Genomic DNA, 57,671 nt, shown 5'->3' with positions numbered 1-57,671 from the left:
TAGCTTGTGAATGGGCAGGTGTTCCATTATCGGAAGATGAAGTGAAAGAGAAAACCAAATGGCTTGGCTCTATGATCGAAGCCTCTACATCCATTGGGATCAATTATGCAAAAGGGAAAAACTCACGCTTCAAAGCTGAAAACTGGATCCAAGAGCTAATAAATGATGTTCGGGGAGGTAAGATCAAGCCAGAAGAACATACAACCTTGTATACATTTGCTTGGCATCGTGACCTTCAAGGTGAATTGCTAGATCCGAAAATAGCGGCTGTTGAAATTCTGAACATTCTTCGTCCCATTGTAGCTGTTGCCATTTATGTTTGCTTTACTGCATTAGCTGTTATCCAGCAACCCGAAGAACGAGAGAAATTAGTCTCTTCAGATGAGAAGATGCTTAAGAATTTTGTTCAGGAAGTACGTCGTTTCTATCCTTTCTTCCCTTTTGCTCCAGCTCGTCCAATTAAAGATTTTGTTTGGAATGGCTACTCCTTTGAAAAAGGGGTGCTTACAATACTTGATTTATATGGAACGAATCATCATCCGGATTTATGGGATAAACCAGAGCTTTTCAAACCAGAGAGATTCGATACTTGGAATGAAAGTCCCTTTAATTTCATCCCTCAAGGAGGTGGTGATCACAATACTGGGCACCGATGTGCTGGTGAATGGATTACCCTAGAGATCATGAAGGAAAGTCTCGATTTCTTAGCTAATAAGATGAGTTATGAAGTTCCCGTTCAGGATGTAAGTTTCAGTTTTCATAAGATGCCATCCCTTCCTCATAGTCGAATTATTATCCGAAAAGTTAAGATATTGAATGAAAATTAAAAGTTGTTGATCATAACCCCACCAGCATGTCACAATAAACATAAGACAAGCAGGTGGGGTTGTTGCTTGTGTAACTAATTATAATGACATGGAGGTCCTTTTGATGAAAACAATGAAACTGGGTAGCAGTTCACTCGAAGTACCTGTTGTAGCCGTTGGCTGCATGCGCATAAATTCTCTTGAAAAAGCAGATGCTGAGCGATTCGTTCAAACAGCGATTGAAGAAGGAGCGAATTTCTTTGATCATGCGGATATTTATGGCAGCGGAAGCTGTGAGGAAATATTTGCAGAAGCAATACATATGAACTCGGAAATACGAGAGAATATCATCCTCCAGTCCAAATGTGGCATTCGCCAGGGTATGTTTGATTTCTCTAAAGAGCATATCTTGAATTCAGTGGATGGTATATTGAAAAGACTAAAGACGGATTACCTGGATGTTCTGCTTCTTCACCGTCCGGATGCACTTGTTGAACCCGAAGAGGTAGCGGAAGCATTTGAACAACTAGAGAACTCTGGAAAAGTACGGCATTTCGGTGTCTCAAATCAGAATCCCATGCAAATTCAGCTTTTGAAAAAATTCGTAAAGCAGCCGCTTGTGGCTAATCAGTTGCAACTCAGTATCACAAATACAACCATGATTCAAAGCGGTATTAATGTCAATATGGAGAATGACGCCGCAATCAATCGCGATGGCAGCATTCTGGATTTCTGCAGACTCCATGACATTACGATCCAACCATGGTCCCCCTTCCAATATGGATTCTTTGAAGGTGTGTTCCTTGGAAGCGACAAGTTCCCTGAACTCAATCAAAAGATCGATGAGATTGCACAGAAATACGCTGTTAGTAACACGACAATTGCTATTGCTTGGCTTCTGCGTCATCCAGCGAACATGCAGCCCGTTGTCGGCACCATGAACATCGAACGGCTGAAAGACTGTATTAAAGCAAGCGATGTACAACTGACACGGGAAGAATGGTACGCTATCTATCGTGCTGCTGGCAATATTCTTCCGTAATCAAAACTGTTTTTCATTCAACAATTTAAAAAACAGCCTCCAGCTACTAAGAGTTGAAGGCTGTTTTCTCTTCTTGCTAATAATACATACCTCATTCGATAATACCCGTACGAATAACATCGATATCGATCTGAGCATTTATCGAGGATTCAGGGAACATCTCCGCCCACTTTTCTTCAAGGTATTCGGAGTTTCCAACACGACTGCGATAGAGCTCTCCAAACCCTACGCAATCCGAATTTATTTTACGCAGCTTATCCAGAAGCTGTTGTAATTCACCTGTTATCTCAACAGTGATTTGGTGCTCCAAGGCGTCAATGGCACCGGGTTCAATAAATTTATAACGCTTAGATACTTCCTGAACGTCAACATCAATGTTGACTATGACTTTGAACTTGAGATTCTTTGGATCAACAAGCTTGATCTTTGCTTTACTCTTCGTGACATTAAATACTACTTTCACGTTATCCGTATCTTCCAATAGATAACGATCCATACCACTTTGATGCATATCTTCTTTTTTAATATTTAATTGGTATAGATAAGGGGTGTCTGCTCCTTTAAGCGTCTTAATAAAAAAACCTTCTCTTGGGGTAGCTTCACCTACAATTTGATCTTTATGCAGTAACGCGAGCCCCTTTAAAGCAACTTCATCCTCTTCCTTTTTCAATACAGGAATCGCCAGATCCGATCGTTGAAGTCCCCTTGATCGCGTAAAGTCATGCAGTGTCATGGACGGAGTCCAATTTGTCTTAAGATTATGTTCCAATAGTTCGTTAAGAGTAACCGCTATATTGGAATGATTCTCATATTTATATGCAAGCAACTCTTCGGGAGAGCCATCTACAATCGCGATCTTTATCATATCACTAAAGAACGGGTCCCGGCTTAAGACTTCAATTTCTTGAATCATGTTTAAACGAAATATGTCCTTATCCAATAAAATGACTCGTATTTGCCCAGTCGCAAGCTTATTAGGAAGCATCTGATTCATCTTTCTTCGAGCCCCCTTACTTGTCTCTGCCTCTACAGATACCGTACGACTTGTATCTTTAGCATTAGGCTGTGCATTAATAAATGTACCCGTTACTTGAAATTTATTGTTCTCCTTCACTTCATACGCAAGAGCGATCACAATGGACTGATCCTCTAGTACAGTCGATCGCTGACAGGCACAAAGAGTAACGAGAAGACACAATGCGGCACATAATCGGAACTGTTTCACGAAGTATCCCCCCCCTTGCTTGTTCGCTTTCGTTCACGAACCTTGAATACAATCATTACAATCAGGCTTAATAGAAGAGGATATAGAAGTGACAATACTGCGCTACTCCCCCCAATCAAATGACTGAGTCGCTCAATGTTTTTACGGCCTTCCATCATGACTGTTACCCCAAATGCCAAAAAGATCACAACAAGCAGCATCACCTTCTGATTACTGTTCCACATCCGTTTAAAACCTCTTGTTATAGCCCAAGTGTTGATTAATATACCGGTTAAAACCATCAACATCCACATTGAAATCACGATGAACTCCAACCGTTCCGTAAATGGGAATTTTAAGATTTTTAACATATTAAAGGTTGGCCAAATCGAACGAATCAACTGAGATGAAGAAAAATACACAAGGGAGAGAATCATGATCGAAAGATAAACCACGTTACCAAATAAAAGGGAGAGCTGGGAATGAAGCATGGTCCGCTCTTTATTTCTAACATAAGGATAAATTAGCATAATAAATTCAAACCCTGCCAGGGTAAAACTCATCCTAAAGGAACCTTTGAGTATATCCATAACGCTGCTTTCCATGACAGGAAGCAATTGCGTCCATATGGCATACTTCAAGGTAGCAAGACAAAAAAATACTGTTATCAGTATGACAACAAAACCTAATAGACACATTCCGACAATGACCCTAATTCCACCGAAACCTGCATAGATAGTAAGAGATACAAGAAGTAAACCTATTAACCAGCTACTCATATCCGGAAACATCCATACTTGAACAACAACAACATAGCTTCTCATGATAAGAATCGTAACGAAGAGATAATACAGCATATAGATGCAGTTAAACAGCGTCCCGATATACTTACCAAACATGTCAAAGTGAATGCCATATAAATCGGTAGATTCGTACTTACTGAGCATACGAACGATTAACCACAGAAGAACGTGTGCATACAGACAAGCAATAATTACCGAAATCCATGCATCGTGTTTAGCGATTTGAAAAACATAGCGTTGAAAGCTAAAAATCCCGATTCCAATTTGCACATTACAAATAAAAAAGAACAGGAGGTAAGCATGGATCTGGCTATTTTTTGGGGGATACGAAAGAACCTTCATTACTTAACCTCCCGTTCATTCATCGTTGCTTGATTTAAACCATTGTGAAATACGTGATTTCATATTTTTGATATTACTTCTGGTAAGATCGGTTTTATATTCTAGTTGAGAATTCTCAGTTACAAGCATGGTATTGACGAGTCCTTTACTATCAGGCGGATACCAGGGATACATGTACGGCTTGCCATAACTCGTCATTCGAAGCAAATGAATGACCAGAAATCCTGAGAAGAAGGCAATACCCGGAAGTCCTAAAAGGCCTGCTGCCAAAAGCATGGGAAATCGTATGAAGCGAATGGTCGAGCTCATCATATAGTTAGGCGTCGTAAATGAACCCAGCGCTGCAAGTGCAACAAGCATAATCAATATGTTACTGGTAAATCCAGCTTGTACAGCTGCCTGTCCAATAACAATACCTCCTACGATACCCATCGTTTGTCCAACCTTAGTCGGTAGTCTCGCTCCAGCTTCCCGAAGCAATTCAATGGAGACCTCCATAATTAGTGCCTCCATTAGCGGCGGAAATGGAACACGAAAACGAGATGTAATTAGCGGCTCAAGTAAGGTCATCGGGATCATTTCATAATGATAGGTTAACGCAGCCACATACAAAGGCGTCAAAAATATCGAAATGATAAGCGCAAAAGCCCGTAAGAATCGGTTAAACATCCCAATTCCCCATGTGGAGTATCGATCTTCTACAGATTGGAAGAAATCAACAAACCCATTTGGACCTATAATAACCTGCGAGTTTCCTTCCACCATAACGACTACCTTACCTTCTAATAAAGCCTGCGATGTACGGTCAGGCCGTTCTGATAAACTCATTTCAGGAAACAACGAATATTTATTATCCGTTAAAATCTTTAGCACTAACGGACTCCCTATTAATCCTTTTATTTTATGACTCATTAATCGCTTACGTACGATTTCAATAAATGGATTCTTCTCTTGATCCTCTAAGTAGAGCAAACTGACTAATGTATTCGTTTCAGCCTTCAATTGCACAGTCTCTTGAATGAACTTATCGCTGGTAATATAAGAGCGGAGTAAAGCTATGTTCTTCTCCATTGATTCTGAAAATGCAATCATCGGTCCATATATTGTCGACTCAATATCGGCATTTGCAGGCGCACGTGATGGGATATTCGCTACGTTGACTAATAAGCCACCCTCTTGGCCCTCATATAATACAAGTGCATACCCACTTAACAACTTTTCTATAGCATCCGAAAGCTTATCGAATGCTTTGCAATCTCCAATGTGAATGAATTCAGACAGCTTCTCAAAAGATTCGAAGTTAATCTCCTCTGCTAAAGGAGCTATCAAATTTAAGTTTAACTGAGCATCATCAACCATACCGGTCATATAAGCTACGACGATATGATTACCTAGGGACTTCGTGACTAAGCCTTCACTTCCGTGTAAGAATGATTTGATTTCCTTCTCCATTTGCTCACTATAAGTTGACATGAACATCCCACTTTCATTAATAATCGGATATTACACAAGGATGTACTAATCTTCTCCAATTTTGGCTTACGGATAATATGTCCTCAAAATTGGAATTCAATGCATTTCTTTTCATACTTAACATTTCAAAAGGATATATTTCTCTAAAAACACATTTACATCCAAGTAATTATGGATTTATATTAATTACAAATGAAAGGTGGTTATTCAGCACATGAATGAGAAGCAAGATTCTACATCTCCACTTAAGAAAGAACGTGCTTATCTACAAGCTGAGTGTGAGAGCTGTTTTGGATTATGCTGTGTTGCTCTCCCCTTTGCAGCGTCTGTAGATTTCGCGATAGATAAAGTTGCCGGCAATCCTTGTACCAATCTATTGCACAATTTCCGCTGCAAGGTTCATAACGACCTTAGAGAAATAGGATTCCGGGGATGTACGGTATTTGATTGCTTCGGTGCAGGTCAGAAGGTTTCTCAGGTTACCTATAGAGGACAAAGCTGGCATCTGAAACCATCATCTGCGAAGGAAATGTATGAAGTATTCCCTGTCATGTGGCAGCTTCATGAGCTGCTCTGGTATCTGTCCGAGGCATTAACCCTCGAGGCTGCTAGACCAATCTTTGATGATCTACAGTTAGCACTTCATGAAACTCAGAAACTTACCGAACTCAGTCCACAAGCAATCTTGGAACTGGATGTATCCTCCCACCGAGCGAATGTAAATATACTTCTTCTGAAAACAAGTGAACTCGTCCGTGATGAAGCGAAACGCAAGCATAAAGGTCCTCCCATTCAGCATAAAGTGGAAGGTCGTGGTGCAGACTTGATTGGTGCTAATTTAAAAGGAACCGATCTCCGCTATGCTAATTTGAGAGGAGCTTACTTGATCGCTGCTAACCTTCAGGGAGCGAATCTGAGAGTCGCAGATCTCATTGGGGCCGACTTAAGGGATACGGATCTAAGAGGGGCTGATCTTACGGACAGCATTTTCTTAACCCAAGCTCAATTGAATGCAGCTAAAGGGGACAAGCATACTAAGATCCCACCTTCTCTTGCCCGTCCTAAGCACTGGAGCAGCAGCGGCAAACGCAATAAACATTCAGATTCATGTCGAACCTAATAAAACAGCCGACACTGAAGTAGTGTCGGCTGTTTTATCGTGATCACGCAAGAGAATTGATGAATGGAATAGCTTAATTAGCCCTCTATTTTATATCCTGATATAAATGAATACGGTTCCCAAAAGGATCAGTAACAGAGAGTTCAAGCGTCCCCCAAGGCATCGTTTCTAAACCTGGTCGCATATACTTGTATGCTTTTGTATGTAACTGTGCATGTAATTCCTCGATATTCTGAGTTTGAACCCGAATAGCCGAGCCAGGACAGCAATCTCCATGATGCTCCGAAAGATGAATAATGCACTGGTCCCGTGATATTTGCATGTACAATGGCATATTGTCCTCGAACCGATGCTCCCAATCTAATCGAAAGTCTAGATACTGCAAGTAGAACTCTTTGGCCTTATGTTCGTCGAATATTCTGAGGATGGGTGTAATTGCATTCAGTGATATTTCTGATGTATTTAAGTCCCTCATCTCCTTCCTCTACTTCAGCATGTGAATTACCAATAGCCCTTTATTCCTTTATCCATTCTTACAAGCGCTTCCAAATAATAATAGTCTCCCCAGATCATATAGTTATCAGGTGCTTGCCCTCCGCGAACATGATAAGAGCCGTGCTGAATCAGACCTTCAGCATTCTCGATGTTACGGGTTGAATAATTGTCAACTAATGATTCCATCATACGCAGCAGAGCTGCACGAAGATAATCTCGATCAGAATCATCTTCAGGCATCAACTCTAGGAGCTCTAAAATTCCACATGCTGTTATTGCGGTTGCAGAACTGTCACGCGGTGTCCCTTGTTCTACTACATCATCAAAGTCCCAATATGACACATGATCTTCTGGTAAGTGATCAATGAAAAACCGAGCCATGCGTTTAGCTGTATCTAGATAAATTTCATTCTTAGTATAACGATAGCTGAGTGCAAATCCATAAACACCCCAAGATTGACCTCGGCTCCATGTTGACCCATCTTGGAAACCTTGATGAGTTCCACCTCGCAATGCATTTCCTTGTAAGCGATCAAAATAAAAAGTATGATAACTCGAGCCATCACCGCGAATAAGAAAACGCAAGCTTTTCTGAGCATGCTTCTCGGCGATATCATAATAACTTGAGTTTCCAGTCTCTAGATGAGCCCAATACAGGAGTGGCAGATTCATAAGGCAATCGATAATAATTCTTCCGCCATTCTCGGGATCGTCTTCCATCCCCCATGCTTGAATCGCTCCAAAACCTTCACGAAATCTACTGACAAGCTTGTCCGCTGCTCGCAGAGCTAGCTGTCTTGCTTCCACATTCCCTGTGATTTTCCATTCTGCAACTGCAGATAAAGAATACAGAAATCCAATGTCATGGTGATCGAGTGCAATATGATTCTCTAGACGATGTTCGAAAGCATGAAGCTGCTCGGAAGCTGTCTGTTTAAAGAATTCCTGACCACTATATTCGTATGACAACCACATCATGCCAGTATAGAAGCCATCAATCCAATCATTATTTTGACCCCATTCATATCTCAGCTCATTCGAAATGTGCGGGAAAAGTCCTGGGTGTTGGATCGCATTACGCTTTACTGTCTCCATAGCCGTTTCAATTGCTTCTTTCCACATCTTAAACACCTCTCATTTCAGTCGGTAGTTTTAATCCAATATTTTCTTATTATTCTAACATATTAAACATGGATAAAAACAAAGAAAAAAAGCACCTGGTCAAACCAGGTGCTTAAAATATCCTTTCGGAAAACACTTAAATTTTAAACATTCCGATAAGTGGCATGATTGTTTTTATCATATTCATTCCTACTTGAATATGCGGTATCATTTTCCCAAACATCTCAAACAGACCCGGTCCACCGCCGCCACCCTCTGCTGCAGCTCCTCCGGATGCACCACCAAATCCTCCAAAAAGGGAACTTAAAAAGCCCGATATCTGAGCTCTATCTTGACTGTCTGCAATCGTTTTAGGAAGTCTCACATCAGGCTGAATCCCCGAAAGTGTGACTCCGTCCTTCTCCATACTGTTCATGATCCCAATATAATAGCTGCCATCTTTCAAGACAACCATAACAGGTTGACCGACAAGGTGGTTGTTTTTATTATGCTTTTTTCTTTTTTTTGTAGGCACGTTAATCACCTCACTTTTGATGTTCTCATATATCAATTTATTCAGCTATTGTTCGTTCTCCTGTGCCTTTTGTACACCTAGTGTAAATAGGGCACAAAAAACAGGCGACTTCATAATAACAATAGAATATTTATGTTGACAGGTAGAAACGAACTTATTATGTTAGGGTCTTAATCATCACAAACATCACATGAATTAGGGGAGGTTTTTAAGCGTGAACAAAGCTAACGAGATACAACGTGTTTTTATTCTGGGAATGGACGGCGCCGGTAATTTCATTCAGAATACCCCGACTCCAATCATTGACGCGTTCCTGGAAAAGGGGGCTGTTACCTACAACGCACAAGCACAATCACCCACCATTAGTGCTGAGTGCTGGGGATCTGTACTTCATGGGGTTGTACCGGAAAAACATCAATTGAATAATGAAGTCGCTGCAAATACACTTTATCCTTCTGATTCCGCATATCCATCAGTATTCCAAGTGGTTCGAGAAGCTTGGCCTGAAGCGAAGCTCGCTGCGTTCTCTAGTTGGACTCCAATTAATTATGGGATTATTGAGGATGGTCTGGGAATACATAAGGAGTCGAAGCCAGATGCCGAACTTGTTGGTGCTATTGAAGCCTATCTAGAGCAAAATACCGACGTTAAGCTTCTGTTCATGCAATTGGATGAACCAGATGGAGCTGGCCACACGTACGGATATGGGCCTGACTCACCGGAATATTTGAATGCGATTACAAAAAATGATGAGTTGTTCGGACTTGTATTAGCATCTATTGAGAAAAGGGGTTTGTTAGAGGATAGTCTTGTTATATTGTTAACGGATCATGGTGGCGGCGGTAGCCATGCATACAGCCATGGAAGCGATCATCCGATGGATAAGAACGTGTTCTGGGGATGTGTAGGACCGGGAGTAGCAGCAGGCACTTCTCTTCCTGAATTATTCATTGTAGACACTGCAGCTGTTGTGCTTAATGCACTGGGACTTCAACAGCCAGATTCTTGGGATGCTAAGGTTCCAGAAGGATTATTCAGCGAAATAAGTATTACTTAGCAACAAAAAAAAGACGATCCCCGGGTTACCCGGAGGTCGTCTTTTGAATTTTAATTAAACCAATTGCTTAGCAAGTTGAGCTGCTGCTTCTTTAACTTTTTCCATACCTTCGTTGATGATTTCATCTTTACGGTCTGGGAATGCATTGTGACCTTCGATAACTACTTCGTTGATAACTTCCATTCCGAACACGCCACCAACTACATTACGGATGTAGTTTACAGCCATTTCCATTGGAGCTGCTTCTGGTGTGGAATAAATTCCACCGCGAGCTGAAAGGATAATTGCTTTCTTCTCTGGCATCATACCTACCAATTGACCTTGCTCATTATATCTGAATGTGAACCCAGCTTGGTACACATAATCAATGAAAGTTTGCAATGGTGCAGGAATAGTCAGGTTCCACAATGGGAAAGCAAATACAACAACATCAGCAGCTGTAAGAGCATCCATCGCTTTTTGTTTAGCAGCCAAAATACGTGCTTCCAAGTCAGTCAATTCTGCGCCGCTTTGTACTTTACCGAAAGCGTTGAACAGATCTTGCCCGAAATAAGGCATATCTTCTTCATACACATCAAAAGTTGTTACGTTTAGTCCTTTCACTTCTTCCATGAAAGTTTCATACATTTTACTGGATACCGCTTCAGTCGCTGGACGGTTATTTGCTTTGATAACTAATACATTCATTTAATTTATTCCCCTATCATCTCGTAGTAACTAGGTAAGTATGTTGTACATGCAAACCTGATGTTATTAGTATAGCACCTTTATCTTTTATAGTCACTAGTTAATTAATTGTTAATTTTATTCCAAAATGCAACTTCTTGTAAAGGGAGGCGCACAGATGGGAAAGCTGGCTTAGCTGCCTTACCGATCGCGATAAGCATAATGCTCTCATAGTGATCAGGAATGTTAAACTCTTGTTTGAATTGTTCACGATTAAATCCACCCATTGGTACTGTGTCGTAGCCTCTGGACTTCGCAATTAACATGAGCTGCATGGATACAAGACCGCCATCAATATCCAGAATACTCTTCTTCTTAGCATCATCCAAATTACGATACATCGTATTCGCAGTTGTAATAAATTGCTGTTTGATCTCCTCTGGCATGATTCCCGCTTCATGAGCTTGAGTATAGATCGCCTCTCCCTTTTCATACCATTTCATATCACCAAGTACTGCAATTACAGCAGAAGCTTGCAATACTTGTGCTTGGTTATGAGCGATGGGATGTAACTTCTCTTTTAATTCCTGCTCATCGATGACAAGAAATCTCCACGGCTGAAGGTTACTTGAAGATGGAGCAAGTGTTGCTTCAGTCAAGATTTCCCTCATCTCTTCTCTTGAAATCGTCACCGATGGATCGTAATACCTTACGGAATGACGTTCTTTCACAACCGTTTGAAAATCCGTTATCGATAAATTTGAAATCATAATATCCACTCCTAATTGTTTAATGTGTGTAATAATGCACAGTTAAACCCAAAATTTTACTGTGCTTTTATTTGCACAGTATATTTCAAAATGATTTCCGCTGTCAATAGCTATATCATTTTCTCCGCGATATCCGCAATAGTGTGGGATTTCAACACCTGGAGCGTGCTTTCTTCGATCTCAGACATAATCTCTGAAAATACATTTTTCATCTGTCCGCCAACACAGTTCTCTCTTGCAGCCTCGATCATGCTATCAGCAATTGTGGAGTGTATGCGCAGTGCAAGATAAACTTCAGCAAGTGATATGTCAGATGCATTCTTAAATAAACGGTATCCTCCGTCTCTGCCTTCACGAGCTTCAATAATATGTTCTTGGACTAAAGCCTTAAGAATTCTTCTTAGCATAGTTGCATCCGTGTGCAAGAGAGCTGCCATATCTCCACTTGAACACTTTCCTGATTGTTTCTCCAGAACAACGAGAGCTTGGAGCGCTAAGCTAAATGTTTTAAAGGTGGATGGGCAGGCGATTGCTGATTTCTTAGACGATAGATTATTCATTTTTGTGTCCCCCTCCATTGTCATTGATCATTAAAACAGTGTACCTCACAATTTCACTCTTCATCAAGTTGAACGAACAAATAGACTACTTAAGCATTTTCATCTCGTTTAACCTGTCAAAAATCATCTGCGAGACGACAGACACACGATCTCTATCGTTATAGGTTAGCCATGCGACTTCATCAATCTCAGAGGCCGGACTTATAAATCCATCATACTCCCCAGTATAACAAGACATTCTGACAACAACCCCTGCTTCTTTCCCGTGAGCCTCAGCTTTAAAGTTCCCAAAGTGTAAGATTGTTTCATGTTTTATAAGAATGGATAATTCCTCTTGAATTTCTCGAGTAAGCGTGTCGATATCTGACTCCCCTGTTTCTCTTTTCCCTCCTGGAAAATAGTAAATATCTTTTCCTTTGGAACGAGCACATAATACCTTACCATCAACAATATGAATCCAGGCTATTTTATCAATTATAGTTGTCATGAAGACTCTCCTTTTTTAAATACAATTATACCTCCAACGATGATTATTACCCCTATTAGTTGATTAAAAGTAAACGGCACTTTTTCCAGACCAAGCCAACCAAGCGAGTCCCATAACAAAGCAAATCCAAGTTGTGATGTCATTACAATTGAGATGGCATACGTTGGACCAAGCAGCCTTGTTCCTTGCATCAAACAGATGACAACACCGACTCCAATTAATCCACTAAACCAGTACCATGGTTGCATGTATTGAAAATTGCTAAATGTATCTTTCCCCTCAACAATCAAGCTCATTGTCAATGAAGCTGCGAATCCTAATCCTAATACTAGCGTAGTCGTTGCCCAAGAACCAGATTGTTCATTCACTTTGCTATTAAATATGTTTTGCATACTTACGAGTGAACCTGCAACAAGCGCTAACAACAGTCCTAAAATCATTACTATAAATCTCCCCTAGACGTACATTTTCCTATGCAAAATATTCTTGTTCTTAATAATACAAATGTGCTTATTCGTAAATATTATGTTCTGCTTTCATACTCAATCTTTCTCTGTCTATGATCTGAATGAATCCCTTACGACGCTCAATAAGACCTTCCTCACAGAACTTTTGAATGACTCGGTTTAAATGTCTATAACTAGTTCCAATCAAATTAGCTGCATCCGCTAAACTAACCGTGCTTACCTTATCTTTAATTAATGCGTCTGATTCATCATAAGATACTGACATTAAATAACTCGCTAATCGGACTTCTACAGGATGCAATAAATTAAAACTAAGGAAATCGGATTTAATATAGAACTTTCTTGTTACGATCTCTAATAAAAATCGCAAGAGTGGCGCATGATCTTTGCCATACTTATTCAACCAGCGATACTGCACACTAATCATTTCAACTGACGATACAGCTTCCACCGTATTAATCAAATCTTGTTCTTGTACATATTCAATATCACCGATCACTTCAAGTGGCTTTTTAAAAGATAATATCAATGCTTGACCTTTCGCAGAAGTCGTATAAATCTTAACTTTTCCTTTAACAAGAATATACATTGTATGAGCAGGTTCACCTTGAACACAAATTAGTTCCCCTTGCTCATATTTATTTAATGATAAATGAGGCAATAGTTCATCGTTAAAAATAGTTGTAAGTTTATACGTTTGTAAATATGATTCTAGACGATCAAGATCTGTAATCTTGTTCATGAAATCAGACTCCCCTCCAATCTGAAGCATGTCAGTATCAGCCATGCGTATGGCAATCAAAGTTTGAGTATCACAACCCCCGCAATCATCATTCCGATCCCGATAAACTGTGGTAGCCTCATCTTCTTCTTCACCACACCGAACCATCCATTAATATCAATTAAAAAGGTCAGAAATAACTGTGCTATGAGTAATGTGGCTATCGTAAAAGTAACACCAATTCTCTGAATTGCTGTAACCTCACTGAATATGATAACCGCAGCTAATGCTCCGCCAAACAGATATAATGGCTTAACTCGCTTGAACCCTTTCAAGTTCCGGTCCCTAACAAACATTAGGATGACTAGAGCCATAATGAATCCCGATAGCTGAGTAATCGTTGCAGCCTGCCAAGTTCCGATATCTTGACTTATCCGTGCGTTGGCAACCCCCTGCAGTGTAATAAAAGCCCCTCCTAAAAAAGCAAAAACAATTCCTCTCACGATCTTAACTCCTTATATATTTGATTTGATTATAATTAAAAACATATCCACGAACTTAGGCTAGGACATATGTCCTCATCTGCCGGGGTTATTTCATGATCCGTTTTGTACATTCGTTTCCTTCATTCCAATTTATTAACCCACCACAAAAACACCACAGGGGCTCCCTGTGGTGCATGACTATATTTAAAGTAATTAAAATGCTATAAAATAAATCCTTTTGATGTTCTGACACTAGGGAGCGAATGTCCGGATTTTCTTTCTACGTATATACGATTTTCTCCAGTACTGAAAGAGAGTCCCTCAAATACCACTTCTGCATCCTCAGAAGCAATATTAGATACCTTATACGGAGATTTTTCATCCATTGAATGATATAAAGAAATGACATCTCCTTTGTTTACGTTGGTAATTGTAACTTGCCCAGTTTCGTTCATCTGGATCTCAGATGTAAGTACTTTCCGCGATTGTTCAGGATAACGCTCATCAAATAATTCAAATGCGTAAATCCGGCTATGCCCACTACCGTCAATACTTGTCTGTGCTGGCTCCAAGATTTGTAATCGAATATATCTTGCCGTTACCTCATTCAAGAGTAATCGATTAATCACATCATCTCTGTTGTCAGTAACTTCATCAATAAGTGTGAAATGTTCTCCATCATTACTCGCGAGAATCTGAACATGTCTAGTGTTCCAAACCTTCGTTTCCCGCGCTTCTGGATGTCCGCAGTTCACAATGCGATATTGTTTGACCGTTACAGGCTGTTGTAAGTCAATCGTCAGATGTGGTCTATGTTCTTTCGAGCACCATTTCCCACTGTTGATGACTCCGTCAATTGCTTTATCCGCATTCTCATTATCATTCGTACTACTAGATGCTGTTGCCGTGACTCCAGCAGACTTCAATGCAATATTCTTCATATCATAATTCAGTTCAAGGGCCTTCTGTTCTGTTCCAGCCGCTACTGCAATTAATACGATCATATCCGAAATAAAAGGCTTGATTACATGTGTACCTACATCCACAGTAAAGTCTTGCGGGATACCATCTTTTAAACGATGTACTTTGCATTTTTCCATTGCATTTAATAACTCTAAGGCTGATTCATTATGGCGTTCCATAACTACCAAATCACCCTGCGTAAGTGCTGAGACAGCGTGAATAACATGCTGGGCTGATTGCGCCATCAGTTTGAAAGCATTCAGAAATGGGCGTAATTCTTCAACCAAGTGGGCATTCAGACAGAATTCAAATATTCGATCCGCTGCAGTTTCCATGCGATTAAAATGAGTCAACAGTGTTTTCGCTATTTCCGTTGCATCCCGTCCTTGTTCAAGAGCCGCTTTTAATTCTTGGACACCTTGTTTCAAATACCATGACTCATCAAACAAGAAATCTCCACTAACTCCGCCATCGTCTAAAATGTAGCAACTGTTTGATGCAAAAATCTCTAAATCTTCCGCCACTTCAGGTGCAAGCACTTTAAAAGATGCTGAGAAACTTCGCTCACAATCGTAAGCATCAGTATTCCAGTTATGGTCAGCAATGCAGACTAAAGCTTGTTTAGAAGCTTGCGGTTGATTCATCGGATTTGAAAAGAAACCGTTTACGTTATCTAAGTCAGAACTGAGGTTCTCGATCTTCCCCATCAGAATTTTAGCGTCACAGTAATCGTTAACAGGATAATTCCACCATACCGACAAATTTTTATCTGACCCAATCGTCCGCTTCGGTGAATCAAATTGTTCTTTGGACACATTAGACATCGTGGCAGCACCCGTCCACATTATTTCAACATCTTCATGCAGTGTTTCTACAAAAGGTTTGAAATATTCTGTCATGGATGGTCCCCAAGCTTCACAGTATCTTGTTCCCACCGTAATCAGAGGTCTAATATCATCATGCGCTTTTATAAATTCAGTATCAATTCGATTAATGAATGCTGCTTGCTCTAAGCCATTAGGAATGCCAACTATATCATCAAATAGGACACCAAATTGACGTACACCCAATCCATATAACTGCTCTAGTTTGGCAATAGCAGATTGGAAATCTTCCTCCAGAGAAAGGTCAATCGTGTCACCTGGATGGATCGTCCATACAAAATTCAAATTGTTCGCATGTCCAGCCGCTGCTAGCTCTGCAATTTCTTGAGCTTTTTCAGTCGGATAGAAATCTCTCCAGTTCTTTCTGTGATACGGGTCATCTTTAGGTGCATAAATATATGTATTTAATTTCTGCTGACCACCGAACTTCATGAGATCCATCCGATCTTCATGACTCCATGGATAACCATAAAATCCTTCAATAAAACCGCGATAACGTATTTCAGGATAATCCGTAATCATGCATTTATGTACATCATGGTCCTTTAATTGACTTAAGATCGAATCTAATGTGACAACACCATAATGGATTCCATCACGGTCATTACCGATAATGGCAATATTACACGTCGAATCTCCATTGATGATGAGATGATAACCTTCTCTATGTGACATTTCGGCAACTGATTCGGAATGAAATTTAGCTATCCACTCGTGATTAACCTGCTGTTGATTTGTTAGATATATATTTGTTTTACCCTCAGCAAAATCATCAGACATCGTGAACGTATAACCGTTTTCAACAAGACTTTCATGTAGCTTAGGTAATGTAGCCTCATTCAGGTCGGTTTGAACCACAATATGCACATGGCTCTGTAGGCTAGTCTCTTCTCCATAACTAATCATTTCCTGCGGAACAGGAGTAATCTCATAAACGCAGTCTGTCGTGTGATTCAAACGATTCATTTTCTGTCCTCATCTCCCCATGTGTTAAGCAAAGTTTGATTCGATCAGCTCCACTTTGCACGGTGTAATATGGTACATTATAGCGTTGATTCAGACAAAACGATATAACACTCTCTATAAGAGTGTCAATCCAATTCGTAATTTACATTTCATAACAGCTAATATTGCTAAAAATGTAATTTCAGTCTATGATAATAGAACTATAAAATGGAGGTTATTTTCTGGTGAAAAAGTCTTTAGCACTACTACTGATTATGATATTAGTTCTTTCACCTTCTAAAGCATTTGCAGAAAACTATACTCTTTCTACGGTAAACAAATTGTATTTCGAAGATTATAAGACACGGATAAAAGAGGTTAAGGATGCCCAAAAACTTCTGAAGAATGGATCGTGTAATGACGTAATATTGTTATCTAAGAAATCTCAAGCCTCAACTGAAAACTACAAAAAACTAGTTAAAAGTAAAGCGAGTAAAACCACATTAGCTTCAGCTAAAGCTTTAAGAGATCAAGATAAAAAAGCCCTTAGTGCAGCAAGGAAAGTCTGTTCCAAAAAAATCAATGAGGCAAAAAGAGAGAGCAATGCTCGACTTAAGGAACTAGATAATTATAAGAACGAACTTGCTAAAATGATCTTGAACCATTTGAAAGAGAGAGACCAGCTCTCACAAGACAGTTTTAATAAACAAGTATATGGTGGATTAACATATATAGATGAGACATTCACTTCGATAACACAATCATTAAAGACCATCAATTAATCATTAACAAGGAACATAATGTTATTTAAGTTGATTTATCTTCGTTTCAAAGAAATCTACATAAATTAGAAGAGGGTATCTCATGGCCATTCCATTTGGCCTTTGAGATACCCTCTTCTTCATTTACAATCTTTAAATTCATCAATCCAGCAAAACATTCAAACCTAATAAGAACATTCCTACGCCTATTCCTAAGTGAACTCCTCTTGCCAACCACCATGGAAGAATTTTAAAGAACAGTCCTACAAATAATCCAGAAATAATTCCAACAACGGCTCCAAGCAAGTACCCCAATACGGAATCAGCTGAAATATTCCATAAGTTAGGTCTTACTGCATAATCATCAACACTTCTACTCTGATGAACTTCTTTCGTAATATTGAAACCATAAATAATTGCCATAATAGAAATTAGCCAGAAAACGATTGCTAAGAACCAATCCAAGAAGTTGTACTCCTTTCTAAGCTGCTTTGGTTCCGATGAAACTCATGGGTTAATGTTCATTGTATAACGACCTTCAATAATAGAACAAATCTTATTCCGGCAATGGAGTGAACAGTAAGTTGACTGGGAGATTACTACCCGGTGCTGCCGTCAGCAAAATCTCAACCTTTTGCTCATAGTCTCCGGTGCGATAGAGTACGGCTTGCTCATCCGGTTTCACTTGACCTTGAGTATAGATCGGAGTAATTGTACCATTCACCATCGCATAACCGGAATACTTCCCGCCCCTTGGATTGAAGGACACCAGCGTATTTGGTGCGACGCGATCCAGCGTAATTTTATAGAGCACTCCAAAGTTACCAGCGTTTGATGTTGGGTCTCCACGCATTGGATCCATACCATCTAGGTTAGGGTCATCTGCATTATCGCCGAGAATCAATCGCTGAGCAACGTCCCCTACCGGTTCCATATATCGAATTACACGTGTGGAATTGGGATAGGTTCCCCGGTTATGTACCCCATCTCGATCCAGAATAGGCAATTGATCCAGAACAGCCAATGGATCTGACTTCTCATCAATCATAATCACATCAAATTGGAGCGGGGAATCGCTATACACATCTGAGAAAAGGGATATAACATCGCCTTTCTTCATTCTCGTCTTGCTAAGCTCAAGCATAACAAGCTTCCGTTCTCCTGGCTTTAGCGTGAGCGTCGATTGCTTCAAACCATCTTGCATGGATTGGAAATAATTAAGAACTGACTTTTTGCCTGCTGCTGTAGCGATATAAGATGGGCCTGCAAATCCTAAATAATCCGTTCTTAACGTTGCTTCCGTTTCATTTATATTTGTAGCTACCACATACATTTTCACATTCTTTGTTAAATTGTTAACATGGTGGATCATGAATCTCATATCACCACCCACAGTTTCCCGATATACAATACCTTCACTGTTTACTGTTTCCGGGCTATTACTCCGAATCAAAGTGCTAGCTTCATCTTCAAATGAGTAACTAACCTTGGGTCTAGAAGGAACTGATCCGCTATCAAAAGTGAATTTCTCACCCTCCGGAATAAAGAGCATATTAAAATCATTTTCATTATGAAGAGTTTCATCCGTTATGTTAATCGTCGTTTCATACGAAGCGGTTAACCCTTTATTGTCCGTTACGGTCAACTTGATCGTTTTAGGGCCCGGTGTGAAATAACCATACGCTTTATTCTCCCACTGATGGCTCGCGATTTTATCATCGTCGTAACTTTCATCTGTGATTGTGATCAGCTCACCCATTTTATATTCCGTTTTATCCGTTGTAAATGACGCTACAGGTGGTTGATTCGGCTTGATGACCGTAATGGTCTGAGTATAAGGATCACTCCAAGAACCGCTTGCATCCTGAACAGAATAACTAATTATGTATTCACCTGGTGTATCATATATATCCTGTTTGCCTTCCCAGCGCTCATTAATGATCTGAAGACCTGAAGGTGATTCGGCTTCAGTCTTATATGTAACTGTTGTCTCTCCAGCGAAAATCTCTTTCTGTTCAACCGTAAATTTAGCGACTGGTTTCGTTTCCAGATTAATGATTACCCGCTTACCCACGTTATCTGCTTTGTAAGGAATATCCAACGCTTGAGTGATAGCTGTTAAAGGAACCATAAAGGTGTTTTTAGTCTGATAAGAAGTTCCTTTCATCGCCTTTGTTACGCCATTCACTGTATAATTACTGCTGTTTGTTTTGAATCGAAGTTCATTGCTTCCTTTGGTGATAACTGTTTCTTTCGTTTTCTTATCGTAAGTGACCTTGAAACCGACACGGTCTACAAGTGCACGTATTGGCACATAGGATACACCTTTCTTAACTTCCATAGGTTGCGGAGCGTTGTATGTCTTTCCGCCATGTTCCATTTTTGTGCTATTAAAGTAAAGAATGAGTTCATTTAGATTCGATGCTGGTATTTCAGGTATAGCCTCTTCTTCAATACTAGTACTATCACTTGGTGTTTCAGTAGTCCCAGATGTTGTTCCATCTGTAATTGTTTCTGACGGTTCTTCATTAACGTCACCGTTAGGCATTTCTTTAGTTTCTTGGGTTTCTGTTGCTGTATTTCCTGATTCCTCCTGAGTTACTTCCACTGCCTTACCTTCGGCTGCATTCGTTACTTCTGAATCTGTATTTGGTACCTCTTGTGCGACCACCCTTGGTAATAAATCCGTGTTACTTGATTCTGCTAAGGCAGGAATAGCTGTAGCTACTTGTGACAGGGCTAATACGGTAACAATAGACAATTTCTTCAGTTTCATTCTCAGACTCCTTCTATCTCTAGTTTAATTTTCCAATGCGTCTTATATATAAACGCTACATTCAGGAAATAGTTTCTAAATTCGCTAAATTAATCGCTTATAGTGACGTTTGTTAGGGATCGACATAAGATATTTCTATCTAGGGTCAAACACCCATCTTTATACAGAAAGGCGGTCATACAAATGATTTCCTATATGGATTTTACATCCCCCAATGTTCAATACTTCTATGATTTAAGCAATAATCAATTTTTCCAAAAAGACAGCCAAAATTATATCAACGCCCTCTCCGTTAATCAATTAAACACACTGGGCAATGTTTCGTTGCTTGACATTTACCTTAGTAAATCCAATGTAGTCGAGCCTCATACCCATCAGAACGCTTCTGAGCTCGTTTTTTGTATTTCTGGAGCAGCGATTGTATCTTTAATTAATCCGTTCACCAAGCAACTGATTAATATCCCCATTCAACCAGGCCAAGTAGCGAATGTCCCTCAAGGCTGGTGGCATTATGAGATTGCAACAGTTGACAATACACATCTATTAGCTGTCTTTGATGCACCAATACCAGAGTTTATTGCTGGTTCTGATTTGCTGCGATTAACCCCAGCCAATATATTCGCTCATACTTACTGCTTGGATGAAGCAAAAGTAAAAGAAACACTAGCCCCGATTACAGATACGGTAGTGATCGGACCACCAATTAATTGTAAACAGAATAACCAGGAACATTATAAACAACATGGTCATCAGCGACAGTGTATCGGGAATGGTTGGCAGAATCGATAAATCTCTTCATGAACCGTGAACATGGATCACCTAAACTTGAGAAAACGAATATTAAATAAAAAGAGTGTCTATCAGCAACTCTATTAGGAAAGTGCTGAAAGACACTCTTTTTATGCTTTGTTAATAGACCACCCGAACAAGAAAATCCATTATTTGACTCGAAGGAATCAAAACAATTATGTTATAAACATATATATACTGTATAGGAAGGTGGTGCTAATAGATTTATGAATACTCAACCTGATGTAAAACGATATCTGGAACGTATAGGTTACAACGGGCCCACAGATATCAGCATCGAAGTACTTGCCCAGTTACAAGAACATCATATCTATACCGTTCCTTACGAAAATTTGGATATATTAGGCGGTATCCCGCTTTCACTAGAAATTCCAAATTTATTTGATAAAATAGTGACTCGTAGGCGAGGCGGTTATTGCTTTGAACTAAATGCGCTATTCGGCTGGCTATTACAGGAGCTTGGATTTCACGTAACACATTATTTTGGCCGTTTCTGGCGTGGAGAGACGGACACACCTATGAAACGCCGGCATCATATTTTGCACGTTGAAATAGATAACAGACGATTTATCGCAGATGTTGGTGCAGGATCATCTCCACTTCAACCGTTAGAATTGATTGAGAATATTGAACAAATACAAGGGGATGAAACTTATCTACTTCAACATTCCGCACCGTATGGCTGGATGTTATACGAACGAAAAAATGGATATCTAGATCCTATTTATTCCTTTACCGAAGAAGAAAACTTACCCCAAGATTATCTGACTACCTCGTATTGGTGCCAGTATTCACCCGAATCCGTATTTAATAAAGGTGCTAAAGTGTATATCCGTACCCGAGAAGGTCGAAACACAGTAGATGGGCAAGAGTTTCGAATTTTCTCATCCAAGGGAGTACATACCTTTTCACCGTCCAATCCGTTGGAATACGCCGACGCTTTGTTAACTCATTTTGGAATCAGGCTCCCGTTTGAAATGAAATAATCGAATACATTAATAAAGCATCTACATCGATTTATCGATGCAGATGCTTTTTATTATTTTCATCCCAATCAGAGGAGTCAGTTTACTCGCATTAGACATGTAATGTCTACATCCCGTTTTTTTCCAACGCTGTTTTCACTTCATACAGAACAGAATATCCGTAATCATGATCAGGTTCCAAATAAGCTCCTTCTCCCCATTCATTCCATGCGTTTATAAACATAAATTCGCTACCGTATGCATGTTTTGCTCTAGCCATCTGCTGTGTTAAATACCAACCGAATTTTTGCGGAGTCATGCCAACAGTACTTAGTCCGTTATATCCTTTTCTAGGTGTGTTATCCCAATTCACAAACGCTCCAGGGTATACTGGTTCACCGTCTCTATGAGGTGTCCTCTCAAGAATATTTGTCCATACTTTATCGTAATCAACCGCTAAATGCTTTTTATTCTTAACGGGTATTTCTATCCAAGGATATTTTATATTACCGTGTGCAAATGTGTAATGCGGTTCAAACTCCATGCTGGCATCAAATCCCTCTTGGTTTGCCAATGGAAATCCTCCCAGTGTTCGCACGATATGAATCCCTTTCAAGCCATTCTGCTGCGCAAGTATTCTCCAATGATGGATCATTTCTTCACATCTCGGTATACTTGCGGGTCTATAAATAAGAAAAAGAGGTTTATCTTCAACGCGAATGTAACGCTTATCTCGAAAGGCTTCCAACAGATAATAAAAATGTGTTGTCCAATCTTCTTCGTCGCCGTAATCCTGCGGCATTAACACATCGTGCTCCATTCCGTCCCATCTTCGAGTCCAAGGCTCGTTAGCCCAAGATAAGCAAAAAGGGAAGTTTGGAGTTTGGTTATGAAGTATTTGTTGTAATGGTCCTTCCAATAGCTGTCTGCCTTTAAACCAATAATGATAATAACAAAATCCGTAAATTCCGTATGTCATGGCGGTTTCTGCCTGCCATTGCCTCGCTTTCGGATCCATTAAGTTATAATAGTAGTTACTCAAAGGTAATCTAGGTTGTAAATGTTTAGGATATAATGGAACTGCTTTTTTTACATTTGTCCACTCGGTAAATCCTTCTCCCCACCATTGGTCATTCTCAGGGATTTGATGAAACTGAGGTAACACTATGGCTATGAGTTTCAATGACAATACCTCCTTGTTGAGAGTAAGTAGCTTTTAATCGCCCTCATGATGACTAACTAATTAAAAACGATATCAAGCAATTGGATACCTCTCTGCAGAAAAGAGTGATTGTATTTGTTATCTGCCATAGCTCTTGATGCTACCAAGCGTCTTTGATCAATGTTAGACCAATAATATTCGAATTGACAGGTAAGCTCGTCAAGCGTGGAAAAAGTTATAAAATCATCCCACTCAATTCCGAAACCTTTATCCGTATTTTGTTGAACCATTTGAAACGTTCCACACGCTGACACCTCAAATTTCTGAAGCAAAATATTACCGTAATTAATGACAATTCTAGCCCCGTTATAATATTCGGCTAATTTATCGCTCGAGGGGATTGAGAATACGGTAGAATTCAATTCCTCCCATCCATTTCCATAGACAAACACCTTTTTGCCCGATAACAGATTAGATTGAGCAAATGTATGCGTTGCATGAAACGGATCGGCGTTTCCAAGAATCAGTACATCCGACTTATAACAAGTTGCCACAAATTTGGGATAGAATTTGCTGGTATTAACAGCAAAGGGTAAATAATGACATTCTGCGTTACGAGTAAGCTGGTAAGCTGAAATATTGCTGGGTAGTTGTGTGAATACATAGTCAAATAACGGAGCCATTATTATATGTGAAGTTGTCGCGCCTGTTTGATCTGTTTGCCATACAGCTTTTTTCACATTGGTAGCTCTTAATTCTTTAGCAATTTCGAATGGAAGTGTATCCTCTCTGTTAATAACCAGAATAAGATCAATTTCATTTTGGGATAAATGATTGGCTAATTCATGTGCATACTTAACGAGATAAACATTTTTAACTAAATATCTAAGCTGCTCTTCAAGCAATATTTCATAAGGTCCTGTTATTGTCTCTGAAGGTGGTATTAATAACACAAGGTTTAACGTTTTATATATGATTTTGTTATTAATGATACCTTGTTGCTGATTATCTCTTAACAATGTTATCTCACTCTGTATACTGGACTGATAATCATGCATCGTATTTTTTTCAGGTAATAATTCTTTGTTTATTGAGGTTATCACTTGTTCCCTGATCCATTTATTATGATCCTTTAAATTGAAAGGTCTTTTTATAAAATTTTTTTTCATAAAACCTCTCCTCATATACAGCAATCCCTTTGAAATCACTTATTCTAAGATATGCGTATGTAGCTTCATTTGAGTTAGGGTGTTCGCCCTAAAATGATAGGTTCTATGATCACACTATTTTTCTATGAAATCAGGGCTCCGGATCCCCTATCCTCGCCATACAAAGAGCTTAAATTAGCTTTTCAAACAACAAACGCCGCACTCAGCAAATTTGAGCACGGCGTTTTTATATGATATCCTTGGCTATCTATTATTCATCAATGCAGCACAATGATCTATTAAGAAACAAAAAGTTCGATTATGTCCTATGAAAAAAGAAGACACGTCGTACCTTTTTCTCCCCGGTTCATAAGTCAATAAGGCTCGATTCTTCATTACATTCACAATAATTCCAGCAAATTTTTCTGCGTAAGCTCCATCCATAAAAGTAATATAGGCATATAGTGAGTGATCCAAGGGCTCATCCAAAGGACTTACACCAGCGCAAGAATACTCCGTTTGTATCCCTATTTGCTTCAGCTTACTAAGTGCTGGATAAATCTCCGTGTCTACATCGACGCCATCAAATATTGTGGTCCTTTTTCCCTCCTTACGCACTTTTGTCCTGTTGGTCCAGTTCTCAAGTTCAACCTTACGACGTCTCCAATGTTGGTCAGAGTGTTTGCTCAGAAGCACTTCACCTTCGCCAGAAATATCTACTTTACTTTGCTGCATGTGCGTCTTATCCTCTCGTATACCAAATAATATGGATATTAAATTCCAGCTCTTAGGCTACAAGAAGCGGAGCCTAGCCATGTGTGAGGGTTACCTGCCCAGCACCATCCCAACTTAGGCTTATTTTCACTTATCCATAAAGCGGTAACTCTCTTGTCACCACACCGGGAGCCAAGCAAATAAAACCCATTATTCTTCATCAAAATATCAGGATAATGCGTAATAAGAGCAACCCCCTCCTCTAAGGTGAGCGGTGATCTACTCTCATTACTGATAATCTGGATAGCTTCATTAGGTGTAATATTACGTGTTTCTTTTCCAGTATCGATATCGATAACCAGATATGCCATTCCGCCGGGCAGCTCTATGCCTTCAATAGGTTTAAATCTTTGGACCTCTTCTGCATCCAATACACTAAAACCTTTTTTATTTTGTCGTTCAACAAGCTGCATGGCCCTTTCCCCGTTCATCCAGTCACTCTTTATGACGATAACAAAGGGAATACGGCCTAGCTCTTCATATTTATCTTCAGTAAATTTGGTTTTTTCTCTAAGTGGTTCGATTTGTTTCATAAACTCTTCTGCTTCAAGTCCCATTATCTCGGGATAACCTTTGGAAATTAAATTCTGAACTTGTCGATCAAACTCATTATCAATCATTTGTATATCCCTTCCCTCGCTTGAACTGCTCCAAATACTATTCTACAACATTTGATTCTAAATATAAAAAAGAAGCCGGGTATAAGTTGTCGTTTGCAACTCATTCCCGGATCTCGTTATTCTTAATATCTATGCTTTCTCCACCGATAGTCCATCCAGCGCTTGCTTAGCACGAGCTCGTGCTTCTTCGACTGATTCCGCTGTTGATAAAGCTACAGCCATTCTCCGACCAACCTTACTAACCGGCTTTCCAAATACACGTACCTGCGTATTCTCTACAGCTAAAGCCTTTTCTACACCCGTAATTCGATAGTCTTCCAGTTCGAGCTCTGCTTTCAGAGGTCTGCTGGCACCTGGAGACAACAACAAGATCTCCGGAATAGGGTAGCCTAGGATTGCACGGACATGAAGCGCAAATTCAGATAAATTTTGTGTAACGAGTGTTACTAACCCCGTATCGTGAGGCCGAGGAGAAACTTCGCTAAAATACACTTTATCCTGTGTCAAAAATAATTCAACGCCAAATAGACCATAACCACCAAGCTCATCAGTAATTGTTCTTGCAATATGCTTAGCTTCTTGGACCTGCTTCTCTGTCATGGGATGAGGCTGCCAGGATTCGATATAATCACCGCTCTCTTGAACATGACCAATCGGAGCACAGAAGCTAGTACCACTCACGGAACGGACGGTAAGTAATGTAATTTCAGATTCAAAGCGGATAAACTCTTCAATAATGACCCGTCCGTTCTGAACTCGCCCGCCTTCCATAGCAATATTCCAGCATTGCTCAATATCCTTCTCCTCACGGCACACACTTTGACCTTTACCCGAGGAACTCATAAGCGGCTTGATGACACAAGGGAAACCCATCTCGTGGACTGCTTGAACAAACTCTTCATAGGTATCCGCAAATTTGTACCCTGCTGTTGGTAAACCAAGCTTCTCAGAAGCGAGCCTTCGAATACCTTCGCGATCCATCGTCAGCTTCGCTGCCCGTGCTGTTGGAATCACTCGATGCCCTTCTTCCTCCAACTTCAATAATTCCGATGTCGCTAACGCCTCAATTTCCGGGACAATGAGATCCGGCTTCTCTTGTTCAATAATTTCTCTCAGCAACTTCTCATCCAGCATATCAATAACATAACTGCGGTTTGCTACCTGCATAGCAGGTGCATGTGCGTAACGATCAACAGCAACCGTTTCGACCCCTAAACGCTGCGCTTCAATAATTACTTCCTTCCCCAGTTCTCCTGAACCAAGCAATAGCATCTTTTTAGATTGTAACATCGCCTTATCCCTCACTTTATCTGATTGTTCTAACTTCATTTGCAGATAAATAAAAGAGGCAAGGAGAAATAAACTCCTTACCTCTGCCCAGGCGTACGGCCACTGCTACTAATGTGCTCCCTCATGGTTCCCCATGCTCCGCCAGTCACACATCAGCTTTTCATTTGTCATTTATTTCGTGTTGAAAAGTACTAGTCTTCGTAGTCAACATTATGGAACACTTGCTGTACATCTTCCAAATCTTCAAGAGCATCAATCAATTTTTCAAACTGTGGTACCGCATCTTCTGGAAGCTCCACATAATTTTGTGGAAGCATCGTTAATTCAGCGACCGTAAATTCAGAAATACCATTATTTCTGAAAGCTTCTTGAATCTCGTGGAATTGTTCTGGTTCTGCATATACGATGACAGCATCTTCTTCTTCCATAATGTCACGAACCTCAACATCGGCCTCCATCAATAATTCGAATACTTCATCCAATGTTTTGCCCTTAACACCAATAACGGCAGTCGCATCAAACATATACGCAACTGATCCACTTACACCCATATTTCCGCCGTTCTTGTTAAAGGCAGAACGTACATCTGACGCCGTACGGTTCACGTTATTCGTGAGCGTATCTACAATAACCATAGCCCCGTTAGGACCAAATCCTTCATAACGAAGCTCCGTATAGGTTTCTTCTGAACTTCCTTTTGCTTTATCCAAAGCACGATCGATAATTGCTTTAGGTACGTTATATGTTTTTGCTCTTTCTAGAACAACCTTCAGAGCTCGGTTTGATTCAGGATCCGGCTCACCTTTTTTTGCTGCTACATAAATTTCGACTCCGAATTTTGCATATATACGACTTGTATTTGCATCCTTCGAAGCTTTCTTTTCTTTGATATTATTCCATTTACGACCCATGATGTTCCCGCTTTCTTTATAAATTTTACTTTTCTATTATAACATCTTACTTCGTGATGAAAAAACTATTCATCCGAAGAAGTATTTTCTCCTCAGATTGTTCCATTATATACAACTTTATCTCTCGGAAGCAATGACGGACATCTCAAGTACAGGTATAGTATAGAACTGTTCTCTAGTTCGAGTTTGTTGATATCGCAACTGACGAAAGGTATGATAAATACAAAGTTTAGAACGAGAGGTATGATGAAGTCATGATTAAGAATGAGAAAATAAAAGCTCTAGAAGTAGAGCTGACAGGTATAGACGGTGAGGATTTAGGCATTGTTTCTACAAAAGAAGCCCTTGAGATGGCTAGAAAGTTAAAGGTGGATCTTGTATGCACATCCTTATTCAGCAGTCCTCCTCCCTGTCGTCTGGTTGCAGCCGGGGCCGTTAAAGAGGAGCGTCAGCAAGCCCGTAAGAAAGAACAACCTGCCAAACTGAAAGAGATCCGGTTGACGCCAAATATTGAAGATCATGACTATGAGACGAAAAAAAGCCAGGCTGAAAAGCTATTACGTGCAGGCCATTCTGTCTCACTCGTTGTCCGAGTTCAGGGTAAGGAAGGACCTAAAGCTAAGGCTCTACTTGAAGAGCTGATTCAAGATTTAAAAGAAGTTGGACATAAAAAAACAGGTATACAACTTAGTGGCAAGCAAGCCATGGTGGAGCTTGAAGCCCGATAACTGCTACCGTTCTTACGTCTTCGGATAAAGAGCATAGCTATGAATCTATCTTTAGTTCATTGAAGGAGTACATTGGGTTGCATACACAGCATATAGAGCATGAATACAATCAAGAAATTATCGTATTAGACACAACCGAGCTGTTCGGAGAGAAAGGTCATTTTCGCGTCATGCAGTTCTATAACGAGGCAATCCAAGGAGCAATTGATCTGGATCAACCGGAGCGGGTTTTATTTGAATACCCGAAAGCGATCATTCATCTCATGGAATTGAATGATCCCTCTTTCGAAGATATGTTTGTGATCGGACATGGAGTCGGAACCATACCCCGTTATTTCTCCCACAAACGCTGTAAAGTAGCTGAACTAAATACAGCCATTGTTAATTTAAGTCGTCAATATTTTGGTTATACCCTGGATAATGTCACCATTGGTGATGGCCGGGAAATACTCGAAGCTGAACTTCCAGAAAGTTATGATTATATTGTTTTGGACGCGTTTACTGAAAAGGGCACTCCCCACCATCTGGTGTCATGGGAATTTTTTAAGATCGCATTCGAAAAGCTCGATTCTCAAGGCTTTATCCTAGTCAATCTTATTGGAAGAAGCGAACATGACCCTATGATTAATGCGATTTACACGACCATAAGTCATCAATTTCCATACGTTAAATCTTTCTCACTCCCCTCCGACGCTTCTGCGGAGAACCAGAATATGCTGATAGTTGGCGGGAAGAGACCGATTAAATATCAATCCAAACACCTTTCGGGTTTCAACGAAATTGAATTGGGGTTCGGATATATTATACGAGACCAAGACTTTTGAAACGTAAGCATATCTTTCATAAACCAAAAAACATCGCTCTTATGCGATGTTTTTTTGGTTTAATCTATTATTGTTAACCCACCATACTTGGATCCATATACATAACTTCCCATAAATGACCGTCTATATCTTCAAAACTCCAACTATACATAAAACCGTGATCTATAGGATCGTTCGATTTCCTTGCACCGGCATCCAAAGCCTTATTTACGATTTCATCCACTTGCTCTTTGCTATCAGCTGATAAAGCAAGGATCACTTCTGTTGTTGCTGCGCTATTGGAAATTTCTTTATTCGTAAAGGTTTTGAAAAAATCTTCAACCAATAACATTACAAATATATGATCACTGATCATCATACAAGTTGCGTTCTCATCCGTAAACTGAGGGTTGAATTCAAACCCGATTTTCGTAAAAAATTCCATCGATTTACCCAGATCCTTAACCGGCAAGTTAACAAATATTTTGTCCATTTTCAATGCCATATTCAGCTCTCCTTATCGTTAATAATTTATTCTTATAATCGTATGTATAAATCTCATCATCTATATGAATGTCTGCCAATATATTACTATAAATTACCATTAATATAAATATAAACTTATCGTTTTTCTAATAAATAATATAAAAAAAAGCTCCATCGCCATAAAAGCGATAGAGCCATAACTTCGTTCTATAAAAAATTATGAAAATCGATACGTCCAGAATGTTTCTGTAGCGAATCGTTTATTAATTTCTTCGGGACTTAGTTGTTTGCTGCCTAATAATTCAGCTGCTTGGAACTGTGAGCGATGAGCTTTAATGGAATTCATCTTTTGCGAAATAAAACTTGTCACATCATTTGCCACATCCGCTTTACCAATTGCTTGTTCACAATTTTTTGCGAAAGCAATGCAATGCACGGTTGGCCGATCTTGTTCCGGTAACTTTTGAATCGTCCGAACGACCGCCGCACCAGTGGCATCATGGTCTGGATGAACACTATAACCTGGATAAAAGGTATAGACTAGTGAAGGTTGAATTTCTGTCAACAAAGCTTCGATTACTCCATCCAGTACTTTAGGATCTTCAAATTCAATCGTCTTATCATGAAAGCCGAGTAATCTCAAGTCTTGGATCCCTATAGCACGGCATGACTCTTCCAATTCCAATTTACGAACGGATGGCAGAGTAATCCGGTTTGCAAAAGGCGGTATGCCCATGTTGCGCCCCATCTCACCAAGTGTCAAACATGCATATGTGACATGGTTGCCATTGTGGATATGCTTGGCCAACGTACCAGATAAGCCAAAGGCCTCATCATCCGGATGTGGTAATACAACCAGTATGCGTTGATTCATTGTTCTCATCTCCTGTTCTTTCTTTAAAAGGGCTCACGGCTCAGGTGCAAAGCAACGACCAGTTTGCCTTGATTGTCATGACCAGCCAAAATCAGGCGCTCTGTCTCGCTTTTATCATAATGTGTTAACCCTTCTGCATATACCCAGCCCTGCTCCATCTTTAATCCCACCCGGTATGGTCCGTTTCCAGAAATCGATCCATGGGAATAACGGATTTTAGCATTTGTAATAAAATTCGCAGCAGGATGTTTCGTACTATCGTGATGGGAAGCATAGGCTCCCGTTGTAAGCTCAAGATGTATGTAGAGATCTTGATCTGCCAGCTTATTGATCATGTCTTGGATTTCTGATTGATGAATGAGCTCCATATTACCCTCCGTGATAAACAAAATACGTGCATTTAAGAGAAACTAATCATTATTCTAGCATATTTATTTATAAAGAAAAAATGAAACTACATATTTCATTGATTGTTACTTAAAAAAAGAAAGCTTGAAAATCGAGTTCAAATGAAAAAACGCAGAAAATGAAGATAGCTTCACTCTCTGCGTCCTTATATATTCTATTAATTTAAAGAAGTGTGATAATTAAACCGTTCTTGACCAATGACGATGCTCGGCAATAGCATTTACGAAATTATTACTGAATTTTGTGATATCTTCGTTATCCTGGGAAACCACAATACCAGCGCCTTCTGTTTTAGGCAATAGTTCTGCTCCTGCATCCAAAGCACCAATGGGTTTAAAATGCTGATAAGCTTCTTTCACAAAATCAATTGTCTTGGATTCTTTGAGTAGATTATTTACACTCTCTCTGCCTCCAGCAATGAGTACAGCATCAAATAATACGGAATCTGCGCCAAGCAACGAATGTTTTACCTCAAGTCGCCCTAAACCGTCACTTGTTACAAAACCGAGTTTAGGACTAACGACTTCAGCCTGTACCCCTGACTTCATTAATGTTTCGAGTACAGCTGACAGTTCTGCATCCTGATAGCCATCAGCTACTAGAACAGCTACTTTTCGAGTACTCGGAGATTTAATCGTATTCATCATACTGAGAGCTGGTGAAGATTGTGTCGATGCCGCCCCTTTATTTTCAGGAGCAATTGTGCCAATCCCTTCGGAAACACGAGTAGCAAGATCTCCATCAACATTCGCAAGTGTATCTACAACTTGTTGTCTAATTTCTTTCCTCTGTACTTTCGAAAGCTCAAATTGAAAACCCGATACAATATGCTGCTTCTCTACATCAGACATACTATTCCAAAATAAAGATGCCTGACTGTAATGATCTTTGAAGCTTTCACTACGCTGACGGACTTTTCGTCCTTCTACTTTCTCTGTATAGTGCTCATATCCACCTTGTTCTGCAGGAACTGGCCGTGGATAATTATTCGCAATTCCACTCTTATGATAACTTGCCTGCCCAGGATTAATCGTCATACGGTGCATACCATCACGCTGGTTATTATGCACAGGAACAATAGGTCGATTAATAGGAATCTCATGGAAGTTTGGACCACCGAGTCTAGTCAACTGAGTATCCGTATAAGAGAATAAACGCCCTTGAAGTAATGGGTCATTCGAAAAATCAATGCCTGGAACGACGTGACCAGGATGGAAGGCAACCTGTTCCGTTTCAGCAAAGAAATTATCTGTATTACGATTAAGTGTCATTTTACCAATAATACGTACAGGAATCAGCTCTTCTGGCCATAACTTGGTCGGATCAAGTATATCAAAGTCAAAACTATACTCTTCTTCTTCCTTAATCATTTGAACACCCAGTTCATATTCCGGATAATTGCCATTTTCAATGGAATCCCATAAATCCCGGCGATTGAAATCAGGATCTTTACCCGCCAATTTCTGAGTCTCATCCCAAACAAGTGAATGTACACCGAGCACGGGCTTCCAATGGAACTTCACAAAATGCGCAATACCTTCATCGTTTACAAATCGGAATGTATGTACACCGAATCCTTCCATCATACGGAAGCTTCGTGGAAGTGCACGATCAGACATCGTCCATAACACCATATGTGTACTTTCTGTATTATTGACTAAGAAATCATAGAACGTATCATGTGCTGATTGTGCTTGTGGAATCTCATTATGCGGCTCGGGTTTTACAGCATGAATAAAATCCGGGAACTTTATGGCATCCTGAATGAAAAAGACGGGCATATTGTTACCCACCAGATCATAGTTTCCTTCTTCAGTATAAAATTTCGTTGAGAACCCTCTAACATCCCGCACAGTATCTGCTGATCCACGTGATCCCGCTACCGTTGAAAAGCGAACAAATACAGGTGTTTGAACGGAAGGATCCTGTAAAAATTTTGCTTTAGTGTACTGTCCCATCGATTCATACACCTGAAAATATCCGTGCGCACCAAAACCTCTAGCATGAACAACTCTTTCTGGAATACGTTCATGATCGAAGTGAGTCATTTTCTCTCTAAAATGAAAATCCTCCATTAAAGTAGGTCCTCGTTCTCCTGCTTTTAAAGAATGCTCATCCTCAGAAACTTTCAAACCTTGGTTCGTGGTCATTTCTTTCCCGTCATCATGAACCCGAAATTCCTCCAGTTGCTGATCCTTGATCGTTTTGTTCTCATTGTTTGAATTTTCGCGATTGTTCATTAGTGTTCAACCTCCAGTTTGTAGTAATTGAGGATATGACATGTAACCTTAGAAAACTATCTACTCCAACTCATTAGCTCGGTGAATTATTACCCTTTCAAACAAGGTACGAATCCTTCTTCATCAGTTCTTCATTTAACAACAAAAAACACGTGCATTAAACTGCACGTGTTAAATACTTGAATTTGCTATTAAGCGGCTTCCCATTTGTCCTTGAAAAATCTGGCATAAACACGAGTCACTATAATTTTGATAACCATGTATACCGGAATGATAACGAGAATCCCAACAATACCGAACAAGTCACCACCTGCAAACACCAGGACGATTGTCGTTAACGGATGGATCTCGAGCTGCTTACCAAAAATATAAGGTGCAATAAGATTATCTTGAATCTGCTGTGCAACCAATATGATAACCAGAGACCAAATCGCAACAGAAGGTGACTCAACCAACCCGACAATAACAATAGGCACCGAGGAAAGAATCGCACCCACAAAAGGAATGAAATTCATGATGACTGCGATGACGGTCAGCAACAATGCATAAGGTAAGCCGATGAAGATAAACCCGATGTACATTAACACGCCGAGCGCCAAATTGACCAATACTTTACCAACGATAAAGTTACTAAGCGCCTTATCAATATCGTTCATCGTCTCTAAACCCTCTTCACGGAAACGCTTAGGCATGAAACTGACAATTTTCTTACCGAATTTCCCGCCCTCTTTCAACATGTAATAGAGGAAAATCGGGAACGTGAACAAAATAATAGCAAAGTTAGAGAAGAACGAGAACAAACCTGTAATATAGTTTGAAAGAAGGGCAAATCCCTTATTTAAATACTCCGTGATTTGAGTCAGTGTATTCGTATCCTCTGGAAAGATACTAGCTAGGAGTGGGTAACTCTCCAGTTTCTCAAGCTGATTTGCTAATGAATTAAACAGAGCCGGTGCATTCCTTTCAAGCGCCTCAACTTGCTTACTTAACGAAGGCCACACACCCCAGATAAAGCCCACGATCATAATGGCAAACACGACATAAAGTAGCAATATTGCAATCGTGCGTCTAAGCTTTAACTTCTCCAAATAGTTAACCAACGGTCTGATTAAATAGTAGAAGAAACCTGCTAACAAGACGGGAACAATAATGAGCAGACTAAACAAAGAAAGTATAGGTTTAAAAATAAAATCCACAAGTGAACCTAAATAGATAATTATCAAGACTAAGATGACACCAATACACACTTTATAAAACTTGTTCATTTTGATCTGAGTGGCCCCCACAACTTTAATTTATGTATGTTTATATTTATTAAAGTATTATAACAGAACATAACGTCTATCCAAAATCGAGCCAGCAAGTCGTCAAATCATTATTTCTTTCCCTTTCAGTCTTTCGCTAAAAACAATAAAAGATACGAATAATTCGTATCTTTTACACCTTAATACCTATATAGACGGCATGATGTTCCCACCACATACCGGTATGAAAGCCCCCGTTGTAAAAGAGGCCAAATCTGATGCTAGAAATGCAACCATATTAGCTATTTCTTGATCGGTTCCTCGGCGTTTTAATGGTACGGATGCTGAATACGATTCACTGTGTTCCGTACCATTTTCACGATCCCTTTCACTAACGGTCCAACCAGGTGCGACTTGGTTCACTGTTATGCCATGTTCTCCAATCTCTTTCGCGAGAACACGATAAACGCCATCCATCCCCCGCTTACCGGCTACATATGCAGATTGTGTGGGAAAGTTCTGCATCGAACATTCCGAATTGATCCCAATGACTCGGCCTCCCTTACGTTCAATCATAGCTGGTACAAATGCTTGAGCAAGATACACGCTCTGCATAACAGATGATCTAAACTGACTTTCATAGTCGGCGGCAGATTGTTCTAGTACCGAAGTCCAGTTATATTGCTCGACCGCATTCGCTACGATGATATGAGGTAATTCTCTAAAATGCCTGAAGATCTCCTCTTTCATTTTGAGAATCGATTCTTCATTTGTTATATCTGCTTGTACGATACAAGCTTCTCTCCCCATGTTCTTAATTTCTTCTTGAAGTTCCAAAGCCTTCTTATTGCTACTGTGATAATGAATAACAATTCTTGCACCACATTCTGCAAGCGTTCGAACCATGACTCGCCCTAGTTGGCCCGTCGCTCCCGTTACCAAAGCTATTTTACCTGACAAATCTATATTCATAATCTATGAACTCCTTCGCTTTATATAATTATCGTTCTCTATTATTTCGTTGAATCTATAAACTGTTTCAATCCCTTATTTAACTCGATGATTTGACGATATTCATCATTTTTATGGATATCTAAAGTAATCTTCGCGCCTTCATGATGTTCAGGAACATAATAAACTTCTGATAATAAGTCTAATAATAGTTCAGCCTTAGTCAAAATCATCGACAAACTCGTTTGATCTGCCTCCGTGAATCCGCCTTGTGCTCCATAACTCTTCTGTAATCGCTCTGTAATTACTTTCATGTTCTTAGCAATCGGCGATAAAAGCTCTGCATGAACAGCAGTATCAACTGTGCGTGAGTAGGCTTCAACGACTGATATGGTCGTATAAAGATCGTTGATCGAATTGAGAGTTAGCGGCTTATCCTTGTCTTCTAAAATTGTAGTGTAACCATGCCATACTTCATATAGAGATGTACCTGTAATACTTTCTAGGGTTCCTTTTGAGCTGTATGCTCTATTCTGTTCATTGTACAGAAGTGTAGAACAAACCAAAATAACAACAATCAGACCTGACATTACCAAAAATAGACTGCGGTTTTTAAGCAATAATATTAGCTCCTTAACATTGAATCATCCCTTGATTAATAAGGTTCAATTCATAAGATGGAATATTACACCATATTATTATAATTGCTTTCCATCTTTCACACCACCCGAAACGCTCTTTTCATAAAATCTACTCACTGGTTTGAAGCATTACTCAAACTTCAAAGTAAAAAGCCGGCCTCTAAACTTGAGGTCGGCTTTTCAACGTATACTAGAATTCGATACTATTTTCTGAGTCTATCATTTTTAAATTATCCTTCAAAAAATCAATCACCAGACCATACATCTTTAGCAAATCGGCCTTCATCCTGAAGCTGCTGTAACCACTTGGCTGCTTCCTTGTCATCTACTCCAATCATATTCTTGTACGCTTCCTGCAGGGTTTCTTCAACCTCAGGAGCCATCTTTCTTCCATCTCCGCATATATATAAATGACCACCTTGGCGTTCCAAAATATCAATCATTAGTGCAGACTCTTCTTGAATTAGATGTTGAACATACGTTTTTGGGGTCCCTTCGCGTCTGGAGCATGCTATATGAAGTTTGACCAGTCCGTCTTTCTCAAATTGCTCCATCTCAGATTTGTAGATGTAATCCATATCATTACGGCATCCATAGAACAGATGTGCTTCTCCGACATTACTTCCATTCTGTTTCATCACACTACGAGACTGTAAGAATCCACGGAATGGAGCTACTCCGGTACCCGGACCAACCATAATAATCGGCGTTTCTGGCTTATCCGGCAGTCGGAAGCTGGATTCCGGCGTGCGAATAAACATGACAATCTCTTCCCCAATCTGAAGATTTGTAAGATAATTCGAAGCCACACCATAATATTCACCTTTACCACTCCGTGCAGTTCCGTGCACTACCCCTACGGTAATCGAAGCGGAATCCGGACTTAGCAGCGGAGAACTGGATATAGAATAATATCTTGGTTTTAATGGCGGGAGCAGTTCCATAAAACGTTCAAAAGGCATTTCACATGCCTCGTATTTTTCAAGCAAATCTAACATACTCACGCGTTTATTCAGCACCTGGCTGGTATAAGCCGCTTCTTCTAGGAGTTCTTCTAGTTCCCGCTTGTGTGGGGGACAGACCGTATATGCTGCAAGCTCTCTGAGCTGGGCACGACTAGCCGCTTCCTGAACTTCAACGCTATGGCTGAGCAGATCGTACAAGCTTACAGGACGTCCTAGAGGAAGATGAGCTGCACTCCGTCCACTAGATGAAAGAACAAGCAATTCATTTCCATTCAAATTAAAGCGACGCAACACTCGTTCTACATTTAAACGGCTGTTTGCAGGCAAAACGCCAAGATGATCTCCTTCTTGATAGGTTACTCCTTCTGGAAGTGCAATCTCAATATGAGTCGTGCGGCGCCCGCTTTCAGTTGCTTGGAGATCTCGATGACCGATGATTGCTGCACGGAAAGCGTCATAAGTTTGTGCAAGTGGTGCTCCGGCTACACCGTGAACGAACTTCACAGTTAACGAATTTCTTTCCTTTTCCGCTGCTTGATTCAATGTAAGATCATATTCTTTAATCAGATCTGCCCAGAATTGATTTTTCCAAGCATCAAGTTGCATTTCGAAATCTCCACTGGCATCACCTTCACCACGTGCCGAGATCCGCTTAGCTCCCTTTGAATGCAGTATCTCGTCAATCATTCTTGGCACAGCTTGATACGTACTGGCCCATGTCCGATCTCCGCACCCAAACACCGCATATTTCACACCTTTTAACTCATCTTGCTCCAATAGTTCCAGCCATTGTACAAATTCGCGCGCATTGCTTGCAGGCTTACCATTGTAGGATGCAGCCACGATAACAACTGCGCCTTCTTTAGGAAGATTATTGATCCGACTGTTTAATGAAGCCGCTTCTGCCTGAATTCCTTGAAGTTTTGCAATGTCTGTAATCTCTCTCGCAATACTTTCGGCTGTTCCCAGATTAGAACCGTATAATACGAGCAAAGGTACATGCTTTCCTCCTGTCACAGATACCCCTTGAACAACATCCTTATTCTGTTGATTAGGGTTATCCATTTGCTCGCTTGATTCCAGTGTATTTAGAATAGGTTGTTGCTCGCGGACACGAACTTTAATTTTGAAATCATCAGGTTTCAGGGTTAATGTTTCCTTCACTTTCAACTGATAATGATGAGTATCGATGAATTCAAAATGCTTTAAAATCATTCCGAGTACTAAAGTAGCCTCGTGCAATGCAAATTGTTGTCCGATACATGCTCGTTGACCGTTACCGAAAGGTTTATAGGCATTCACTGGCACCTTACTTTGATCTTGAAATCTTTCTGGGCGGAATACATCTACATCTTCACCCCATGCCGATTTATCTCGATGAAGCTTAGGAATTAAGACATTGACACTCTCCCCTTTATGCAGCTGAAATTTACCTGCCAGCACGGTATCTTCCTTCGCATAAACCGAAAAAGCCGGAGCTGTTGGCCAGAGCCGCAAAGATTCGTTCAGAATCATCCGAATGTATTTTAGATCCAGAACTTGTTTATAGGTTGGAGTAGGAGCAGTCAGAATCTGGTCTACCTCTTTGTATGCTTTTTGCAATACTTCTGGATTATTCATCAGATAGTAGATTGCGAATGACAGCAGTCCGCTTGTCGTTTCGTGACCCGCAATAAGAAACGTAATAATCTGATACCGAATATTTACATCATCTAACCCTTCACCGGTTTCAGGATCTTTACTTGATAACATACGTGAAAGTAAATCTTCCGCTTCCCCATCCTCACCGGATTTACGCTCCGATATAATTTTATCCACTAAAGAAAACATGGTTTCAACATCCTGTTTAAATTGGCGTTTCGTCAAGACTTTCAATGTATCCTGAATGCCAAGCCGGCTAAGCTGACTCATTGCCTCATCTAGTGCCCTAACCATGCTTGTAATGAATGGATGGGGCTGCTCGCGATAAAAGCTGTTAAATCGATAATTGAAGCCGCACAGCCCAATCGTGTCCAGCGTAAGGCGGGTCATATCTTCCGGCACATTGACACTTTCATCTGGATTCAAGCGTGCCCATTTTTGAACAAGCTGAACAGCAATATCAACCATCATGGAATGATAACTCTGCATCGCCCTTTGGCTAAAACTTGGAATGAGGATATTATGGGCTTTTTGCCAGTTTGGCTCTTCCGTCCAACTAGTAAACAGGCCATCCCCTCCAAATGAACGTACCTTTTGAAGCGGTGCCCATACTCGTTTATCAAAGCGGTCCTCATCACAGGCATCTGCTACAAGTTCCTCACTCGATATATAGACATCGTTACGTCCTTTAGGAAATTGCATACGAAAAATGGGGCCAAGCTCATAAGAAAGTTCTGTCAATGATTGAATTGGCTTTTCCATATCAAGTAAAGGTAAATTGCCTAAAGGACCGTATGTTTTGGGTTGTGGAATTTGAAATTCCTGATTTGTTGTCATGTTATTTTTCCTCCTGATTCTCCTCCGTTTTGTAAACAGCATGTTGTCTATAATGACTCAATCATGTCAGTGACTTGCAACACCTCTTCCTTTCTATAATCTGTAACCGTTATTGACATATCTGAAAAACGCATCAAAATAACAGTAACATATGTTAAAACCTTCATAATATGTACTAGAAGTATACAGGACTCAACTTTCAGTTCAGACAACCTGACAAAAACAATCTAGGCACTTAGGCATTTGACCCTAATCCTCTAGGAAACTATACTTAAAATTCAAGAAATAAATAGAAATGAGGGTTTACTTAACTAAAAGTATAGTGAAAGAGGAAATTTCATGAATATTGAACAACTCAAATACGTTAGACATGTTGCCATGAGTGGTTCCTTTACTCAAGCAGCACAGTCATGTCATATAACTGTTACTGGCATAAGCCGTGCCGTATCGCAATTGGAAGCGGAGCTTGGCATCAAAATTTTCATCCGTTCACGGAGTGGTGCAGAACCAACGACTGAGGGAAAAATGATTATAAGTAAAGCCAACCTCATTCTAAATCAGTTGGATGAGTTAATTACGGAAGCTAATAGCTATAAAGAAATGAATGAGGCGAAACTACGAATTTCTACTATTCCGGGGCCAACCTCATTGCTTATCGAAGTCTTAACGGGACTACGAAAAGAGTTTCCAAACATTCATTTGCAAATTTCGGAACAGGGAACGACAACGGTGCTGAATGATGTGCGTGAAGGTCGCAGTGACGTAGGATTTGTTCTATTTAGCGAGGAGAACATACAAACCCATAAAGGTCTGCATTTTGAGCAACTGGTTAATGGTCAATTGGTACTTGGAGTGAGCAGACATTCGCCACTGGCAGCACTTAAACATGTCACGATTCATGACCTAACTTCATGCCAGTTTGTAGTATACAACGATCCTTATATTATTGATTATGTAAACCATTTAGGAGATTCTGTTGAAGTTCTATTCACTAGCAATAATATTGAATCCATTCTGAAAGCAGTCAACGAAAATATAGCAGTCACAATAGGAACAGAGTATTCATTTCGTGCTAATCCGCTCGTAGATCAAGGCGATGTCGTAGCCATCCCTTTAGAAATGTCTCTTCATGAGATTCCCTATCTATGGTCAGTCTCATCCCTAAACAGTCATACATCTAAAGTTGCACAAATATTCGTCAAGCGTACGATAAACTTGATGAGAAGAAATCAGTAAGATATTAATATAATGTACAAAAAAAGCCGCTTCCTCATTAAAGGAAGCGGCTCATTTCTATTATTTTACATATACGGTGATCGAAACCGTTTTTGAATCTATTTTCGCTTTTATTCGGGCGGTACCTTTAGCTAATGCTTCAATTTTGCCATCGGTTACTTTAGCAACGGCAGTATTACTGCTTGTCCACTCTGCACCGCTTGCTACATTGCTAGTCTTTCCTGTGTCATATTGCGCTGTTAATACGACTGTTTTAATATCACCAGGTTTTAAATTCAGCTTATTTTCACTTGCGACTAGTTTGCTCAGTTTCGGTACAACATTAACTTTCACACTTACATCAATTCCTTGGTATGAGCCGCTAATGGTCGCTTGCCCTTCACCTACAGCCTTAATTGATGTTCTATTTACTGTTGCTACGGATGAATCAGAGGATACCCAGTCCATTTTAGTAGAGAGCGTAATTGTTTTACCGTTAGCATAATAACCGGTTGCCTTAATCGATTTCACTCTCTTGATATTCAGGTCAACTGTCTCAGGATCGACAACAATCTTAACAATCTCCTGTTCGGCAATAACCGGAATTTTGATGCTTTGATTTAAATAAGTGCCTTTAAGTGCTGTCGAGCCTTTCGTAAGCCCTTTGATCTGATCGTCCTTTATTACTGCAACAGCTCCAGTTAATGACCACTCTACTTTAGATGTTACATCCTCTTCTTCACCGTTTTCGAGGATAGCGGTTACCTTTGGCAACTCTTCAGATTTACCTATTATAATCTGGTAATCCTCAATGGAAGGTAACAGGATTAACACTTTCTCGTTAACCGTAACCGGTATTTCAGTAACTTCTCTTTTGCCGATTTTGCCAGTCAAGACCGCGTTTCCTTGTGCTCTGGCTTTCACCTTACCATCTTCAACAGTAACAATGTTCTCATCACTTGTCGTCCACTGAACATATTTTGTGAAATCTTGTTTTTCGTCATCAAGAAGTGTACCCGTTACTTTCGGGGTAGACTTAGACTCATCTTTAAGAAGTGATAGTTCACTTTCTTCAACATTAAACTTGGTAACCGTTGGGAAGACTGTCACTTTAAACTCTTTTGATATTCCAAGGTAGGACGCTTTGATTGTCGAAGTTCCTGTTGCCATAGCAGTAATCTTACCTGCGTCTACAGTAACTGCAAGCGGATTAGAAGAAGTCCAGGTCGCCGCTACTTCTTGAGAAGTTCTAGCTGCATTTCGAACTGTCGTCTTAATCGTCGTTTTATCATGCAGGAACATGAGTGGATTCTTAACAAATTCCATCTCGTCCAAGATTAAAGCTTCATAAGGATTTCTAACATATACATCGATCTTAGCCGTGGTTCCCAAATAAGTTGCTGTAATGGTTGCTTTCCCTAAAGCTACAGGCTCAAGCTTGCCATCTACGATTGTAGCTACGGATTTATCAGAAGACTTAAGCTCCGCCTTAGCTGTTACATCCGTACCTAGACCTGTTTCGGAATCAGATGTTCTAGCGTACACCTGAAGTGCAACTGGATCATCTCCAACGAGCATCTCTTGATCTTCACCAGGTTCAATCGCAAGTTTCTCATAAGGTGTTATTACTTTCACTTTAAAGGATGCTTTAAGACCTTTATATGTGGCCGTTACCGTTGCTTTACCTATTCCAATCAGGCTCAATTCACCTTTGTTTACGGTAATGACACCCTCGTCCGATGAAACCCATGTAGCTTCCGAACTTACATCATTCGAACCGTCAGCAAGTGCCTTAACTGAAAGGCCTTCGCTTCCGAGTTTATACTCAACCTCATCGGCTGCATCAATCTTAAACTCTTCAGCTGCATAACTGGATATCACTTTAATGGTGTTTAATGAACCTTTGTATTTTGCCGTAATGGTTACTGTTCCTTTGTCTAATGGCGTAAGAAGACCACCATCTACTTTAACTGTTTTGGTGCTGGAAGATGTCCATGTGGCTTCATTCGTCACATCTTTTTTCGCAGTGGATCCTTCGATTGTTGCCAGTACTCGAAGCTGTCTAGTTGTCTCGGTAACCGTTAGATGAATTTCTTTCTCATCCGTGTCAAACTCAATTGATGTCAAATCCCCATTAGCAGCGAATACGCTACTTGGAAACACCATAGCCAACATCATCACAATAACCAGAGATAATTTGGTTGCTCTCCTGTTAACGATCATTTGTTTCTCTCCTTTGTTCCTCTGTTACATAGGTATTTTCCAGTACTATACCAGTTTATCGACATCTATCACTTTGATTATTACCCTTAGACAGAAAAATAGGTAGAAAGTAACAAAACAATTTAGAACTTTATACCGACTAAAGCTACATTTTTTTCAATAATTTCCCGATAAAATCCTATGTATTTATATTTACACGCAATATCATTACAAAGGAGACTGAAAAGTACATGAAGAGAATTACCGCTTTAGTCCTATTAGCCATGCTAACTTTCGTTACCCCACTTTACGCTGCAAGTACACCGAAAATGTTGGCCTATGTGGATCACAACAGCAACTCTTTCATTCCAGTTGGAATCTTAAAGAGTTACGAAGGAATCAAGGTTCAATATATTTCTGCTCAGAAGAAAATCGACATCGTACAGGAAAAGACTAAATTAACCCTATACTTAGGCAGTAAAACTGCGTATGTCAATGGTAAGAAGGTTGCCATCAAAGCCGCTCCATTTCAAGAAGCAGGAAACACCTATATCCCACTTCAGATCATTAGCCAGCACCTAAATATCAAGCTCACTTGGAATAAAGATACTTCTTCGGTCGATATAGCTCATGGAGACACTTCTACGACACTACCAGTATTCTCAGGTAAATCGATCTCAGGACAAGGTTCTAAACCTATAGTGTCATCACGTAAGTCGTTCAAAGTTGGATCACGCTCATTTAGCACTCAGATGGTCACCATAGATCTGCTGCATCCGAAAGTCGTTTTGGATGTAGTTCTTGCTGGTAACCAAGTTGGTAAAGTCGAAGATTTACGCAGCATAGCCAAACGTAACAATGCAGTCGTTGCCATGAATGGTACATTCTTCGACGCCTATACATCTGGAACATACAAAGCACCATATGGTTATATTGTCGGTAAAGGAAAACTTCTAAAAGACAGTCCTGCCGATAAACGTACCGTATTCACATACGATTCGAATAATCTAGCACAGCTAGTACCTGGACTTGATTTTAAAGAACATTTCACCCAAGGAAAATCAACAGGTGCTGTACAAGCTGGCCCTCGTTTAATCGTAAATGGCAAGGTAGCTCTCGATGTCAAGAAAGAGGGCTTCCGTGATCCTAAAATTCTAACTGGCGGTGGAGCCAGAAGTGCTCTTGGAATTACGAAAGATCATAAACTCATTCTGTTAACAACAGGCGGAGCAACCATTCCTCAGCTAGCTGAAATTATGAAACAGGCGGGTGCATACCAGGCCATGAATCTGGACGGCGGTGCTTCTAGCGGACTATATTACAATGGATCTTATCTTACCGCTCCGGGCCGTCAAATCAGTAATGCGATTATCGTGAAATATAATTAATTCGTTAATCATTACGAAAACAGGGCTGTCCCAAAAGATCTAAGATCTTGAGGGAGGCTCCTTTTTTCTGTTGTCAGACGCTACGGGTACGAATCATTCCTCCCATCGCTCTTGTCGCCAATTTCTATAATTGGTCTTAGAAAAAGGTGAAAATTGGGGGACAAAGGCATATGCTTCCGATGTGAGCTTTCCCTTGGAAAGCTTTTAGGCGACCGCGTTCGCTTGTATGGAAACGCTTCGTCCCCTCCACTGCTTCGTGCATATCCATCTCAAAAGTCTAAAGTAAGCCGAGAAATCGAATCGGATGACCACAATACCGTTAAAGTGGGCGGTGATAGATCAAAAAGGTCAAAGACAGGTACACCGTTAGAGCCTGTCTTTGACCTTTTTAATTTGAAATGATTAAGGAACTATCCCTTTAGTAGAATAAATCTGCTTATGGGACAGCTCCTTTTAATCTCTATTATTAATTTTTAAATGCATTACGGAAGTCATTCATAACTTTCCGCTGTCTCTCAATATAGTTCCATACCCAGAAGATCAGCAATAGAGACGCTGCTAAATAAAGAATTGGGATGATGATGTCTAACTCAGTTAGTAGAAATGCAAATACGAGCAGTAAACCGTTGAACAGATGGTTAATCGCTGTGTGTGCATTACTTGGAATGATGTCCGCCGCATTTTTGTCATAATTCTTCCAAGCATAACGAATAGCTTGTAGAGCAAATGGCAAGGACAAGAACGCAAAATACAATGTATACGGTGCGTAATCCAAAAGCGGTAAAATCCCGATAATGACATATCCCGCAAGGAAGCAAGAAATCAAGATGTTCTTAGCTCTTCGTTTTCCGATACGAACGACCAATGTATTTTTACCTGTCTTAGCGTCAGATTCAGCATCTGGAAACTGGTTGATTAAAAGCACATTTGAGATAAATAATGCTACTGGCAGTGAAATCAAGAATACTTGAAGTGAATAAGTACCGGTCTGTACAAAAAATGCCCCCATCGTCATGAACACGCCGTAAGTTGTAGCAATTAACACTTCGGCAATGCCTGGTGCCATATTAATGAAGGAAAACTTACCTTTTTCACTCGTATAGAATAAACCGGCAATAATCCCGTACAGAATTAATGGCGTCAGTCCCCAACCACTAATGACAATTAAATATATACCGATAAGCGTTGCGATTACGGTTAAGAGAAGCCCAAAGAATCCCATATCGGACCGAGATATTAAACCAAGCTGAATCATCCGAGATCCGCCTGTGAAAGGCCTCATCCCTGTACTGTTCTCGCCGTCCCGCTCTGCATCCTTCCAATCGTTAATCATATTTGTACCCGCTTGAATCATCACGGCACCGATCAATGTAAGCAGGAAGATCCCAAAGTTCAATTGATGAGTGCTAGATAGAGCTAGAGCTCCTCCGAGCAGAATAGGAACTAGTGTAGCTGTAAGCGATAATGGTCGAACCGCTTCTTTCCATGCTCTCGCTTTAGCGCGAACATCATCCCATACACTAAACGATTGACGGTTTTCGCTAAAATCAAATACTGTTGGCGGTTCCCCTTGCAAGATTTCAGGAACAAATCGATATTTGACAGTAAAGGGATTTATGCGAATAAACTCTAATCTGTCTAACGCTCCAATCTCTGTGAATTGTGCTACGATCGGAGATCTTGTCTTCAGAAGCTCCGCTGCAACATCCCGCTCCCCTTGATCTTTAAGCACTTCTGCTCTACCGATAATCTCGCATTCTTCCATCTGTAGAAATTCTTCACCCTTGTGGATGAGAAGAGCCGTTTCAGGTATGTTGCTCCATTGGATAACCTTAGGGTCACCTTTCATACTCGTAACATAAATATTGAAATGCTCGTCCACTGCAAAATGCATCATCCGCTGACGTGGAGATCCCATATTCGATGTACCGATGGCAGCAACCTCGGCACGTGATAGAAACTCAATAACCTCTTCTTTACTGCGTAAAGCCATGATGTATTCCCCATTTCCGATGTAACATTATCAAACTATACTATTGTATTAGGAAAGAGAGAAAAAAGCCATGGAATTTTCTTAATTTCTTCTCTGTGAGTTGTTCGGTCGGATTGATTATATTCTCGCAAAAGGTTCTCCTATGTATCGTATAATCATAACAAATCACTTCTATCAATCCATCGCTTTCACAGTTATTCCTTCTTCTAATAGACGTGTCCGGAGCTGAGCTGCAAACACTGCTGCATGGGTGCCATCTCCATGAAGACATACTGTATCCGCTTGAATGGGGATAGATTTTCCTGAAGTAGTCACAACAACATGTTCCTTCACCATGCGAATGACCTGTTGTACAGCCTGTTCCGTATCTGTAATTAAAGCCCCTGACAACCTTCTTGGTGTTAATGTTCCGTTATCTTGATAAGTACGATCAGCGAAAACTTCATTCGCCGTACGAAGCCCGATTTGATGTCCAGCCTGAATAAGTGTACTTCCCGACAATCCGTACAAAATGAGTTTAGAATCCAAACCATGTATGGCCGCAGCTATTGCATCAGCAAGTGGCTTAGAAGCTGCCGCCATATTGTATAATGCACCATGCGGTTTCACATGGCGTAGCACCCCACCCTCTTGCTTAATGAACGCCTGTAAAGCTCCAATCTGGTACGTAACCATGTCAAATGCTTCGTCTGGTGATATATCCATATTTCTTCTTCCGAAGCCAGCGAGATCTGGCAATCCTGGATGGGCACCGAGAGCAGTCTTCTTATGTAATGCCTGCCTTACAGTAGCCCGCATAACCGAAGGATCTCCTGCATGAAAACCACACGCTATATTAGCTGAGGTGACGTGTTCTAGTAACACATGATCCATCCCCAGCTTATAGACGCCAAAACTCTCGCCCATATCACAATTAAGATCAACCTCAAGCATAAAGCTCCTCCTTTAATTTATGATGAATCATTTTGTGTAGAAATTGAATTTTATGGATCCATTCGACGTAAATCCTTTGTGCTTCTTCCAGGGCTATTTCGGAGAAACGGAGCGTTCCACCAGGGGGGACCTGGGCAACAACCGGGATATCAATACTTGCAATCTGGGCAATTTTAGGATACCCTCCATGCGTCTGCCGATCTGCCATGAGTATAATGGGCTGTCCGTCTACCGGTACCTGAATCGTACCGAGTGCTACTGCCTCCGATACGTATTCTTTAGGTGTTTGAAGCGATAATGGTTTGCCAGACAACCGATAGCCCATTCGGTCAGATTGTGGGGTTACAAAGAATCTTTGTTCAAATATAGACATACGGCTTTCATCATCGAAATCATCGAATTGATTACCTCGAATAACCCTGACTATGGGATGATCATGATACGAAGGGAATAAAGCTTGAGGAATTGACCATTTTCCTGCATAGAGAGGAGTTTCTACGTCAATGGAATGTTTTTTGAAAAGGCTCGGTCTAGTACGAATTACATCTCCTGCTTTTAAAGCCCTACCGTGAAACCCTCCAACCCCTGCTCGCATGTAAGTGCTTCCACTTCCCATCACCTCAGGAACATCTATGCCTCCAGATACAGCTAGGTAGGACCTGCATCCGTTTACTGGTTTGTCAAAAACAAGCATACTTCCCCGAGGAACAAATACCGGTCTCCACATAGGCACACGCACACCTTCGATCTGCGGAGAAAAGTTTCCTCCTGTTATTGCAATCCACAAATCTGTTTCAAATCGAGCTGTGAATCCCGACCAAGTCAATTCTAGAGCTGCTTCTTTCTCATCATTTCCGACCAACCAATTTGCTGCACGGTGAGAAAAGGGATCCATCGCACCTGATACCACAACTCCATACTTGCCATACCCCGTCCTGCCCAAATCCTGAACCGTGACGAGCAAGCCAGGCTTAACGATTTTGATGCTCATACTGCACCACCTTCCAGAAGATCGTATTCCGCTTCGCTTATCTGTTTGAACCGAATATACTGACCACCTTCAAGCAGAGTTGGCGGCTGATGCTCAGGACGGAACAATGTTAATGGGGTGCGACCGATAATTTGCCATCCTCCCGGTGTTTCGATCGGGTATATTCCTGTTTGATTTCCAGCGATTCCGATAGAACCCGCAGATATCTTTAACCTAGGCGTCGTTTTTCTAGGCGCTGCGATCTGTTCAGATATCCCTCCGACATAAGGAAAGCCAGGTGCAAATCCAAGTGCGTAAATGAGATAATCCTGTCCGGAGTGAACTTCAATTACTTGTTTCGGAGTTAAGTTGTTTAAAGATGCTACCGTTTCCAAATCAGGACCGAATTCACCACCGTAACATACTGGAATCTCAATCACCACAGGATTTTGCTCTTCTTGCAGCTCAATCTTATTCAAACGATCTTGTATAAGCATACAGACATCATCAAATACAGTACTGCATTCCTTAGTTTTCTGTATTTCAAGCAGATCATAATACACACTCACTGTCGTAAATGAAGGAATACTTTCGATGAAGCCTGGGAATGGATGTTCATCAATGTATCGGCATGCGGCATGGACTTGACGGTGTACTGAAAGATTAATTTCTTCACCAAAATGAATCAGTACAGCCGAATCACCCAAAGGGAGGAACGCTATAGGTGTGATCATAATTAGAGTTAACCTCCTTCTTATGGCATCTGTCTCGCCTTTTACTACATGATAGCAGAGAAGGGGTTGTACGCGATAATATAGAATGAAGATTGATACGGTTAAATACTAAAGCCCTCTAACTCCAATAATTTTGTTTTCATGTTAAGCCCTCCACGATATCCTGTAAGTGATCCGTTTTTTCCAATAACCCTGTGGCAGGGAACAGTGATCAGTATTGGGTTTGCCCCAATGGCTGCACCGACTGCACGAACTGCGGACGGCTTTTGGATAGAAGCGGCGATGTCAGAATACGATTTAGTGAATCCATAAGGTATTTCTTTCAATGCATTCCATACCGATAATTGAAATTCAGAACCTCGAACATCCATCGGTAGAACGAACTCCCTACGCTTCCCTGTAAGATATTCAAGTATTTCTTGAACATAAGGTCCGAGTTTTTCGTTATCCTGTATGAGTGAAGTACCTGGAAAACGCACATCGACCCAGTTCGTTAATTCATCTAGCGATTCATTATGCGATCCAACAAAACAAAGCCCGAGATCAGTAGCAGCAATATACATTTTCCAGTCCTGATTTTTGAGTAACGACCAATAGATCGGATCTACAGCATACTTCTTACCCATCAGTGTGATTCGCCTCCTGTTTCCGGTATTGTGTAGGAGTAAAGCCTGTCTTCCTCTTAAATAGTGTGATGAAATATGGAACATTTCCCAATCCAACACATAATGAAATATCCGAGACAGATAAATCAGTCTTTTGCAGATAGTGTTTTGCTTGTTCAATTCGCTTCTGTTGCACATATTCTAACGGAGTCATTCCTGTCACTCTTTTAAAGATTCGCTGTAAATGATAAGGACTCCCATGGCAATGTTCAGCCAAAATCTCGAGTGTGATCATTTCGTCGTAGTTATCGTTGATATAGGTTTTGATCTGTTCCACCCATTCCCGGTCCGGCAATCGTTCGCCTGTAGGCTTACATCGTTTACAAGGCCGGAAATGAGCAGAAAGCGCTTCTTCTGCATTTTGAAAAATCCGAACATTAGATTTCACAGGTTCTTTCGATTTACAAGATGGTCTGCAAAAGATCCCGGTTGTTCTTACCGCATATATAAACTGCTTATCATACCGACTATCGTTGTGAATGATCGCATTCCATTGCTCATCTGATGGATATTCTTCTCCCAAAGATTTCACCCTGTTCACCTCCAACCACAGTATACCCTTGCATGGGGACGTATGTCCGCTTTTCAGAATGTAAGAGCAAGATAATGAAATTTAGTATACGCGATTTTATGGTACAACTAATAGAGGGAGTATTATGAACAAATGGAGGTCTGCAGCATATGGATCAAGCATTAAAATGGGTGGATTTAGAGCAATACATAAAGCTTCCTGTTCCACTTGAATTCAGTTTCAAAGAAAACTTGAAATACTTGTCCAGATCAACCAATGAATGTTTATTACGTATTCATAATAATAAAGTCTATAAGGCGATTTGTCTGGAAGACAAACCCTATGTTATAGAAGTATCTGAGGATCCCGTAACACCGCAGACTATATCCGTTACCTTTCTTGGTCCATTTATACCCACTGCCTCCCATCGGATAGAAATAGCCAGACATGTTCGTGAATGGTTTGATCTCGATACGGACTTAGCACCGTTTTATGAAATGGCTAGGCAGGATAGAATTCTTAGAAGAGCTGTGGAATCCTTTTATGGACTTCGCAATATGGGGATACCTGATTTGTTTGAAGCTATATGCTGGGGAATTATTGGACAGCAAATCAATCTAAGTTTTGCTTACACATTAAAACGACGCTTAGTTGAAAAATATGGCCGAAATACAGAGCACGAAGGCGAGCAATATTGGCTGTTCCCGACACCTGAGGTGATCGCAAGTTTGACAGTAGAAGATATGGATGACCTGAGAATGACTGTTAAAAAACGTGAATACCTAATTAATATTGCACAACTTTTTGTGGATGGACACCTTTCTAAGGAATCATTGCTTGCTGCGATGGACTGCAAAACAGCTGAAAATATGCTTGTACGCATTCGCGGAATTGGACCATGGACGGCTAATTATGTATTAATGCGCTGTCTCCGGTTTAGATCTGCATTTCCAATTGATGATGTCGGTTTACATAATGCAATCAAATACGTACTAGAGTTAGAAACTAAGCCGACAAAAGATGAACTGCGAGTGATTTCAGCGGGTTGGAGGAACTGGGAATCCTATGCCACATTTTATCTATGGCGATTCCTTTACTAATGACTTACTAGTGTAGTTCTGAATTATTAAAAATTCATTTCTTCCACGATTGCATAATTTTGTGTTCATTCGAGACACTAATTCATGTTGTCATTACTAAAGGAGGTGTCCACATGAATAAATCCAATTCGAATGAACTGACAAAGTCCCAAGTGTATAACACCAAACTGAACAAGATGCCTGTTCCAGGTGAAGGATTAGACGACACAGAATTTTCTGCTGAGGAAGCGGCAGAGGTATTTATGAACAATCCATCCTCTGAAAAGGCTGCAAAGAAACAGCAATAACATAGTAAAGACCTCATGAACATTTCCGGTCACGGAAAGCGTGAGGTCTTTCTTCTTACATCACTCTACTAACAAAAAGCTGCAACATTAGCTATAGTTTACCGCAGCATTTTTTGAATTTGTCACCGCTTCCACAAATACAAACATCATTTCTACCCGGTAATGGAGCGCCTGATTTTCTATATCTCAGCAGCTGCTCAGCTCGAAGACGATCCGCGATTCCTTTCATGCGATTGTATGCATGTTCGTAAAACATTCGGTAACTTTCGCAGAAATAGTCTTTCTGACTCCGATCATTTACATCCAGCCAGTTCCGATTACGAGGACATCCCCCATGACAGAACTTCAAATATTGACAAGTCATGCATTCCTTATTCATATCAGGTTTCATCGATAAGAAAGATTCGTACACAGGATTTGTAAGCAGCGATTCTAATTCCGTATCTCCTATGTTCCCAAGTCTATGTTCCTCATCTATGAAAAAATCACATGGATAAGCATCACCATTGGACTCAAGTATCATCATTTTCGGGCAGCTTTTACGATGCACACACAGTTCCGATTCCTGATTCATAAGCACAGCTAACATATTATCAAAAATACGAATAGAAAAATCAGGATATCCATCGTTATACCACAGATCGAATGCCTCACATAGAAAGGTCCCATATGCTTCAGGCGTGATTCGAAAACGGCCAGGTTGACCTGATTGCTGTGACCTGAAATCCATGCAAGGGATGAACTGGATATACTCAAATTTTTGTTCACGATAGAAAGAAATAAGTTCCTCCGGTCTTGATACATTGTCCTCATGAATAACCGATAAGATATTAAAGTCCGCGCCTGCAGTCCGCAAATGCTCTATACCGCGCATCACCAATTCATAACTGCCTTTGCCCGATCCAGTCACTCGGTGTTGATCATGGATCACTTGTGGCCCATCTAAGCTGATACCGACTAGAAAATGATAGGTATGAAAGAACTCTGCCCATTTTTTATTGATTAGAGTGCCGTTCGTTTGTAGTCCATTACTAATTGTAGTGTATGGTGGGGCATACTGGGCCTGAAGAGATACCACCCTTTCAAAAAAAGAAAGGCCTGCTAATAGCGGTTCTCCACCCTGCCAGGCAAAAGAGGCCGTACCGTTCGATCTCTTCATATACTGCTTAATGAACTTTTCTAAAAGATCAGGATCCATCGTTCGGACCGGTTGATGTACTTGTCCACCGCATGTACTGTAATAGCAATAATCACAAGCTAAATTGCAATCTTCAGAAACGGTTTTTAACATAACACCAAAGCTTTGTTTCGAATCAGATGACTGAACACAAGCACTCATATGTTTTGTTCTCCCCCTACTCTGTTGTATATTCTGATGTTTTTCATTCTTCTGTACATATTCGTCCTGTTTAAATCATTTTACCCGTAGATCGTACTATGTTCTTTCAACACAAGCATTGAGAATAACTACACTTTTTCGGTATAAAAAATACTAATTCGTGAACTTTTTCCCTTCCCCTGAACAAAACCTCTAATCAAAAGTATAAGGTTCCCTTAATTTCATCGTTGATAGGGGTTTATTGATTAAACCATGGTAAGATATTTAAAGTAACAAATACATCACTTCATGGAGGAATATACATATGACTGTTTTTGAAACCATGCTAGAAAAATACGCAGAGCTAGTCATTAAAGTAGGTGTAAATATTCAACCAGGACAAGTTCTTATCGTACACTCACCCCTGGAAACCGTAGACCTAACCCGATTGATCGTATCCAAGGCATATGAAGCCGGTGCAAAATATGTGCAAGTTGAATGGGAAGACGAACGTATTACACGAATTCGTTATGAGAAAGCTCCAGATGACTCCTTTGGCTACTATCCAAAGTGGCAGGCTGACATGATGGAACAATTGGCTGAAGGCGGCGGCGCTGTGCTGCACATTAAAGTGCCAGATCCAGAGTTATTCCAGGGTATTGATTCATCTAAAGTCTCTACGGCTGTTAAGGCTGCTGCCGTAGCAAGAGAGAAGTATCAAACTTATGTGAGAAATAATCAGGTGAGCTGGTCTTTAATCAAAGCGCCGACACGTGCATGGGCGAATAAAGTGTTTGCCGATTTACCAGAAGAAAAGCGAATGGATGCGATGTGGGAAGCTGTTTTTCAGATGAACCGTGTAGGCAATGAGGATCCAGTAGCTGCTTGGCGGGAGCATATTAATGAGCTTAAAAAACGACAAGAATATATGAACGCGAAACGCTATAAGAGCTTTCATTACCGTGCACCAGGCACCGATTTACATGTGGAAATGCCGGAAGGGTACCTGTGGCTGGGTGGTGGAGATTATAATGAATCCGGCGTTTATTTTGTAGCAAATATGCCTACGGAAGAAATCTACACAATGCCTCTGCGAACCGGTGTAAACGGAACGGTCACGAGCACACTTCCACTGAACTTGAACGGTAGACTCGTTGAAGGAATCACCTTTACCTTTAAAGATGGTAAGGTGGTTGAATATGATGCAAAGTCTGGACGCGAGCATCTAACCTCATTGCTTGAGACGGACGAAGGTGCATCCTATCTCGGTGAAATGGCACTCGTTCCCTATGACTCCCCCATCTCTCGTTTAAACCGTGTCTTTTATAATACTGGTGTAGATGAGAATGCTTCCTGTCATTTCGCTCTTGGCAGTGCATACCCCGTAAATATCGAAGGTGGGACCAAACTCAGTAAGGAGGAACTGGTCGCAAAAGGTGCTAATGTAAGTTTGACTCACGTCGATTTCATGATTGGTTCCGCTGAACTCGAAATTGATGGAGTACTGGCTGACGGCACAATCGAACCGGTCTTCCGCAATGGCAGTTGGGCTTAGGAGGAACACATAAAGTCATGTATTAAAAAGACCCCGCGAATATCGCAGGGTCTTTTAACATTTAGCGTGGCCATACCTTTAAAAAGAAGTCGTACAAACAGGTTTAATACTCTTTCTAAAACATTGTTTCAACAGAGACATATCTTGCGGATCGCCAGATTTTATTTTTCCATATTGATACAACTTTTCTACATCCACTACACCCATTAACAGAGACGTTAAGTCTGATATATCTATCTCGATAATCGACAACTCTTGCGCTGCAATCTGTTTATCCAAGGAAACTATTACAGATTCATGGTCAACATGTAAATTGAAAGAGATTGGGGTTGAAGATGCAAATGTATCGGTGATCTTAAATTGTAGTGTTACAGGCTTTGCACTATACATAACACCAGCTGAACTAAGTTCAGTTATAAATTTGGGTATATCAATAATTTTGTACATCAACCCGACACCAGCAGTAAGGCTTTCATGAAATATACTGGGCAGGATTCGGTCGCTACCATTACGAGGATCACCGATCCAATGTTCGATCATATCATCTTGTGTTGTCCAGACTATCTGGTTAATCTGATCATTCTGTGTATGTAAAAAATTACCGAATTGCTCAAGTGCCTCATGTGTTTCATAAACAAACTCATGGATGACCATATCATGAAGAAAGAAGTTATCCGGGTTTATACCATTAAAGCTGAATGCAATGTATCCATGTAACTTACCATCTTCCATGTATCCGATTAGTTTCATCCCCGTTGTCTGGAACAATCGCTCTAGTTCATAAGGTGTCTTCAACATCATTCCATGAGTAGATACAGCATGTCGGTCACTGCATTCCCGAATCAGATCCTTATGAGACTCATCAAGCCATACTAATCCCTTCTTGTCAGTACTCTTAGGAAAGCTATCGGGCTTTATTCGGTATTGGTTCATTTTGGTGCCATATCCAAAACCCATATTCTTATAAAAATCCGGTCTAAACGGATATAACAACACAAGAGAACTCCCCATACATTTTGCATGTGCAATAAAAAATTCAATTAGCTCTTTAGCTGCTTTTTCTTTTTTGTTAAGCAAATCTACCGCAACCTGACCCACACCAGCTACTTGAATCATACGTCCATATAGATTCATTGAGTATTCATGAATTCTCATCCCGGCAATCAAACGATTGTTTCGAAATAGACCGTAATACTGAACATTCGACATTTTCTCTTGAACATTAGTCATGCGCAAAATCTGATGCTCCCTAAACTCTGAACTTGGGGTGACCCTCGCAGGGTATGCATTCATTGCGATATCTACAAAGGCCGGGATTTCATCAGAAGTAAGCTTTCGAATCATGTTGTTCATTTCAAGCTTCCTTTCTTTATTCCCTACAATATCAAGCTCCTTGTATTTTCACAATAGAAATATGATTCTCACATCATGAAAAGACAAAGAAGTGCAGGATTTATATCCTGCACTTCTTTGCTATATATTAATAATCGGGATGACACGATTTGAACATGCGACCCCCTGGTCCCAAACCAGGTGCTCTACCAAGCTGAGCTACATCCCGTTATTTTATGTAAAAGCGGACGACGGGAATCGAACCCGCGACCCTCGCCTTGGCAAGGCGATGCTCTACCGCTGAGCCACGTCCGCAAAAACATGGTGCGCGTGAAGGGACTCGAACCCCCACGTCGTGAAACGCTAGATCCTAAGTCTAGTGCGTCTGCCAATTCCGCCACACGCGCACAAGGCAAAACTAATGGTGAGCCATGAAGGACTCGAACCTTCGACACCCTGATTAAAAGTCAGGTGCTCTACCAACTGAGCTAATGGCTCTCAAAAGAGAGATATTTTAATGGCGGAACTGACGGGATTCGAACCCGCGGTCTCCTGCGTGACAGGCAGGCATGTTAGGCCTCTACACCACAGTTCCGCATTTAAAATAATGGTGCCGTCGAGAGGACTTGAACCCCCAACCTACTGATTACAAGTCAGTTGCTCTACCAATTGAGCTACAACGGCATATTCAATTTAGTAAAATTAATGGTGGAGGCTAACGGGATCGAACCGCTGACCCTCTGCTTGTAAGGCAGATGCTCTCCCAGCTGAGCTAAGCCTCCATAATAATACTGATTAATAAAAATAGTGGTGACCCGTAGGGGATACTCTCTCTTCGTTCGAGACTGCGAAGTATTCCTAACGATCTTGATGCTCCGACGAACCTTTGGGATTCTCATCCCCGAAGCAGATAAAATAAGTGGTGACCCGTAGGGGATTCGAACCCCTGTTACCTCCGTGAAAGGGAGGTGTCTTAACCCCTTGACCAACGGGCCATATTATAAATTCAGCAATTATTATTTTACTAGATTAATAGAATTCTTTGCAAGACTATTAATCAAAAATATGTATCGCTTGGCGGCGTCCTACTCTCCCGGGACCCTTCGGTCCAAGTACCATCGGCGCTGGAAGGCTTAACGGTCGTGTTCGGGATGGGTACGCGTGGAACCCTTCCGCTATCGCCACCAAACGAAGCATTTGAATAACAAATGCAGTGAATCAGGACTCAGCATCGCCAAATGCTGAAAGTCATTAGTGTTAATCTTAAACCACTTGGATTTAAACTAACCATTTTGACTCCCTGAAAACTAGATACGAAACGTTTTACGAATTTACATTTGTCTCTGAAGTACTCCTTCGATGCAAAGCGTAACGCTTCCGAAGCGAGTTTTCTTTCAGAAAACTTAGCATATGCTTACGAAGTAGCTTTACTTCGTAAAGCTTTTAGGATAAGCCCTCGACCGATTAGTATTGGTCAGCTCCATGCATTGCTGCACTTCCACCTCCA

At 40.6% G+C, this 57,671-nt stretch carries 53 protein-coding genes, 8 tRNA genes, 1 rRNA gene and 1 riboswitch (1 of these 63 running past the window's edge); of the genes, 14 read left to right on the top strand and 48 right to left on the bottom strand.

Features of this window, described 5'->3' with window-relative positions:
* Both cypC and ACFQV5_RS13000 read left to right on the top strand, forming a co-directional pair.
* Positions 1–827 carry the 3' portion of a CYP152 family fatty-acid peroxygenase CypC gene (gene cypC, locus ACFQV5_RS13005; RefSeq protein WP_379247411.1) on the top strand. 439 nt of this gene lie to the left of the window's left edge, so the window shows 827 of its 1,266 coding nt (coding positions 440–1,266); its start codon lies off the left edge, out of view; its stop codon occupies positions 825–827.
* A gap of 103 nt (positions 828–930) precedes the next feature.
* Positions 931–1,848 (top strand): aldo/keto reductase, encoded by a 918-nt coding sequence (locus ACFQV5_RS13000; RefSeq protein ID WP_379247409.1) that lies wholly within the window; start codon positions 931–933, stop codon positions 1,846–1,848.
* A 91-nt stretch (positions 1,849–1,939) separates the two neighbouring features.
* Here ACFQV5_RS13000 and ACFQV5_RS12995 read toward each other — a convergent pair whose 3' ends face one another.
* From ACFQV5_RS12995 to ACFQV5_RS12985, 3 genes are read right to left on the bottom strand one after another with little or no spacing between them, the layout of a single operon-like run.
* The gene (locus ACFQV5_RS12995) at positions 1,940–3,073 is read right to left on the bottom strand and encodes a Ger(x)C family spore germination protein (RefSeq protein WP_379247407.1); all 1,134 of its coding nucleotides are present in this window, start codon (positions 3,071–3,073) and stop codon (positions 1,940–1,942) included.
* Positions 3,070–4,197, bottom strand: coding sequence for a GerAB/ArcD/ProY family transporter (locus tag ACFQV5_RS12990; RefSeq protein WP_379247405.1), 1,128 nt, complete (start codon positions 4,195–4,197; stop codon positions 3,070–3,072). The genes ACFQV5_RS12995 and ACFQV5_RS12990 overlap by 4 nt, the downstream gene beginning before the upstream one ends.
* A 15-nt stretch (positions 4,198–4,212) precedes the next feature.
* On the bottom strand, positions 4,213–5,670 hold the full coding sequence (locus ACFQV5_RS12985) for a spore germination protein (RefSeq protein ID WP_379247403.1): 1,458 nt from the start codon (positions 5,668–5,670) through the stop codon (positions 4,213–4,215).
* A gap of 214 nt (positions 5,671–5,884) precedes the next feature.
* On the opposite strand from ACFQV5_RS12985, the gene ACFQV5_RS12980 reads away from it, so the two are divergent.
* Positions 5,885–6,790, top strand: coding sequence for a pentapeptide repeat-containing protein (locus ACFQV5_RS12980; RefSeq protein ID WP_379247401.1), 906 nt, complete (start codon positions 5,885–5,887; stop codon positions 6,788–6,790).
* Positions 6,791–6,875: 85 nt separating this feature from the next.
* Here the strand turns inward: ACFQV5_RS12980 and ACFQV5_RS12975 are convergent, their stop codons facing one another.
* The 3 genes from ACFQV5_RS12975 to ACFQV5_RS12965 all read right to left on the bottom strand — a co-directional run bounded on the left by ACFQV5_RS12975 (position 6,876) and on the right by ACFQV5_RS12965 (position 8,921).
* Complete coding sequence (locus ACFQV5_RS12975; protein WP_379247399.1) at positions 6,876–7,265, bottom strand: glyoxalase superfamily protein; 390 nt, start codon at positions 7,263–7,265, stop codon at positions 6,876–6,878.
* 26 nt (positions 7,266–7,291) lie between these two features.
* Positions 7,292–8,407, bottom strand: coding sequence for a glycoside hydrolase family 88 protein (locus ACFQV5_RS12970; protein WP_379247397.1), 1,116 nt, complete (start codon positions 8,405–8,407; stop codon positions 7,292–7,294).
* A 136-nt stretch (positions 8,408–8,543) separates the two neighbouring features.
* Complete coding sequence (locus ACFQV5_RS12965) at positions 8,544–8,921, bottom strand: hypothetical protein (RefSeq protein ID WP_379247395.1); 378 nt, start codon at positions 8,919–8,921, stop codon at positions 8,544–8,546.
* Positions 8,922–9,135: 214 nt separating this feature from the next.
* On the opposite strand from ACFQV5_RS12965, the gene ACFQV5_RS12960 reads away from it, so the two are divergent.
* Entirely contained in the window at positions 9,136–9,978 is an 843-nt protein-coding gene (locus ACFQV5_RS12960; protein WP_379247393.1) for an alkaline phosphatase family protein, read from the top strand.
* A 54-nt stretch (positions 9,979–10,032) separates the two neighbouring features.
* Here ACFQV5_RS12960 and ACFQV5_RS12955 read toward each other — a convergent pair whose 3' ends face one another.
* From ACFQV5_RS12955 to ACFQV5_RS12920, 8 genes are all read right to left on the bottom strand, one after another.
* Positions 10,033–10,665, bottom strand: coding sequence for an FMN-dependent NADH-azoreductase (locus ACFQV5_RS12955; RefSeq protein ID WP_379247391.1), 633 nt, complete (start codon positions 10,663–10,665; stop codon positions 10,033–10,035).
* Positions 10,666–10,769: 104 nt separating this feature from the next.
* The gene (locus ACFQV5_RS12950; RefSeq protein ID WP_379247389.1) at positions 10,770–11,414 is read right to left on the bottom strand and encodes a nitroreductase family protein; all 645 of its coding nucleotides are present in this window, start codon (positions 11,412–11,414) and stop codon (positions 10,770–10,772) included.
* A 110-nt stretch (positions 11,415–11,524) separates the two neighbouring features.
* Complete coding sequence (locus ACFQV5_RS12945) at positions 11,525–11,974, bottom strand: RrF2 family transcriptional regulator (RefSeq protein ID WP_379247387.1); 450 nt, start codon at positions 11,972–11,974, stop codon at positions 11,525–11,527.
* An 85-nt stretch (positions 11,975–12,059) separates the two neighbouring features.
* Positions 12,060–12,461 carry an NUDIX hydrolase gene (locus tag ACFQV5_RS12940; protein WP_379247385.1) on the bottom strand — a complete coding sequence of 134 codons (402 nt, stop codon included), beginning with the start codon at positions 12,459–12,461 and terminating at the stop codon, positions 12,060–12,062.
* On the bottom strand, positions 12,458–12,901 hold the full coding sequence (locus ACFQV5_RS12935; RefSeq protein WP_379247383.1) for a DMT family transporter: 444 nt from the start codon (positions 12,899–12,901) through the stop codon (positions 12,458–12,460). The genes ACFQV5_RS12940 and ACFQV5_RS12935 overlap by 4 nt, the downstream gene beginning before the upstream one ends.
* Before the next feature lie 70 nt (positions 12,902–12,971).
* The gene (locus tag ACFQV5_RS12930; protein WP_379247381.1) at positions 12,972–13,670 is read right to left on the bottom strand and encodes a Crp/Fnr family transcriptional regulator; all 699 of its coding nucleotides are present in this window, start codon (positions 13,668–13,670) and stop codon (positions 12,972–12,974) included.
* 56 nt (positions 13,671–13,726) lie between these two features.
* Positions 13,727–14,152 carry a DMT family transporter gene (locus tag ACFQV5_RS12925; protein WP_379247379.1) on the bottom strand — a complete coding sequence of 142 codons (426 nt, stop codon included), beginning with the start codon at positions 14,150–14,152 and terminating at the stop codon, positions 13,727–13,729.
* 203 nt (positions 14,153–14,355) lie between these two features.
* Positions 14,356–16,947 (bottom strand): glycoside hydrolase family 84 protein, encoded by a 2,592-nt coding sequence (locus ACFQV5_RS12920; RefSeq protein ID WP_379247377.1) that lies wholly within the window; start codon positions 16,945–16,947, stop codon positions 14,356–14,358.
* Between the two features lie 224 nt (positions 16,948–17,171).
* Here ACFQV5_RS12920 and ACFQV5_RS12915 point away from each other — a divergent pair, with 224 nt between their 5' ends.
* Positions 17,172–17,708 carry a hypothetical protein gene (locus ACFQV5_RS12915; RefSeq protein WP_379247375.1) on the top strand — a complete coding sequence of 179 codons (537 nt, stop codon included), beginning with the start codon at positions 17,172–17,174 and terminating at the stop codon, positions 17,706–17,708.
* A 141-nt stretch (positions 17,709–17,849) separates the two neighbouring features.
* On the opposite strand, the gene ACFQV5_RS12910 is transcribed toward ACFQV5_RS12915, so the two are convergent.
* Complete coding sequence (locus tag ACFQV5_RS12910) at positions 17,850–18,152, bottom strand: hypothetical protein (protein WP_379247373.1); 303 nt, start codon at positions 18,150–18,152, stop codon at positions 17,850–17,852.
* Between the two features lie 91 nt (positions 18,153–18,243).
* Entirely contained in the window at positions 18,244–20,463 is a 2,220-nt protein-coding gene (locus ACFQV5_RS12905) for a stalk domain-containing protein (RefSeq protein ID WP_379247371.1), read from the bottom strand.
* Positions 20,464–20,646: 183 nt separating this feature from the next.
* Between ACFQV5_RS12905 and ACFQV5_RS12900 the strand changes: the two genes are divergently transcribed.
* Both ACFQV5_RS12900 and ACFQV5_RS12895 read left to right on the top strand, forming a co-directional pair.
* Complete coding sequence (locus tag ACFQV5_RS12900) at positions 20,647–21,252, top strand: cupin domain-containing protein (protein WP_379247369.1); 606 nt, start codon at positions 20,647–20,649, stop codon at positions 21,250–21,252.
* Positions 21,253–21,479: 227 nt separating this feature from the next.
* Positions 21,480–22,259, top strand: a complete 780-nt coding sequence (locus ACFQV5_RS12895) for an arylamine N-acetyltransferase family protein (RefSeq protein ID WP_379247367.1) — start codon at positions 21,480–21,482, stop codon at positions 22,257–22,259.
* A 106-nt stretch (positions 22,260–22,365) separates the two neighbouring features.
* Here ACFQV5_RS12895 and ACFQV5_RS12890 read toward each other — a convergent pair whose 3' ends face one another.
* From ACFQV5_RS12890 to ACFQV5_RS12865, 6 genes are all read right to left on the bottom strand, one after another.
* Positions 22,366–23,421 (bottom strand): glycosyltransferase WbsX family protein, encoded by a 1,056-nt coding sequence (locus ACFQV5_RS12890; protein WP_379247365.1) that lies wholly within the window; start codon positions 23,419–23,421, stop codon positions 22,366–22,368.
* Between the two features lie 56 nt (positions 23,422–23,477).
* Positions 23,478–24,569, bottom strand: a complete 1,092-nt coding sequence (locus ACFQV5_RS12885) for a glycosyltransferase family protein (RefSeq protein ID WP_379247363.1) — start codon at positions 24,567–24,569, stop codon at positions 23,478–23,480.
* Positions 24,570–24,812: 243 nt separating this feature from the next.
* Positions 24,813–25,283 carry a hypothetical protein gene (locus ACFQV5_RS12880; RefSeq protein WP_379247361.1) on the bottom strand — a complete coding sequence of 157 codons (471 nt, stop codon included), beginning with the start codon at positions 25,281–25,283 and terminating at the stop codon, positions 24,813–24,815.
* A 38-nt stretch (positions 25,284–25,321) separates the two neighbouring features.
* Complete coding sequence (locus ACFQV5_RS12875; protein ID WP_379247359.1) at positions 25,322–25,942, bottom strand: DUF5701 family protein; 621 nt, start codon at positions 25,940–25,942, stop codon at positions 25,322–25,324.
* Positions 25,943–26,071: 129 nt separating this feature from the next.
* On the bottom strand, positions 26,072–27,232 hold the full coding sequence (gene purT / locus ACFQV5_RS12870) for a phosphoribosylglycinamide formyltransferase 2 (protein WP_379247357.1): 1,161 nt from the start codon (positions 27,230–27,232) through the stop codon (positions 26,072–26,074).
* Positions 27,233–27,310: 78 nt separating this feature from the next.
* A riboswitch (ZMP/ZTP riboswitch) is annotated at positions 27,311–27,391 on the bottom strand.
* 32 nt (positions 27,392–27,423) lie between these two features.
* Positions 27,424–28,143, bottom strand: coding sequence for a YebC/PmpR family DNA-binding transcriptional regulator (locus ACFQV5_RS12865; RefSeq protein WP_379247355.1), 720 nt, complete (start codon positions 28,141–28,143; stop codon positions 27,424–27,426).
* Between the two features lie 254 nt (positions 28,144–28,397).
* Here ACFQV5_RS12865 and infC point away from each other — a divergent pair, with 254 nt between their 5' ends.
* Both infC and ACFQV5_RS12855 read left to right on the top strand, forming a co-directional pair.
* Positions 28,398–28,871 (top strand): translation initiation factor IF-3, encoded by a 474-nt coding sequence (gene infC / locus ACFQV5_RS12860; protein ID WP_379247353.1) that lies wholly within the window; start codon positions 28,398–28,400, stop codon positions 28,869–28,871.
* Between the two features lie 59 nt (positions 28,872–28,930).
* On the top strand, positions 28,931–29,695 hold the full coding sequence (locus tag ACFQV5_RS12855) for a spermidine synthase (protein ID WP_379247351.1): 765 nt from the start codon (positions 28,931–28,933) through the stop codon (positions 29,693–29,695).
* Between the two features lie 73 nt (positions 29,696–29,768).
* On the opposite strand, the gene ACFQV5_RS12850 is transcribed toward ACFQV5_RS12855, so the two are convergent.
* The 8 genes from ACFQV5_RS12850 to ACFQV5_RS12815 form a co-directional block, all read right to left on the bottom strand.
* Positions 29,769–30,179: a VOC family protein gene (locus ACFQV5_RS12850; protein ID WP_379247349.1), complete on the bottom strand. Its 411-nt coding sequence runs from the start codon at positions 30,177–30,179 to the stop codon at positions 29,769–29,771.
* 198 nt (positions 30,180–30,377) lie between these two features.
* Entirely contained in the window at positions 30,378–31,034 is a 657-nt protein-coding gene (gene bshB2, locus ACFQV5_RS12845; RefSeq protein WP_379247347.1) for a bacillithiol biosynthesis deacetylase BshB2, read from the bottom strand.
* 23 nt (positions 31,035–31,057) lie between these two features.
* Positions 31,058–31,402: a YojF family protein gene (locus ACFQV5_RS12840; protein ID WP_379247345.1), complete on the bottom strand. Its 345-nt coding sequence runs from the start codon at positions 31,400–31,402 to the stop codon at positions 31,058–31,060.
* Between the two features lie 219 nt (positions 31,403–31,621).
* Positions 31,622–33,682 carry a catalase gene (locus ACFQV5_RS12835; protein ID WP_379247343.1) on the bottom strand — a complete coding sequence of 687 codons (2,061 nt, stop codon included), beginning with the start codon at positions 33,680–33,682 and terminating at the stop codon, positions 31,622–31,624.
* Positions 33,683–33,873: 191 nt separating this feature from the next.
* Positions 33,874–34,947 carry an AI-2E family transporter gene (locus ACFQV5_RS12830; protein ID WP_379247341.1) on the bottom strand — a complete coding sequence of 358 codons (1,074 nt, stop codon included), beginning with the start codon at positions 34,945–34,947 and terminating at the stop codon, positions 33,874–33,876.
* Between the two features lie 186 nt (positions 34,948–35,133).
* Entirely contained in the window at positions 35,134–35,898 is a 765-nt protein-coding gene (locus ACFQV5_RS12825) for an SDR family NAD(P)-dependent oxidoreductase (RefSeq protein WP_379247339.1), read from the bottom strand.
* 41 nt (positions 35,899–35,939) lie between these two features.
* Positions 35,940–36,497: a hypothetical protein gene (locus ACFQV5_RS12820; RefSeq protein WP_379247337.1), complete on the bottom strand. Its 558-nt coding sequence runs from the start codon at positions 36,495–36,497 to the stop codon at positions 35,940–35,942.
* Between the two features lie 266 nt (positions 36,498–36,763).
* Entirely contained in the window at positions 36,764–39,961 is a 3,198-nt protein-coding gene (locus ACFQV5_RS12815; RefSeq protein ID WP_379247335.1) for a bifunctional cytochrome P450/NADPH--P450 reductase, read from the bottom strand.
* A gap of 339 nt (positions 39,962–40,300) precedes the next feature.
* Between ACFQV5_RS12815 and ACFQV5_RS12810 the strand changes: the two genes are divergently transcribed.
* Complete coding sequence (locus tag ACFQV5_RS12810; RefSeq protein ID WP_379247333.1) at positions 40,301–41,197, top strand: LysR family transcriptional regulator; 897 nt, start codon at positions 40,301–40,303, stop codon at positions 41,195–41,197.
* Between the two features lie 60 nt (positions 41,198–41,257).
* Here the strand turns inward: ACFQV5_RS12810 and ACFQV5_RS12805 are convergent, their stop codons facing one another.
* Entirely contained in the window at positions 41,258–43,399 is a 2,142-nt protein-coding gene (locus tag ACFQV5_RS12805) for a hypothetical protein (RefSeq protein WP_379247331.1), read from the bottom strand.
* A gap of 230 nt (positions 43,400–43,629) precedes the next feature.
* On the opposite strand from ACFQV5_RS12805, the gene ACFQV5_RS12800 reads away from it, so the two are divergent.
* Positions 43,630–44,766, top strand: a complete 1,137-nt coding sequence (locus ACFQV5_RS12800; RefSeq protein WP_379247329.1) for a phosphodiester glycosidase family protein — start codon at positions 43,630–43,632, stop codon at positions 44,764–44,766.
* Between the two features lie 466 nt (positions 44,767–45,232).
* Here ACFQV5_RS12800 and ACFQV5_RS12795 read toward each other — a convergent pair whose 3' ends face one another.
* From ACFQV5_RS12795 to ACFQV5_RS12770, 6 genes are all read right to left on the bottom strand, one after another.
* Positions 45,233–46,759 carry a UbiA family prenyltransferase gene (locus ACFQV5_RS12795; RefSeq protein WP_379247327.1) on the bottom strand — a complete coding sequence of 509 codons (1,527 nt, stop codon included), beginning with the start codon at positions 46,757–46,759 and terminating at the stop codon, positions 45,233–45,235.
* A gap of 174 nt (positions 46,760–46,933) precedes the next feature.
* Positions 46,934–47,692 (bottom strand): LamB/YcsF family protein, encoded by a 759-nt coding sequence (locus tag ACFQV5_RS12790; protein WP_379247325.1) that lies wholly within the window; start codon positions 47,690–47,692, stop codon positions 46,934–46,936.
* Positions 47,685–48,683, bottom strand: coding sequence for a 5-oxoprolinase subunit C family protein (locus tag ACFQV5_RS12785; RefSeq protein WP_379247323.1), 999 nt, complete (start codon positions 48,681–48,683; stop codon positions 47,685–47,687). Before ACFQV5_RS12785 ends, ACFQV5_RS12790 begins: the two co-directional genes overlap by 8 nt.
* Positions 48,680–49,396 carry a 5-oxoprolinase subunit PxpB gene (pxpB, locus tag ACFQV5_RS12780; protein ID WP_379247321.1) on the bottom strand — a complete coding sequence of 239 codons (717 nt, stop codon included), beginning with the start codon at positions 49,394–49,396 and terminating at the stop codon, positions 48,680–48,682. The genes ACFQV5_RS12785 and pxpB overlap by 4 nt, the downstream gene beginning before the upstream one ends.
* A 101-nt stretch (positions 49,397–49,497) precedes the next feature.
* Positions 49,498–50,022 (bottom strand): methylated-DNA--[protein]-cysteine S-methyltransferase, encoded by a 525-nt coding sequence (locus ACFQV5_RS12775; RefSeq protein WP_379247319.1) that lies wholly within the window; start codon positions 50,020–50,022, stop codon positions 49,498–49,500.
* Positions 50,015–50,602, bottom strand: coding sequence for a bifunctional transcriptional activator/DNA repair enzyme AdaA (locus tag ACFQV5_RS12770; RefSeq protein WP_379247584.1), 588 nt, complete (start codon positions 50,600–50,602; stop codon positions 50,015–50,017). The genes ACFQV5_RS12775 and ACFQV5_RS12770 overlap by 8 nt, the downstream gene beginning before the upstream one ends.
* 140 nt (positions 50,603–50,742) lie before the next feature.
* Here ACFQV5_RS12770 and ACFQV5_RS12765 point away from each other — a divergent pair, with 140 nt between their 5' ends.
* Both ACFQV5_RS12765 and ACFQV5_RS12760 read left to right on the top strand, forming a co-directional pair.
* Complete coding sequence (locus ACFQV5_RS12765) at positions 50,743–51,672, top strand: DNA-3-methyladenine glycosylase 2 (RefSeq protein WP_379247317.1); 930 nt, start codon at positions 50,743–50,745, stop codon at positions 51,670–51,672.
* A 113-nt stretch (positions 51,673–51,785) separates the two neighbouring features.
* Entirely contained in the window at positions 51,786–51,959 is a 174-nt protein-coding gene (locus ACFQV5_RS12760) for a hypothetical protein (RefSeq protein WP_379247315.1), read from the top strand.
* Between the two features lie 91 nt (positions 51,960–52,050).
* On the opposite strand, the gene ACFQV5_RS12755 is transcribed toward ACFQV5_RS12760, so the two are convergent.
* Positions 52,051–53,298, bottom strand: a complete 1,248-nt coding sequence (locus ACFQV5_RS12755) for an anaerobic sulfatase maturase (RefSeq protein ID WP_379247313.1) — start codon at positions 53,296–53,298, stop codon at positions 52,051–52,053.
* A gap of 304 nt (positions 53,299–53,602) precedes the next feature.
* Here ACFQV5_RS12755 and ACFQV5_RS12750 point away from each other — a divergent pair, with 304 nt between their 5' ends.
* Positions 53,603–54,832, top strand: a complete 1,230-nt coding sequence (locus ACFQV5_RS12750) for an aminopeptidase (RefSeq protein ID WP_379247311.1) — start codon at positions 53,603–53,605, stop codon at positions 54,830–54,832.
* A 78-nt stretch (positions 54,833–54,910) separates the two neighbouring features.
* On the opposite strand, the gene ACFQV5_RS12745 is transcribed toward ACFQV5_RS12750, so the two are convergent.
* The 10 genes from ACFQV5_RS12745 to rrf all read right to left on the bottom strand — a co-directional run bounded on the left by ACFQV5_RS12745 (position 54,911) and on the right by rrf (position 57,353).
* Complete coding sequence (locus ACFQV5_RS12745) at positions 54,911–56,185, bottom strand: GNAT family N-acetyltransferase (protein ID WP_379247309.1); 1,275 nt, start codon at positions 56,183–56,185, stop codon at positions 54,911–54,913.
* A gap of 134 nt (positions 56,186–56,319) precedes the next feature.
* A tRNA-Pro gene (locus ACFQV5_RS12740) sits at positions 56,320–56,393 on the bottom strand.
* 14 nt (positions 56,394–56,407) lie between these two features.
* Positions 56,408–56,479: transfer RNA gene (locus tag ACFQV5_RS12735), tRNA-Gly, on the bottom strand.
* 7 nt (positions 56,480–56,486) lie between these two features.
* Positions 56,487–56,571: transfer RNA gene (locus ACFQV5_RS12730), tRNA-Leu, on the bottom strand.
* Positions 56,572–56,586: 15 nt separating this feature from the next.
* Positions 56,587–56,662: transfer RNA gene (locus ACFQV5_RS12725), tRNA-Lys, on the bottom strand.
* A gap of 20 nt (positions 56,663–56,682) precedes the next feature.
* A tRNA-Asp gene (locus tag ACFQV5_RS12720) sits at positions 56,683–56,759 on the bottom strand.
* 13 nt (positions 56,760–56,772) lie between these two features.
* Positions 56,773–56,848: transfer RNA gene (locus ACFQV5_RS12715), tRNA-Thr, on the bottom strand.
* Positions 56,849–56,870: 22 nt separating this feature from the next.
* A tRNA-Val gene (locus ACFQV5_RS12710) sits at positions 56,871–56,946 on the bottom strand.
* Positions 56,947–57,084: 138 nt separating this feature from the next.
* Positions 57,085–57,159, bottom strand: a tRNA-Glu gene (locus ACFQV5_RS12705).
* 77 nt (positions 57,160–57,236) lie between these two features.
* Positions 57,237–57,353: ribosomal RNA gene (gene rrf, locus ACFQV5_RS12700) — 5S ribosomal RNA — on the bottom strand.
* Between the last annotated feature and the right edge of the window lie 318 nt (positions 57,354–57,671).

Source organism: Paenibacillus sp. GCM10028914 (assembly GCF_042666275.1).
Lineage (GTDB): Bacteria > Bacillota > Bacilli > Paenibacillales > Paenibacillaceae > Paenibacillus_AQ.
This window is presented reverse-complemented; position numbering and strand designations above follow the sequence as displayed.

Bases quoted from the DNA above. Each gene is read 5' to 3' on its own strand.
- ACFQV5_RS12970 (WP_379247397.1), bottom strand. From the start codon at position 8,407: ATGTGGAAAGAAGCAATTGAAACGGCTATGGAGACAGTAAAGCGTAAT.
- ACFQV5_RS12955 (WP_379247391.1), bottom strand. From the start codon at position 10,665: ATGAATGTATTAGTTATCAAAGCAAATAACCGTCCAGCGACTGAAGCG.
- ACFQV5_RS12895 (WP_379247367.1), top strand. From the start codon at position 21,480: ATGAATACTCAACCTGATGTAAAACGATATCTGGAACGTATAGGTTAC.
- bshB2 (WP_379247347.1), bottom strand. From the start codon at position 31,034: ATGAATCAACGCATACTGGTTGTATTACCACATCCGGATGATGAGGCC.
- ACFQV5_RS13000 (WP_379247409.1), top strand. From the start codon at position 931: ATGAAAACAATGAAACTGGGTAGCAGTTCACTCGAAGTACCTGTTGTA.
- ACFQV5_RS12990 (WP_379247405.1), bottom strand. From the start codon at position 4,197: ATGAAGGTTCTTTCGTATCCCCCAAAAAATAGCCAGATCCATGCTTAC.
- ACFQV5_RS12945 (WP_379247387.1), bottom strand. From the start codon at position 11,974: ATGAATAATCTATCGTCTAAGAAATCAGCAATCGCCTGCCCATCCACC.
- ACFQV5_RS12775 (WP_379247319.1), bottom strand. From the start codon at position 50,022: ATGGGTAAGAAGTATGCTGTAGATCCGATCTATTGGTCGTTACTCAAA.
- ACFQV5_RS12760 (WP_379247315.1), top strand. From the start codon at position 51,786: ATGAATAAATCCAATTCGAATGAACTGACAAAGTCCCAAGTGTATAAC.
- ACFQV5_RS12905 (WP_379247371.1), bottom strand. From the start codon at position 20,463: ATGAAACTGAAGAAATTGTCTATTGTTACCGTATTAGCCCTGTCACAA.
- ACFQV5_RS12765 (WP_379247317.1), top strand. From the start codon at position 50,743: ATGGATCAAGCATTAAAATGGGTGGATTTAGAGCAATACATAAAGCTT.
- ACFQV5_RS12975 (WP_379247399.1), bottom strand. From the start codon at position 7,265: ATGAGGGACTTAAATACATCAGAAATATCACTGAATGCAATTACACCC.
- ACFQV5_RS12885 (WP_379247363.1), bottom strand. From the start codon at position 24,569: ATGAAAAAAAATTTTATAAAAAGACCTTTCAATTTAAAGGATCATAAT.
- ACFQV5_RS12930 (WP_379247381.1), bottom strand. From the start codon at position 13,670: ATGAACAAGATTACAGATCTTGATCGTCTAGAATCATATTTACAAACG.
- ACFQV5_RS12880 (WP_379247361.1), bottom strand. From the start codon at position 25,283: ATGCAGCAAAGTAAAGTAGATATTTCTGGCGAAGGTGAAGTGCTTCTG.
- ACFQV5_RS12790 (WP_379247325.1), bottom strand. From the start codon at position 47,692: ATGCTTGAGGTTGATCTTAATTGTGATATGGGCGAGAGTTTTGGCGTC.
- purT (WP_379247357.1), bottom strand. From the start codon at position 27,232: ATGTTACAATCTAAAAAGATGCTATTGCTTGGTTCAGGAGAACTGGGG.
- ACFQV5_RS12750 (WP_379247311.1), top strand. From the start codon at position 53,603: ATGACTGTTTTTGAAACCATGCTAGAAAAATACGCAGAGCTAGTCATT.
- ACFQV5_RS12805 (WP_379247331.1), bottom strand. From the start codon at position 43,399: ATGATCGTTAACAGGAGAGCAACCAAATTATCTCTGGTTATTGTGATG.
- ACFQV5_RS12755 (WP_379247313.1), bottom strand. From the start codon at position 53,298: ATGAGTGCTTGTGTTCAGTCATCTGATTCGAAACAAAGCTTTGGTGTT.
- ACFQV5_RS12850 (WP_379247349.1), bottom strand. From the start codon at position 30,179: ATGGCATTGAAAATGGACAAAATATTTGTTAACTTGCCGGTTAAGGAT.
- ACFQV5_RS12785 (WP_379247323.1), bottom strand. From the start codon at position 48,683: ATGAGCATCAAAATCGTTAAGCCTGGCTTGCTCGTCACGGTTCAGGAT.
- ACFQV5_RS12920 (WP_379247377.1), bottom strand. From the start codon at position 16,947: ATGAATCGTTTGAATCACACGACAGACTGCGTTTATGAGATTACTCCT.
- ACFQV5_RS12835 (WP_379247343.1), bottom strand. From the start codon at position 33,682: ATGAACAATCGCGAAAATTCAAACAATGAGAACAAAACGATCAAGGAT.
- ACFQV5_RS12825 (WP_379247339.1), bottom strand. From the start codon at position 35,898: ATGAATATAGATTTGTCAGGTAAAATAGCTTTGGTAACGGGAGCGACG.
- ACFQV5_RS12875 (WP_379247359.1), bottom strand. From the start codon at position 25,942: ATGATTGATAATGAGTTTGATCGACAAGTTCAGAATTTAATTTCCAAA.
- ACFQV5_RS12935 (WP_379247383.1), bottom strand. From the start codon at position 12,901: ATGATTTTAGGACTGTTGTTAGCGCTTGTTGCAGGTTCACTCGTAAGT.
- ACFQV5_RS12900 (WP_379247369.1), top strand. From the start codon at position 20,647: ATGATTTCCTATATGGATTTTACATCCCCCAATGTTCAATACTTCTAT.
- ACFQV5_RS12865 (WP_379247355.1), bottom strand. From the start codon at position 28,143: ATGGGTCGTAAATGGAATAATATCAAAGAAAAGAAAGCTTCGAAGGAT.
- ACFQV5_RS12815 (WP_379247335.1), bottom strand. From the start codon at position 39,961: ATGACAACAAATCAGGAATTTCAAATTCCACAACCCAAAACATACGGT.
- ACFQV5_RS12795 (WP_379247327.1), bottom strand. From the start codon at position 46,759: ATGGCTTTACGCAGTAAAGAAGAGGTTATTGAGTTTCTATCACGTGCC.
- ACFQV5_RS12800 (WP_379247329.1), top strand. From the start codon at position 43,630: ATGAAGAGAATTACCGCTTTAGTCCTATTAGCCATGCTAACTTTCGTT.
- pxpB (WP_379247321.1), bottom strand. From the start codon at position 49,396: ATGATCACACCTATAGCGTTCCTCCCTTTGGGTGATTCGGCTGTACTG.
- infC (WP_379247353.1), top strand. From the start codon at position 28,398: ATGATTAAGAATGAGAAAATAAAAGCTCTAGAAGTAGAGCTGACAGGT.
- ACFQV5_RS12950 (WP_379247389.1), bottom strand. From the start codon at position 11,414: ATGATTTCAAATTTATCGATAACGGATTTTCAAACGGTTGTGAAAGAA.
- ACFQV5_RS12810 (WP_379247333.1), top strand. From the start codon at position 40,301: ATGAATATTGAACAACTCAAATACGTTAGACATGTTGCCATGAGTGGT.
- ACFQV5_RS12985 (WP_379247403.1), bottom strand. From the start codon at position 5,670: ATGTCAACTTATAGTGAGCAAATGGAGAAGGAAATCAAATCATTCTTA.
- ACFQV5_RS12840 (WP_379247345.1), bottom strand. From the start codon at position 31,402: ATGGAGCTCATTCATCAATCAGAAATCCAAGACATGATCAATAAGCTG.
- ACFQV5_RS12745 (WP_379247309.1), bottom strand. From the start codon at position 56,185: ATGAACAACATGATTCGAAAGCTTACTTCTGATGAAATCCCGGCCTTT.
- ACFQV5_RS12830 (WP_379247341.1), bottom strand. From the start codon at position 34,947: ATGAACAAGTTTTATAAAGTGTGTATTGGTGTCATCTTAGTCTTGATA.
- ACFQV5_RS12980 (WP_379247401.1), top strand. From the start codon at position 5,885: ATGAATGAGAAGCAAGATTCTACATCTCCACTTAAGAAAGAACGTGCT.
- ACFQV5_RS12940 (WP_379247385.1), bottom strand. From the start codon at position 12,461: ATGACAACTATAATTGATAAAATAGCCTGGATTCATATTGTTGATGGT.